Source organism: Ohessyouella blattaphilus (genome assembly GCF_024721265.1).
GTDB classification, from domain to species: Bacteria; Bacillota; Clostridia; order Lachnospirales; family Lachnospiraceae; genus Aequitasia; species Aequitasia blattaphilus_A.
Window position 1 is genome coordinate 1 of record NZ_JAMXOC010000016.1, and the last position, 57,671, is coordinate 57,671.

Below are 57,671 nucleotides of genomic sequence, written 5' to 3' on the forward strand. Positions count from 1 at the left end.
ATTCCTCCCCACCTAAGTTTTAGATGGGGTATCCTTGCTATAAAAAAGATGAAAATAAAAAAACTATTGTTATCACTGTTACTACTGTGTCTCTTTGCATCTGCTTGTGGTGTTAAGGATAGTGAACCGATAGCGGCGGGGGAAGTCATACCGGAAACGAAGAAGGCTACCACAGCTAAAGTAGCGCCCCAAATAAAGAAAGAAGATGTGCCCCAAGATATGCGTATCCATTTTTTGGACGTAGGTCAGGGGCTTTCTGTTTTGGTTGAGAGTCAAGGAAGATATCTGATTTACGATGGTGGTGGTCAGGGAAGTTCTTCCTATGTGGTCGCGTATTTGCGAGAACAGGGTGTGGAAAAGCTGGATTATGTAATTGCTTCTCACTATGATGCGGATCACTTGGCCGGTCTGGTGGGGTGCCTCAATGTTTTCTCCGCCGAGAGAGTCTTGGCTCCAGACTACGAACACGATACTAAGCTCTATTCCTCTTTTATGAAGGGGGTAACGGAACGGGGAATCCCTTTTTCTTCACCAGTACAAGGAGAGACATTTACCCTGGGAGCGGCTACGTTTACCGTTCTTTCGGCAAAGCCTGAAAACGGTGATTCTAATGATTACTCCTTGGTAATCAAGATTATGAATGGACAAAATTCCTGTATTTTAACGGGTGACGCTTCTGCTGCCTCAGAAGCAGAGATGATTCGTTCCGGGAGAGAGCTCTCCTGTGATATATTAAGTATCGGTCATCACGGCTCGGCAAGTTCCACAAGTTGGGATTTCCTTGAAAAGACCGTTCCCGAGGCAGCGGTTATCTCTGTGGGCCGGGATAATTCTTATGGGCATCCTGACCGGGACGTACTAGAAAAGTTAGAAAGTATGGAGATTGATCTGTACCGAAGCGATCTTCAAGGGACGGTAATCGCGACCTCTAATGGGAGCGAGTTTACTTGGAGCGAGGCCCCTTGTAACGATTATCAAGGCGGTGATTCGGGGACACAGCCCGCAGAAACCAGTGTTTCGCCAGAGGTCTCTAGTAGTCTGCAGGTATGGAAATCAGCCTCAGGGAAGAAGTATCATAGCATTCCTAATTGCGGGACGATGAACCCAGATCAGGCGGTACAAATGAGCGAGGAAGAAGCGCAAAATAGCGGGTTGGGGGCGTGTTCTAAGTGCTGCAGATAAGGGTGAAAAACCACAAAAAAGTTGCCTTATGGAAAAAACAGTAGTATAATACTTGAACACGACTTTTGGTGGATTGAAAGGGAAAATCAAGTATGAGTATTAAATTTAATAAGGCGGCCCAGTTGTCGCTAGTTATTTTACTGGTCGTCACCTTAGTGTTTACTCCTGGTCTAACTGGACATGCAGAAGAGCCGGAGGAGAAGCTGAACAATTTAGGGTCAGCTCTTGGGGAATACGAAAGCGAATTGGGACAGGCGACAAAAGAGTTAGAAGCACTTGTGTCAGAAGTAGAAGCATCTAAGATGGATTTATTAGAGGCAGAAGAGCAAGAAGCAAAGCAGCACGAAGAGATGAAGTTGAGAATCAAGTATATGTATGAGACGGGATCGGTATCCCTTCTCCAGCTTCTGATAGAGTCATCAGATTTAGCAAGTTTAACGGCTAATATTGAGTATGTATCTATGGTGACTAGTCATGATAGGGAAATGCTAACAGAGTACCAAAGAGTGGTAGAAGATACTGCTGCAAGGGCAGCCGACTTAGAAGGTCGCCGGAATGAACTTAGCTCTTTGCAGACGCAGTTAAACGAGAAGATTGCCAGTGCAGAAGAGGCTATTAAGAAAGCTAGCGCAGAAGTAGACGCCAAGCGAAAAGCTGAGTTAGAAGCTTTGCAAGCGGCCTTGGATGAGGCGAAAAAGTACGAAGATGCCGTATCTCCTGAAGAGGGGAATAACCAGGGAAGCGGAAGCAGCGGCAGTAACGAAACGACGCCACCGCCTAGCGGCAATGGCTCAAATGGCAGTGGTTCTAATGGAGCGCTTTACACTCTCGATCAGTTTCTCTCTATGGGAGTTGTGAACTGGGGTGGGTATCGCTTTACTTATTACTCACAGTCCGTGTTGCCAGGACCAGGACTTAATATTCCTGGAAGGCATGTAAATGCCGATGGTTATGTCAGCGACGGCGATGGTTATATTGTCTTAGCGGCTTTAGGAGCAAAGGGAGCAGTTTACGATACGCCTTTTGGCTATCAAGGAAAGGTATACGATAGCTGTCCTTCAGCGGGAACTTTAGACGTCTATATTCGGTAAAAATAGGATACGTCCTCTAGCAAAGATTTCACTTTGTTAGGGGACGTTTTGCAAGAAAGAGAAAGAGGGGAAGTTATGAGTAAGAGATATATCAGAGGACTGGCAGTGGTACTGCTTGCGGTTACGCTGTTATCCGGTTGTGCCGGAAAAAAAGAAATGGTCGGCAACTATACCGATGAGATGAAGATAGAACCAGGGGTGGATATTTCCGAGTACGGTGCCGATAGTGTTGAACGAGACGGCGACCACGAGGGGAGTCTGTATTTCTCCAACCTGGATTTTTACAACATGAAATCAACGGATACCATGAAGATTTTGCCAAAGTTTAAAACGATTCAACAAAGTGATGAACGTACCTGTGCTTTAACCTGTATTCTCATGGTTTTTAATTATTATGGTAACGACAAGGATTATGACGAATACGATCTTCTAAAGCTTCATCCTGAAGGAGAGGAGATGAAGTCTACCTCCCTTCCGCAAGCGGTGGCGGTGTTTGATCAGGTTGGTGGTTTTAAATTGACCACAACCACGGACTTTCACGAAAAGGGAGAAGAGCTCACCCTAGGTACGCTTTACGGCTTTATCGATGAAGATAAACCAGTGATGGTGTGTTGGAATGACTGGGGTGGTCATTGGCAGATCATCATCGGCTACGATACTATGGGAACAAAGACCGAGCAAGACGATGTTCTAATTGTTGCCGATCCCTACGATACGACGGACCACAATCAGGATGGCTATGGAGTCTATCCGGCCCAGCGATTTTTCTACAATTTTACTACCTACAACTTCTTTTCTGAAGAAGAGGGGAACGATCAGCTATTTATCGTCGCTGAACCAAATAACTAAAAAAACATTTGACAAGAATAAAAAACCGGATTATACTCAAGTACATTAATAAAAGACAAACCGTTGAGGTGGAGATAACGTTAGTAGCGCACTTTCAGAGAGTTCGGGTAGGTGGAAGCCGAGCAGAGAGCGGATTAGCAAATGGACCACTGAGGGCACGGACAAAAAGCGACTTCTCGCTTTAGTACTTCGTGACGAAAGGCTTGCGTTAGTAGCCGGAGATATGTTGGTATCTTGCTAAGTGTGTGCGTATGCACAAATTAAGGTGGCACCACGGGTGTATTGTTGACTCGTCCTTTAACAAAGTTTAATTACTTCGTTAAAGGATTTTTTTTGTGCAAAAAAGGGAGAATAGCTATGAGACAGACATCATTTGGAGAACTAAAAGAACTCAATCAAACAGGAACGTATCGGCGTTTACCGCTGACGTGTGAACTTTTTTCGGACATCGCCACTAGTGTGGAGGTGCTTCATAAGTTTATGAATGTGAGCGATCACTGCTTTATGTTTGAAAGCGCTTCGGAGACAAAGCAGTGGGGACGTTATACATTCATCGGCTATGACCCGGTCTTAGAGGTAAGCAGTACCGATGTTATCGAAGGTTCTCCAAAGGATTACTTAAGTCGTCTGATCGCCGAGAATAAGAGTCCTCGGATACCGGGGCTACCGTCTTTTCTCGGTGGACTGGTGGGTTACTTTGCCTACGACTACTGCAAATATGAAGAGCCGATTTTAGATATTCCGGTAGAAGATAACGAAGGTTTTAAAGACTTTGACTTCATGCTTTTTGACAAGCTAGTTATCTATGATAACTTTTCCCAGAAGATGACCCTAGTTGTGAATATCAAGAACGATAATCTAGAGAAAAGGTACCAAGAAGGGCTACAGACCTTGGAGCAGATGAAGGTCATTATTACCAGAGGTAAGAAAAAGAGCTTACCTAAGGGACGTTTGTTGACACCAGCAAAGCCGCTATTTGACGAGAAAGCCTATACGGAAAAGGTACTCCAGGTTAAAGAGCGAATTCGTGAAGGAGATCTTTTTCAGCTAGTCTTAAGCAATCGCCTTGAGGCAGAGTTTTCCGGAAGTCTTTTTGATACGTATCGTTTACTGCGAACCATTAACCCTTCGCCCTATATGTTCTACTTTTCCAGTAAGGATATGGAGGTGGCAGGCGCTTCGCCGGAGACACTAGTTAAGGTTATGGGCTCGGAAGTGCTTACGTATCCGCTAGCAGGGACGAGAAGGCGAGGCCAAAATGATTTGGAGGATAAAGATCTAGAGCAAGAATTATTGGCTGATGAGAAGGAGAAGGCAGAGCACAATATGCTAGTTGACCTAGGGCGTAACGATCTCGGCAAAATATGTGACTTTGGTAGTGTGGAGGTCAAGGATTACCTGCAAGTGCTTCGCTTTTCTCACGTGATGCACCTAGGGTCTACCGTTCAGGGAAGACTTAGGACAGATAAGGAAGCGCTAGATGCTCTCGGGGCTGTGCTTCCTGCCGGCACCCTCTCGGGAGCACCTAAGGTTAAGGCGTGTCAGCTGATTGCCCAGCTAGAAAATAATAAACGGGGAATTTATGGCGGGGCCATCGGTTATTTAAGTCTTACTGGCGATCTGGACACCTGCATCGGGATTCGCTTAGCCTATCGGAAAAACGGCAAGGTCTTCGTTCGCTCAGGTGCAGGAATTGTTGCCGATAGCGATCCTCACAAAGAATACGTAGAGTGCCTTAATAAAGCAGAAGCGATGCTTGTTGCCCTCACAGGCAGTGAGAGGATGGAGGTGTAGAAATGGTCTTACTAATTGATAATTACGATAGTTTTTCTTATAACCTATACCAGCTTTTCGGGGAGCTAACTAAGGAAATACGGGTCGTTCGTAACGACGAATTAAGCGTAGAAGAGATTGCGGCGCTGGCGCCAGAGACCATTATTCTGTCCCCGGGACCTGGACGACCAGAGGCGGCCGGGGTGTGTCTTGAGGTTGTTAGCAGGTTGAAGGGGCAGGTGAAGTTCTTAGGTGTATGTTTGGGGCATCAAGTGATTTGTCAGGCCTATGGTGGACAGATCGATTATGCAGAAGAGCTGATGCATGGCAAGCAGTCGCGAATCAAGGTGGTGGCGGATGAAAGCCAGCTTTTTAAAAACATGAGCGCGAGCTTATCCGTAGGACGTTATCACTCGCTAATCGCAAAAGAGAACTCTTTACCAGGAGAACTAAAGGTAACCTCGCGAACGGCTAACGAAGAAGTGATGAGTGTAGAAGATAAGGAAAATAAGGTGTTCGGTGTACAGTTTCATCCAGAGTCCATCCTAACACCCTTAGGAAAACAGATGATTCAGAATTTTATGGAGGTATAGAAGCATGATACATGAAGCAATTGTAAGACTAAGCAACCGGGAAGACCTAGATTATGAGATGGCAAGGGCTTCTATGGATGAAATAATGAGTGGGCAGGCAACGGAAGTGCAGATGAGTGCTTTTTTAGTCGCGATGGCGATGAAAGGCGAGACTATTGAAGAAATCACCGCCTGCGCCGCAGGTATGCGGGCACACTGTGTAAAGCTGCTTAATGACCAGGAAGTGCTTGAAATTGTGGGAACCGGTGGCGACCGCGCCAATTCCTTTAATATCTCGACCACTTCTAGTCTGGTTATCTCGGCAGCCGGAGTCCCGGTAGCGAAGCACGGAAATAGAGCCGCGTCCAGTAAAAGCGGAGCAGCAGATGTCCTAGAGGCTCTGGGAGTAAAGATTAACGTCTCCCCGGAAAAAAGTACAAAGCTTCTTAGGGATTTGGGTTTTTGTTTTCTCTTTGCTCAGAACTACCACCTCTCCATGAAGTACGTGGCTCCTGTACGCCGGGAATTATCGATTCCCACCATCTTTAATATTCTAGGGCCGCTAACAAACCCTGCTGGTGCGAAGATGGAGCTGATGGGGGTCTATGAAGAAGGCTTAGTTGAGCCGTTAGCGAGAGTACTGGCGAATTTAGGAGTCAAGCGGGGCATGGTGGTCTACGGTCAAGATGGCTTAGATGAGATTTCCTTAAGCGCGCCGACGACGGTGTGCGAGGTGAAGGACGGAACGTATAAGTCCTATGTGATCAAACCAGAAGACTATGGCTTCACGCGGTGCAGGAAAGCTGACTTAGTCGGTGGCGATGCTGCGGAGAACGCAGCGATTACTAGGGCAATTTTAAAAGGTGAGAAGGGACCGAAGGCAGATGCGGTTATCCTAAACTCGGCAGCTGCTATCCACTTAGGTAAAGAGATTAGTATGGAAGCGGCGGTGAAAGAAGCCAGGGAAGTGATCGATAGTGGGAAAGCGTTAGCTCACCTAGAAGCATTTATTAAGGAGTCAAATTCATGAAGCAGGATATTTTAGAGCAAATTGTGGTAGCGACCAAGGTAAGAGTAGAAAAGGCGAAGCAGCAGATACTTAAGGAGACGTTAGTCAGTTCACCAGGAATGTCAAAGCCTTCCAAGTGTATATCTTTTTATCAGGCGCTAAAGGCTCCGGGGATGTCCTTTATCTGCGAGATCAAGAAAGCTTCCCCTTCAAAGGGCTTGATTGCCGAAGATTTTCCTTATTTGGAGATTGCTATGGAATACGAAGCAGCAGGGGCCAGTGCAATCTCGGTGCTGACGGAGCCGGTGTTTTTTAAAGGTAGTCATACGTACTTAAAGGAAGTAAGCGCGAAGGTGGGGATACCGACCCTGCGAAAAGACTTTATTATTGACGAGTATCAGATATACGAAGCCAAAGCCTTAGGGGCTGCGGCAGTTCTCCTTATCTGCAGTATTTTAAGCTCTTCCCAGTTAAAGGCTTATCTGGAACTAGCCCGGTCGCTAGGACTGGATGCTTTAGTAGAAGCCCATTCAAGCGCTGAGGTCGCTAAAGCCGTGGCAGCAGGTGCTCAGATTATTGGTGTTAATAACCGGGACTTAAAAGATTTTAGCGTAGATATTAATCACAGCATCAACCTCCGAAAAGAGGTGCCAGATAGCTGCCTTTTCGTTTCCGAAAGCGGTATCCGCCATCCAGCAGATGTTAGACGCTTAGAAGAAAATAGCGTGGATGCGGTCCTAATTGGTGAGCAGCTGATGCGCAGCTCAGATAAGAAAAGGGAGCTCCAGAGATTAGGGGGAATGGAACATGGCAAAGGTTAAAATATGCGGAATTACTCGCCCAGAAGAGATTGCCTATGGGAACGCATATCAGCCAGATTATATCGGTTTTGTCTTTGCGAGGAGTCGGCGCCAGGTGAGTCTGCAAAAGGCTCAGGAGCTTCGCCGTCAGTTAGATAGCCGGATTCAAGCAGTAGGCGTCTTTGTGGATGAAGAGTTCCAAAAGGTGGTAGAGGCAGTAGAGACGGGAGCCATTCAGATGATTCAGCTACACGGTCAAGAAGACGAGGCGTATCTTAAGGCGCTACGACGGCGGACATCGGTACCGATTATTAAGGCCTTAGCCGTTAACTCCTCATTAGATATTCAGAAGGCAAATGAAAGTAGTGGGGATTACGTGTTATTAGACTATAGGAAGCCTGGCAGCGGTAGGAGTTTTGACTGGGAGCTTCTAAAGGGGATGACTAGAGCGTATTTCCTGGCTGGCGGAATATGCTCGGATAATATAGAGGAGGCTCTAGGTCTACCAGGACTTTTGGCTCTAGATATTAGCTCCGGGGTTGAAAAAGATGGAAAGAAGGATGAGTCGCTAATTAGGGACTGTATAAGGAGGATAAGAAATGACGAAAGGTAGATTTGGAATTCACGGGGGGCAGTATATTCCCGAAACCTTAATGAGTGAATTGGAAAACTTAGAAAGAGAGTATGAAAAATATCGAAAAGATCCTGAGTTTAAGCGGGAATTGAAGGCGCTTTTAGATGACTATGCAGGGCGCCCCTCACGGCTTTACTATGCGGGAAATATTACCGAGGATTTGGGCGGCGCGAAAGTATATTTAAAGCGGGAGGACTTAAATCACACGGGTGCCCATAAAATCAATAATGTACTAGGGCAGGTATTGCTGGCAAAAAGGATGGGAAAAACGCGGGTGATTGCTGAAACCGGTGCCGGTCAGCACGGGGTGGCAACAGCCACAGCGGCGGCTCTTCTAGGACTTGAATGCGAAGTCTTTATGGGGGCTGAGGATTGCCAGAGACAAGCGCTTAACGTGTATCGCATGCATCTTCTCGGGGCGAAGGTACATCCCGTATCTAGCGGAACCGGAACGCTTAAGGATGCGGTTAACGAAACCATGCGAGAGTGGACGACGAGAATCGCGGATACCCATTATGTGCTAGGGTCAGTGATGGGACCTCACCCCTTTCCGACCATCGTACGGGACTTTCAGGCGGTCATTAGCGAGGAGGCTAGGGCCCAGATTCTTGAGAAGGAAGGGAAGCTTCCGGGGGCAGTTTTTGCCTGTGTAGGGGGCGGCAGCAATGCCATCGGGATGTTCTATCACTTCATTCCCGATGAGCAGGTGGCCCTTTACGGCTGCGAGGCTGCGGGTCGGGGTATCAGTACCAAGGATACGGCAGCGACCATCGCTACTGGTAGCTTAGGCGTCTTCCACGGGATGAAATCTTATTTTTGCCAAGATGAATACGGCCAGATTGCTCCCGTCTATTCCATCTCGGCAGGCCTTGATTATCCAGGGATTGGACCGGAACACGCCCATTTACATGATTTAGGGAGAGCCCAGTACGTGCCGATTACCGATGAGGAAGCGGTCTCCGCTTTCGAATACATTGCTAAAAAGGAAGGGATTATCTGCGCGATAGAAAGTGCTCACGCCCTTGCTTATGCGATGAAAGTAGTACCCAAAATGTCAAAAGAAGATAGCGTTATTATCTGTCTCTCCGGTCGCGGAGATAAAGACGTGGCAGCTATCGCCAGATACAAAGGAGAAAAAATATATGAGTAGAATACAAGATGCCTTTCAAAATAAAAAAGCGTTTATTCCTTTTATAACAGCTGGAGACCCAACCCTTGCTAAGACGAAAGAGTATATCCTGCAGATGGCCGCCGCAGGCGCGGATCTCATTGAAATTGGTCTGCCCTTTTCTGATCCTATTGCTGAAGGTCCAGTTATTCAAGAAGCGGACATTAGAGCGTTAGCCAGTGGCACTACCACGGACAAGGTTCTAGAGATGGTGGCGGAACTAAAGGGTGAGATTACCATCCCCTTAGTCTTTATGACGTATCTAAATCCTGTCTTTCACTACGGCTATGAAACGTTTTTTGCCCGTTGTCAGGAAGTGGGCGTCTGCGGCATAATTATTCCCGATCTTCCTTATGAGGAAAAAGAAGAGGTGCTTGAAGTAGCAGATAAGTATCAGGTGGAACTAGTCTCCATGGTGGCCCCCACTTCGGCCAAGCGCATCCGTGAGATTGCCGTTTCAGCAAAAGGTTTTCTCTACGTTGTCTCTTCGCTAGGGGTGACGGGAGTGCGTAGTGAGATTAAGACGGACATCGAGAGCATAATTAAAGAAATCAGACAAGTGACAGACTTACCCTGCGCCGTTGGTTTTGGGATTAATACTCCTGAGCAGGCGGCCAGAATTGCTCGACACGCAGATGGCGTTATCGTTGGTAGCGGGATTGTGGATCTTATTGCGAAGTACGGAGACACTGCTGGGGAGGCGGTGTATCAGTACGTGAAGGAGATGAAAGAGGCGATCATTTAAGAGCAAACACAAACGGAATATACAAAATTATTTGACTAATACGTAAAATGTGATACACTAACTATATTAAAAAACAGGAGGAAGGGCATGTTCAGTATTTCTTGCAAATAATCAATTTGATACTCGTGTATGATGGCCAGTGGCCCGAGTGCGCGATTTTGCAGGAAATGAATACCTTCTAATGACATACGTAGATGATACGTGGATTTTATTACGCTAGGAGAGAAGTTCTTTCCTAGCGTTTTTTCGTGCACAGGGCAGGGGAAGGAGTTTACTATGTCATTAATTAGTGTTAACAATTTGAGTTTTAGCTACGAAGGTAGCTATACGGAGGTTTTTACCGAGACGTCGTTTCAGATAGATACAGATTGGAAATTAGGATTCATCGGGCGAAATGGTCGCGGTAAGACCACATTTTTAAAGTTGCTATTAGGAGAATATCCGTACCAAGGGTCGATTTCGGCCAGTGTTTCTTTTGAGTATTTTCCTTATCAGGTAGCAGATGAGGAGCGAATGGTGCTAGAGATCGCTCAGGAGATTGCTCCAGGTGCAGAAGACTGGGAATTTATCAAAGAGCTTTCGCTCTTACAGGTAGACGCCTCCGTCTTGTATCGTTCGTTTTCTACCTTAAGCCAAGGAGAACGAACGAAGGTGCTACTCACCTCGCTTTTTCTGCGGACGAATAGTTTTCTTTTGATCGATGAGCCGACCAATCATTTGGACGCTTTGGGGCGGGATTTACTAGCAGCGTATTTAAAGAAAAAGAAAGGTTTTATTTTGGTTTCTCACGATCGTCGTTTTCTAGATGAGGTGGTGGATCACATTCTTTCGATTAATAAGCAAAGCATCACGGTGATGAAGGGTAACTATAGCGTGTTTGCTGGTGAAAAGGCAGCGAAGGATCAGTTTGAACTTAATCAGAATGAGAAGATTAAGCGAGAGATAAAGCAGATGGAAAGCGCGGCAAAGCGAACGAAGGCGTGGTCAGATGATGTGGAGAAGTCTAAGAAAGGAGAAGGTGCCAAGGTTGCGGGACTGCGTCCAGACCGAGGATTTATCGGCCATAAGGCGGCCAAGATGATGAAGCGGACGAAGACCATGGAGCGGCGGATAGAAGACGCCATCACGAAGAAGGGTGAGCTTCTAAGGGAACTTGAAAGCCAGGAGCCCTTGGAGATGCGACCGCTAACTTTCCCCAAAGAAATTTTGGTGACGATGACGGATGTTAGCCTTAGTTATGAAGATAAGGTGGTGCTTGAAGACTTTAGCTTGCAGGTAAAGCGGGGGCAGAGAATTAACCTAGCCGGTGGCAACGGCAGCGGCAAGTCCAGTGTCTTAAAGGCGATACTAGGAGAGATTAAGCCTGGGAAGGGACAAGTCGCGCTAGCTTCGGGACTAGTGATTTCTTATGTAAGCCAGGATACCCGAGAGCTTTCGGGAACGTTAAAAGAGTTGGCAGAGAAAAACGGCGTAGAAGTTTCGCTTCTTGTGACGGTGCTACGAAAGCTAGATCTGGGGAGAGAACAAATCGAGATCCCGGTGGAAAACTACAGCGAAGGGCAGAAGAAAAAGGTGCTACTAGCATTAAGTCTATGTACGCCTGCCCATTTGTACATCTGGGACGAACCTCTTAACTATATCGATGTCATCTCTCGTGAACAGATAGAAAGTGTCCTATTAGAGCGGGAACCGACGATTATTTTTGTGGAACATGACCGGTGGTTCTGTGATAAAATAGCAACTGAAAAGGTGGTGCTGGGAAATGGGAAAGAGTAATTCATATACGAAAATCTATGAGGTTGTTAAAAGTATTCCCAAAGGCTGCGTAGCCTCCTACGGACAGGTGGCTGAGCTGGCGGGCAATAATCGCTGGGCGCGAGTAGTAGGCTATGCTTTGCATGTGAACCCTGAGCCCGGAGTCATTCCCTGTCATCGGGTGGTGACGGTAGATGGCAAAGTATCCCCGGCCTTTGCTTTTGGCGGCGAGAATCAGCAGATTCGCCTCCTTGAAGAAGAGGGCGTGGAAGTGGTTGATGGCCGGGTGGATATGGCACGTTTTTGCTGGCGAAAAAGAAGGTTTTGAGCTATAATAAAAAGCAGTGTGATTTTAAGGAGGGTAAAGATGATAGCAATTGAAAATGAACTAAAGAATAATGCATATCCGGGAAGAGGAATAATCTTAGGGAAGACCCCTGACGGGAAAAAGGCAGTAGCGGCGTATTTTATTATGGGTCGCAGTGAAAATAGCCGTAACCGTATCTTTGTGGAAGACGGAGAAGGAATTAGAACCCAGGCATTTGACGAAGCAAAGCTAGTGGATCCATCACTTATTATTTATGCGCCGGTGCGGGTAATCGGTAGTAAGACAATCGTTACGAACGGTGATCAGACGGATACGATTTACGAAGGCATGGATAAGCAACTAACCTTTGAGCAAGCCCTTAGAAGCCGGGAGTTTGAGCCCGATGGTCCTAACTATACCCCAAGAATATCCGGAATTATTCACCGCTTAGGTGCAGGTTTCAATTACGCTTTATCTATTCTTAAAAGTAATGAAGGCGACCCAGACTCGTGTCAGCGGTTTACCTTTGCTTACGAGAATCCAAAAGCCGGAGAAGGTCATTTTATTCACACGTATGCTGAGAATTTAGACCCGCTTCCAAGCTTTGTGGGAGAACCGAAAAAGATTGCTACTCATAATGATATCGAAGAGTTTACTACCCTTTTGTGGGAGAACTTAAACGAGGAGAATAAAGTATCCTTGTTTGTCCGCTATCAGGACTTAGCAAGTGGTGAGTACGAGACGAAAATAGTTAACAAGAATAAATAGGAGCGTAAGTAAAATGAAAGAAATCCAATTAAAGTACGGGTGTAACCCCAATCAAAAACCTTCAAGAATCTATATGGCAGACGGCGGTGAGCTACCGGTCACCGTATTAAATGGTAACCCCGGTTACATTAACTTCCTCGATGCCTTTAACGGCTGGCAATTAGTGAAGGAATTAAAGGCGGCTACCGGTCTTCCGGCGGCAACTTCATTTAAACACGTGTCGCCAGCAGGAGCAGCAGTTGGCAGACCTTTAAGCGATACCTTAGCGAAAATCTACTGGGTAGATGATCTTGGCGAATTAACACCTTTAGCTGCTGCCTATGCAAGAGCCAGAGGTGCTGATAGAATGTCTTCTTTTGGTGATTTTATCGCCCTTTCAGATGAGTGTGACGTAAGTACAGCGAAGATGATTAAGCGAGAAGTCTCAGATGGTGTTATCGCTCCAGGGTATTCGGAGGAAGCGTTAGCTATCTTAAAGGAAAAGAAAAAGGGCGGTTATAACGTGATTCAAATCGATGCCGATTACGTACCAAAGCCGCTAGAAGTAAAAGACGTCTATGGCATTACCTTCGAGCAAGGCCGTAATGAGCTACACATCGACAAGGATTTCTTTAATGACATTGTTACAAAGAACAAAGAGTTAAGCGAAGATGCCAAGATGGATTTAGCGATTTCTTTGATTACCCTTAAGTATACTCAGTCAAACTCTGTTTGCTATGTAAAAGATGGCCAGGCAATCGGTATCGGTGCCGGTCAGCAATCACGGATTCACTGTACCAGACTAGCTGGTAGCAAAGCGGATAACTGGTGGTTACGACAAAGCAAAGAGGTATTAGGCCTTAAATTTAAAGCAGGCCTTGGTAGAGCGGATAGAGACAATTCCATTGATCTTTATATCGGCGAAGATTATCAGGATGTGCTTGCCGATGGTGCTTGGGAAAACATCTTCGAAGAAAAACCAGAGGTCTTTAGCGCTGAGGCAAAACGGGCCTGGCTGGATCAGTTAACAGACGTGGCTCTTGGTTCAGATGCGTTCTTCCCCTTTGGTGATAATATCGAAAGAGCGAAAAGAAGCGGTGTAAAATACATCGCCCAACCAGGCGGATCAGTGAGAGATGATAACGTAATCGCAACTTGTGATAAATACGGAATGGTGATGGCCTTTACTGGTATCAGACTATTCCACCACTAAAAGGAGCAAAAAACATGGGTAGATATTTTGGAACGGATGGTTTTAGAGGTGAAGTAAATGAGGTCTTATGTGTAGACCACGCATTTAAAATCGGCCGTTATTTGGGTTGGTATTACAGCCAGAAAAGAGGCGAAGGGAAGTCAGCTAAGATTGTAATTGGTAAAGATACGCGCCGTAGTAGCTATATGTTCGAGGATGCTCTGTGTGCAGGTATCACGGCATCAGGAGCAAACGCCTATCTGTTACACGTAACAACCACGCCTAGTGTATCTTATATTGTGCGAACAGAGGATTTCGATTGCGGAATCATGATTTCCGCTAGTCATAATCCTTACTATGATAACGGAATTAAGTTAATCAATGCCAAAGGGCATAAGATGGATGCAGATGTGGAAGCGGAAATCGAAGATTATATGGATGGTAAGATTGCCGAGATTCCTTTAGCTAAAAGAGATAAGGTTGGACGTACCGTAGACTATGTGGCTGGTAGAAATCGTTACATCGGCTATCTAATTTCTCTGATTCGGCACTCTTTTGAAGACAAGCGTATCGGTCTGGACTGCTCTAACGGTAGTGCGTTCACGATTGCGAAAGCCGTTTTTGATGCGGTTGGCGCCAAGACGTATGTGATTAACGATAGTCCTGATGGCACGAATATTAACCGAGATGCAGGTTCTACCCATATTGAAATTTTGCAGGATTTTGTGAGAGAAAACAACCTAGACGCGGGCTTTGCCTACGATGGTGATGCGGATCGCTGTATTGCCGTCGATGAAGAGGGAACGGTAGTCGATGGCGACCTAATCCTCTATATTTGCGGAAAGTATATGAAAGAGAAAGATCGCTTGAATGACGATGTGGTAGTTACCACGATTATGTCTAACATTGGTCTTTATAAGGCTTTTGATAAAGCGGGAATCAAGTACGAAAAGACAGCGGTAGGCGATAAATACGTCTACGAAGAGATGGTAAAGAATGACTATTCTCTCGGCGGTGAGCAAAGTGGACACATTATTTTTAGCAAGCATGCCACTACCGGAGACGGTATTATGACCTCTTTAATGGTTATGGAAGTAATGCTTGGTATGAAGAAAAAGCTGTCAGAGCTTCATAAAGAAGTGGAAATCTTCCCTCAGCTTCTGAAAAACGTGCGGGTAGCAGATAAGCAAGCCGCCCTTAGTGCTCCGGAAGTGGTAGCAGCGATTGAAGAGGTGGCGGAAGCTTTAGGAGATGACGGCCGTATCCTCGTAAGAGAAAGCGGAACGGAGCCGGTTATTCGCGTCATGGTAGAGGCGAAGACTGACGAGCTTTGTAAAAAATACGTAGATCAGGTAGCAGACCTGATGAAATAAGAAGAAGGGCAGCGAAATTGCTGCCCTTTTTTCTAGGTTTTGTCACTATACGGAATGGAAGCCTTTGCCAATAATCTCACTGGTATTGGTGATTAGGATAAAGGCTTGAGGGTCGTGTTCTTTTACGTAATTTCTTAGCTTCACGGCTTGGGAGCGGCTAAGTGCCGTCATAATCATATATTTTTCCTTACCGCTAAAAGCGCCTTGGGCTTCGATAATGGTTGCGCCTCGGTGGAGTTCATCCCGAATAAAGTCACAGATTGGTGAGGGATTTCCGGTTACTACAGTGAAGTATTTGGCTAGGTTAAGACTCTCAATAAAGGTGTCAATCAGGGACGAACGTAGGAATAGTCCCAGGGTAGAGAAGAGTCCGGTGGTAATATCAAAGACGAAGAAAGTAAGCAGTGTCATAATCATATCGGTTGCCAGTAGTGCCTTACCGATATTGATGCTGGTGTATTTCTTCAAAATCATCGCGATAACATCCGTTCCGCCGGTAGAAGCACCGACATTGAAGAGGATGGCCGAGCCCACAGAAGGTAGGGCGAGGGCAAAAGCCAGTTCAAGAATGGGCTGATCAGTCATCGGTCCGGTCATCGGCATGGTCTTTTCAAAGAGGGAAAGTAGAGCCGAAAGTAGTAACGTACAGTAAGTGGTAGCCAGGCCGAATTTTCGTCCGATTACCAGGGCGCCGACGATGAGCAGGAGGATGTTGGCAATTAAGGTAAAATCACTGGCAGACATGGCGGTATATTTGGTGACTAGGACGGCGAGACCAGTGATGCCACCAAAGGTAAAGTTGTTAGGAAACTTGAAAAAGTAAACACCCACAGCGGTAATGATAGTAGCTGCAGTTAATAGTAGAAAATATTTAATTTTTTTTAGCATTTGGAAGACCTCTCTCTTATCAACTTGCTTACTAGATTGTAACAATAAAGCTCTTGAAATGCAATTGGCTTTATGGTATTATTAGTTGTGGTTTTATAACTAGGAGGTGTAATGATGACCGTTTTAAAAGGGATTTTAATGGTAGTTTTTGCAATAGATTGTATAGCGCTTATTTTATTAGTATTAATGCAAGAAGGAAAGCAACAAGGGCTTGGAAGTCTTGGCGGAATGTCTGACTCTACGTTCTGGAGTCAAAATAAAGGCCGCTCGATGGAAGGGACTCTAGCAAGAGTCACGAAGTATTTGGCGATTCTTTTTATCTTGTTGGCAATCGTTCTAAACTTGCCGGTTTTTGCTTAAGAAAGATAACAAGCGATTTGAAGCACTCTATGATTGTATAGAGTGCTTTTTTTACCATATAAGGAGAAGTGATGGAAGGTTCATTTGAAGATAAGAAGAAAATAATCATCGATGTGCTCGGTGATAAGAGATATGTACCAATGAAGGCGAAGGAACTAGCGATGGTTCTAAACGTTACGAAAGAACGCCGGGAAGAGTTTCGCCAGGTTCTAGGGAGCCTAGTAAAGGAAGAGAAGATAAGTATTAATAAAAAAGGGAAATATAAGCTTAAAGAAGCGGCAGGAGAGAGGCTTACGGGTATCTATAGAGCCAGTGCGAAAGGGTTTGGTTTTGTCATTCTTGATGATAGCGAAGACCCAGATGTATTCATTTCCGAAGAAGAAAATAAAGGGGCAATGGATGGCGACAAGGTCGAGATTGTGATTGTAAGTGAACCCCAAGGACGAAGCAAAGAAGGGGCAATTGTTAGGATTGTCGAACGAGCCAACACCGAGGTGGTGGGCTTGTTTTGTCGCCACGGGAAGCAAAAGTACGGGTTTGTAATTCCTGACAATCAGCGCTTTAACAAAGATATATTTATTCCCGAGGAAGGTGTCCGGGGAGCTGTGGATGGACATAAGGTGGTAGCTAAGCTGACCTCTTACGGCGATAATGAGAAGAAGGCAGAAGGTAAGGTGGTTCAGATTCTGGGTCATGAGAATGATCCGGGCGTAGATATCCTGTCGATTGTTTTAAGTCATAACTTACCGACGGAGTTTGGGGAGCGCGTGCTTAATCAGGCGGAGCGGGTTTCTAAGCCAGTTTCGGAAGCGGATATGGCAGGACGCAGAGATATGCGCTCATGGCAGTGCGTCACCATCGACGGCGAAGACGCGAAGGATTTGGACGATGCCATTACCCTTACGAAAGAAGGGGAGAATTACCTTTTGGGCGTTCACATTGCCGATGTGACGAATTACGTTCAGGAAAAGTCGGCGTTAGGTCAAGAAGCGTATAAGCGAGGAACCAGCGTCTACCTAGTGGACCGGGTGATACCTATGCTACCCCATACACTTTCAAATGGTATTTGTTCCCTGAATCAAGGTGAGGACCGGTTGTGTCTATGCTGTCTGATGACAGTGAATGAAAAGGGAGAGGTTATTAGCCATGAGATTGTGGAAGGCATTATTAATGTAGACCAGCGGATGACGTACACAGCAGTAGCCAGTATTCTAAGTGATGCCGAGGCAGAAGAACGCCAAACGTATAAAGAGCTTGTGCCGATGTTTGAACGCATGGGCGAGCTTTCGAAGATCTTACGCAGTCGCAGAAAGAAGCGGGGCTCTATTGATTTTGACTTCCCGGAGTCGAAGATTATCCTTGATGAGAAGGGGAAGGTTACCGAGATTAAGCCTTATGACCGCAACGTGGCCACTAAGATTATCGAAGATTTTATGTTACTAGCGAACGAGACGGTGGCAGAGAATTTCTTCTGGCAGGAATTACCTTTTGTGTATCGCAATCACGAGGTGCCAGATGAAGAGAAGATGCAGACGCTCGCCACCTTTATTCATAATTTTGGTTATTCTATGCACCTAGGTCAAAATAGCGTAAAGCCAAAAGAAGTGCAAAAGCTTTTGGCGAATTTTGAAGGGAAGGACGAAGAGGCGCTTATCAGTCGTCTAGCACTACGCTCGATGAAGCAGGCGCGCTATTCTTCGGAGAATAGTGGTCACTTTGGTCTAGCCGCTAGCTATTATACTCACTTTACTTCGCCAATCAGACGCTATCCAGACCTGCAGATCCACCGGATTATTAAGGATACGCTGCGCGGACGGATGAGTAATGAGAGAATTGCTCATTATCAGAAAATCTTACCAGAGGTAACCAGACATTGTAGTGAAATGGAGAGACGCGCAGAAGAAGCGGAGCGAGATACCATTAAGCTTAAGAAGGTGGAGTATATGTCGGGGTATCTTGGCAAAACGTTTACAGGCGTTATTTCCGGTATTACGAAGTGGGGCATGTATGTGGAGCTACCAAATACCATAGAAGGGCTGGTACACGTTACCAATATGTCTGATGACCACTATGACTACTATGAAGACCGCTACGAGATGGTCGGTGAACATACAGGTAGGTCCTATAAATTAGGACAAAATGTGATGGTGAAGGTATTGTCTACCGATAGCTTACAGCGAACCATCGATTTCAAACTTGTGAAGGAGAAAGAGAAAAATGGCAAAAATGACAACGAAGATGATTGCCAATAATAAAAAAGCATATCATGACTACTTTATTCTTGAGACTTTTGAAGCGGGAATTGCCCTAGCTGGCACCGAGGTGAAATCTTTGCGCTCAGGCAGTTGTTCGATTAAGGAATCCTTTATCCGTATTGAAAATGGTGAGGTATTTATCTACGGTATGCATATTGCTCCCTATGAAAAGGGGAATATTTTTAATAAGGATCCGCTGCGGACTAGAAAACTTCTTTTGAATCGTTCTGAAATCAATAAGATGCTGGGAAAAACAAAGGAAAAGGGCATGACGATTATGCCTCTGAAGGTCTATTTTAGAGGCCATTTAGTGAAGGTGGAAATTGGTCTAGCAAAAGGTAAAAAGCTTTACGATAAGCGTCAAGATATTGCCAAGAAGGATCAAAAGAGAGAAGCTGAGCGAGACTTTAAAATTCGCAATTTATAAAAAATGGGATTGACCGTGTATAAATAAGATGGGGGTAAAACATGCAGCTGTTTGATTTACACTGTGATTCGTTAGTGAAGTATCTAGAGTATCGTTCAGGTTTTCTTTGTGAGAAGACGCAGTTTTCCCTAAAGAATAAGGATTATTTCAGACGGATGGTGCAGACGATGGCCGTTTTTGTTCCTGATGATATTCGGGGAGAAAGAGCACTTGAGTATTTTAAGCTTCATCAGAAATACTTAAGCCAACTATTAGAACGGGAAGAGGGATTGGTTGGCTTTGTTAGCTCTAGCAAGGACATAGTAAGAGTTACAGGGGAGGGTCGCTGCGGAATTTTGCTGGCAGTAGAAAGCGGTGCCGTACTCGCAGGAAAGCTAGAGAATGTGGATTATTTAGCCCGGATGGGTGTTCGGTTAATGACCTTAGTGTGGAATGGTGAGAATGAGATTGGCTCCGGACACCAGACGGATAACGGCTTGAGTGATTTTGGTAGACAGGTGATAAAACGGATGGAAGAGAAAAAGATTATCGTCGATGTCTCTCACTTAAATGACCGAGGATTTGCTGAGGTATGTGAAGTGGCGAATAAACCTTTTGTGGCGACTCATTCTAATTTGCGCTCGGTGTGTTCCCATAAGCGAAACTTGACGGAGAAGCAATTTGAGGAAATCGTGAGACGAGAGGGGTTGGTAGGGATTAATCTGTACGAACGCTTCTTATCTAATCAAGGAAAGGGCACGATTGACCAAATGTATAGGCACGTATCTCGCATGCTAGAGTTAGGTGGTGAGGATGTGATTGCTTGTGGTAGCGACTTTGACGGAGCTGATGTGAACCCTGAACTTGATTCGCCTGTAAAGTTTGCAACAAGTGCTGAGTATCTCTTACAAAAAGGGATTTCCCAGAGCGTAGTTAACAAGATGTTTTTTGAGAATGCCCTACGTTTTTTTGCTAGGTGGTAAAACTCGGCGGTTACACCAGAATTTATGGTGTAACCGCCGAGTTTATTAAGCGTCGATTCCCAGGAGGTTTTTAGCCAGGATACCGATGACAAAGGATAGGAGCGCCACTGACATCGAGATAATGGCCATTTCACCAAATCTTCGGAGGAAAGGCTCGTCCTTGACTACGGATAAATAATAGTTAAAGAAAAGGATGATGAAGATAACGGTTGCAAGCATGATTACAAAAGCAACGGCATACAAGTGAGCAGGCAGTAGCAAATAAGGAAGTACTAATAGGGCTACCGTTACCAAATAGGCGATGCCGGTATAAAGGCTTGATTTAAGAGCATTTTTATTGCCGTCAGCACGCTCGGCTAGATAGTTTGAAGCAGCCATGGAAAGAGTAGCAGAGATGCCGGTAATAATGCCGGTCATCGCCACCATCTTAGTGTTGGCGAGAGCAAAGGTTACCCCAGCGATAGCGCCGGTAAGCTCAACGAGAGCGTCGTTAAGTCCAAGAACCATTGCCCCTACATAATGGAGACGCTCTTCATCTAGCATCTTAAAAAGCGCTTCTTCATGTTGCTCTTCTTCTTCGGCCATACGAGCAGCGAGAGGAATTTTCTGGGCCAGCTCGTTATAGCTAGCGGCACCCTTTTCTTCGCTTTTAGCCATTTGTTTGAGAACAAAGGTGAAGCCAAAGATGTATGAAAGCAGCTTCATAAAAAAGATAAAGAAGCCTCTAGGCTTAACGTCTTCCCCGGTTATTTCTTTCCAGGTTTTTGCGTGCTTTGTTTCTTCTTCACCCATAGTTTTTAAAACTTTTTTGTTTTCCGGATTTTTTTCTCGCTTAGCGAGAAAATCATAGATGATAGCACCTTCTACTTCATCTACTTGTGACTTATAGACTGCGGCCAGTAGTTCGGCACTGAGTTCGGATCTTTTCATAAATAGTCCTCCAATCATTCTTAGTGTATAAGTATTGTACTAGCAAAAAGCGAGCCTGGCAACTACTGCCAGGCTCGTATTAGAAAGGAGAACTTAAACATGTTCAAAACTATTTGATTTCAATCAACTTTGCTTTTTCTTCTATTTTCTCTTTATCTTTAGGAAATTCTATCTTTAATACTCCGTCCTCGAAATTAGCCTTTACATCTTCCTGAGTGATCGCATCACCTACATAGAAGCTCCGGCGGCTAGAACCAGTGTAACGCTCTTTGCGAAGAATCTTGCCTTCTTCGTCTTTTTCTACCTTTTCTTCCTTAGAACCGGCGGAAATAGTTAAGTAGCCATCTTTAATCTCGGCCTTTACATCTTCTTTCTTATATCCAGGTAGCTCCACCTCAAGCATGTAATTGCCGTTCTTTTCTTTCACGTCTGTCTTCATTACATGGGATTCGGCATTGCTATATGCTCCGTTAAAAAATGGGCTTCTAAACATCTCATCGAAAAAATTATTATAACTTCTGTTTGCTAATAACATCATCATTACCTCCTATAATCATTACCAAAATATTTAACTCTTTGTTGCTATACATGTAATATAACACGCGTTGTTAGCACTGTCAAGTGGTGAGTGCTAATTTTTTTAAAAAAAGTTTAAACCTTGACTTTTACTGGGAAAAAGGCAATAATAGGTATGCACAGATAAGCTTTAGGGCTTGTACTGGTTTCGACGGGGATTCAGAAGTTTGAGAAGCCATCCGTAGTGGGGCACTACGTTAAAAGTTCCAACAAAATTTAAACGCAGACGAAAATTTAGCGTACGCAGCCTAGTTAGGCTGTAGTCGCCCTAAGGTATTCCGCAGCCTTAGACGCGGCTTCAAATGAAGCGGAGCACTTTGTACCCAAAGCTTTGCGGGTATAAAAGAACTTATGAAGCTACCGACGCCACGAACCTGTCATTAGGTGCTTGGTCGGGGGAATCTTAAAATAATGACTGTGATGGGAGATGCTTGAAGGGAAGAGTTTTCGGACGCGGGTTCAACTCCCGCCAGGTCCACTAACAAAAGAAGCTACAAACATGGTTTTTACCGTGTTTGTAGCTTCTTTTGGTTTGTAAACAGTTGATTTAATTCTCTTCGATTTCAGGAACTTCAACCCAAGAACGAGTGCGAGCGGAGGTCAAAATAGCATCAGAAATCAGTTCTATTGCATATCCGTCTCGGAAATTAGGCGATGTTTCGCCGCTTTCGGCAATTGCTTTAAAAAAGTCGTAAGTTTCTACAATTTTTGTCTCGGTATAGCCGATTCCTAAAGCGGGAATCGGCCAGAGTCCGTCGCCATAAGGATGGTTAGGACCGGTGTATACGGTGCGGAATCCACGACGATCGGATTTGTCATCAGCAAAGCATACTTGAAGCTCGTCGCGGCGTTCATAGTTGAAATATACAGAACCTTTCGTGCCGTGGATTTCGAAGGTGATATAGTTGTTTCGTCCCCAAGCGTTTCGGGTAGCTTCGATGCTACCAAAAGCTCCGTTTTTGCACTCGATCATAAAAATACACTGGTCGTCAACATCCACGGGTTTGCGAGGAGTAGTATTGTCTGCTTTCACATTTCCCAAACTATCTATTCCGGCGTTTTGAATGGGCCGATCTTTGATATATGTGGCTGTGCGAGCGTTAACTCTAGCAAAATCACCAACAAGGAAGCGTAACATGTCAACAACGTGAGTACCGATATCTCCGAGCGCGCCGCTGCCACAGATATCCTTTTGGAAGCGCCATGACAGTGGCGAAGAAGGATCGGCAGACCAATCTTGGAGATAGGTGCCACGAAAGTCAAGAATATCGCCAAGAGCGCCTTCATCGATGTATTTTTTCGCTAATTGAACGGCGGGCGTACGACGGTAGTTAAAAGCAACCATGGTGGTTACTTTGTTGTCGCGAGCAGCGATATACATATCCTTTGCTTCGCTTGGAGTAAGTGATAGCGGTTTCTCGCAAAGGATGTGTTTTCCGGCTTTTGCAGCAGCAATAGCGATTTCGGCATGTGTATTATTGGGGGTGCAGATATCGACAACGTCGATGTTTGGATCGTTTACGATATCTTGCCAATTGGTGGTGTAAGTCTCGAAGGCAAATTTTTCCTTTGCCTCTTTTGCAAGGGTTTCATTAACATCAGCGATAATCTTTTTAACAGGTATTGCGGGAGCGGGCCAAAAAAACATAGGCATTCCCGCGTAAGCTATGGAGTGCGCTTTAGCCATAAAGCCGGCACCAACCATTCCAATATTCATTTTTTCCATAATGTATCCTCCTAGATTACAAATTGTCTCATATAGTTGTATGAAAGGTTTAAAGAGTCTAAAACCTTTTGGTGAGTAGTTTCAAAAGCTTTGTCTTCGATTTCGATACAGGTGTAGCTGTCATAACCGATATCGGTTAACGCAGAGACATACTTTCCCCAATCCACATCCCCGAGTCCAGGTAGCTTCGGCGACATAAATTCTAAAGGATATGCCAAGGAACCGACATCGTTTAACCGATCTTGATAAACCTTGATATCTTTGTAGTGGACGTGAAAAATCTTATCTTTAAATTCGTAAAGAGGCTTGATGTAATCGATATTTTGCCATACAAAGTGCGATGGATCGTAATTGAGACCGAAGTTTGGGCTAGGAACGAGTTCAAACGCTTTGCGCCATATTGCTGGTGTAGACATGAGGTTTTGTCCGCCAGGCCATTGATCGGGGCCGAATAGCATCGGGCAATTTTCAATAGCGATTCTAACGTTTTGATTCTCTGCTAGCTTGATTAGAGGTGTCCATATTTCTTTAAAAATCTCCAGGTTTCTTTCAATGGTCAAATTTTGGACGCGGCCAATAAAGGTGGTTATCGTGTCGACGCCTAGTTTAGGGGCAGCCATAATCATGGCCTCAAGGTGCTTGACGGCCTTGGCGCGTTCGGTCATATCATCGGTTATGGTGTTTGGATAGTAGGCAAGTGCAGAAATTTCCACTTCTTTTTTCTGACAGTAAGCTTTTATATCGGAAATGTACTCCGGAGTAAGTTCAGAAATATCTATATGAGTAACTCCAGCGTAGCGCCTAGTTGCTTTTTCCTTTGGCCAACAAGCGACCTCTACACATTCGTATCCGATTGAGGACGCAGTATCGATTACTTCTTTGAATGAACAAGTATCTAAAATAGAACTGATAAAACCTAATTTCATTATAAACTCCTTTCGATAAAATAATTGTATTTATTTGCGCAAATTTTTATCTGATTTAATTATGAAACAAAAAATACGAAAAGTCAACACAGATTATTTGTGCAAAATGCTACAAAAACGCTAGAATTAGCCCTAATGGTTAAAAAGTATTGACAAACAAAGAAAAACAAGGTATGATTTACGCAAATAAAAATTTGCGCAAATTAAAGAAAAAGAAAGGAAAGTTACAAAGATATGAGACTGGGATATATGACGAATGCGTTTGGTCCTCTAGTAGGAGATGGCGCTGGTGTAACTAGTGTAAAGGATATCCGCTATTTAACAATGGGGGATGACGAACAGATTCTAAAGCAGATTACGGAAGTTGGATTTAAAAGTATCGAGGTTTTAGAAGGAAATTTAACTAAATATAGTGGAGATCTTGCAGTTTTAAAAGATATGTTAAAGAAGTACGATGCAGAATTGATGAGTGTGTGTGTAGGAGCTAATTTCATCTATAAAGATGCTCTCGAGGATGAAATGTATCATATGGAAGCTGTGGCAAAAGCGGCAAAAGAAGTAGGTGCTACCTATATCGCTTTATGTGGTGGGGCTATTCGCGGCAAAGGAATCCAAGATGGAGATTACAAGTTGTTAGGTGAAGGACTTGATGAGGCGCGAAAGGTGTTTGACGCTTATGGTCTTGAGGCGAGTTACCACCCGCATTTAGGATCGATGGCGGAAAGCCCAGATCAAATCGATAAATTATTTGCTGTTACCGATATTGCAATTTGCCCGGATCTTGCTCATCTTGCGGCTGGCGGTGGGAATCCTTTAGAAATAGTGAAGAAATACTATGATCGCATTTCTTTCATGCATTTGAAGGATCTTGATGACAATGGCTTTGCTCCTTTGGGAACGGGACGTATCGATATTGTAAGTATCTTGGACTATTTAAAAGAAAAAGGCTATAAGGGCGATTATCTGGTGGAGATAGATGGCTACGCAGGTGATCCGCTAGAAGCGTGTCGGGTTTCTTATGATTTCTTAAAAGGAAAATTATTTTAATTCAAAGTGAAAGTGAGGAGAAAAGTATGAAAAAGCGAGTGGTAGCAAGTTTGATGTGTGTGGTTTTAATGATGTCGTTATTAATTGGCTGTGGTCAAAATTCGGACTCATCTGATGATGCAGGGAAAGAAAGTCCGCAGACAGAGACGGCATCGTCGAGTAAGGCAAGTACAGGGGAGATTCTATCTACTAGTCCTAATGGAGAAGTGGCCACACCGGCATCAGAGTTAGAGTTAACAGAAGAAGAGAAGGCTCAGGTAAGAGAAGGGAACTACACAGCAGCGGTTGCGCTTCATTATGGTGGTAATGACTGGTCAACATCTCAGGTGAAAGGGTTAACGGATACTTTTGCTGAACTAGGGATAAAGATTGTGGCCACAACGGATGCAAACTTTTCAGCAGAGCAGCAGGTGTCTGATATCGAAACGATTATGGCGAAGAAACCGGACATTTTAGTTAGTTTACCGACGGATGCAACTGCGACTGCCGACGCATACAAGAAGGCGGCAGAGTCAGGTATCAAAATTGTGTTCATGGATAACATTGCAAAGGGAATGAAAGCTGGTTCAGATTATGTGAGCTGCGTTTCGGCGGACAATTACGGAAATGGATTAATTGCCGCAGATTTGATTGGTGAAAAGTTAGGTGGCAAAGGAAAAGTAGGTGTTATTTACTATGAAGCAGACTACTTTGTGACTAATCAACGCTTAGAAGCTTTTGAAGCGCAAATGGCAGAGCAGTATCCTGATATTGAAATTGTTTCTAAATTAGGTTTTACGGATGAAAATGGGTGTGCGGAAATTGCTGATGCTATGTTGACGCAGAACCCTAACATTGAAGCTATTTTTGCACACTGGGATATTCCGGCTGAAGGAGTGCTGTCAGCTTTAAGAGCAGCAGGGCGTGAAGATGTATATCTAAGCACTATAGATTTAGGAAACAATATTGCAAAAGAGATTGCTGAAGGTAATGTTTTGGGTGTTGGTGCACAACTTCCGTACGACCAAGGTGTTGCCGAGGCTACGCTAGCAGCATACGCCCTGTTAGGGAAAGAAACGCCTCCATACGTGGCAGTTGCGGCAAAACGGGTAGAGAAAAGCAATATTTTAGAAGGGTATACGGATGTTTTTCATGTAGAGGCACCGGACTGGCTTAAAGACGCAGCAAAATAGAAATGAGAAGCGGAGATAGATATGGCGAAATATGTATTAGAAATGCAAGGCATTAACAAGAGTTTCGGTGTACCGGTTTTAAAAGATGTGGACTTTAAACTAAAGAAGGGTGAAGTGCATGCGTTAATTGGCGGGAACGGTGCAGGAAAATCGACGCTTATGAAGATTATGACCGGAGTTTATACGAAAGATGCGGGGCGAATTCTGGTTGAGGGAAGCGAGAAGAATATCCGTAATACTCACGATGCAAGGAAATATGGTATTGGCATGATTTTTCAAGAACTTTCCTTAGTACAAACTATGACGGTGGCGGAGAATATTTATCTAGGTGATGAAGTTGTAGTAAACGGCTTTCGTGATGCTAAGTTCATGAATAGGCAGGCTAAAGAAGTGCTGGAAGAGCTGGGGATCGAAGTGGATCCCCAAACGAAAGTCGACTCATTAAGCGTGGGATTGAGTCAAATGGTAGAGATTTCCAAGGCAGTTGCCAAGGATGCGAAGATTTTAGTTTTTGATGAACCGACAGCTTCTTTATCGGAGGCGGAAACGCGTCAACTTTTTAAGATGATTGAAGAGCTAAAAGAAAAGGGTGTTTCGATAGTATATATCTCTCACAGAATGAGTGAAATCATGGAGATTGCTGACTCACTTACCGTGCTTCGAGATGGCGCAGTGGTGCATACTGGTGCGATAGCGGATATCGATTTAGACGGTATTATCACGCATATGATTGGTGGCGCGGCTAATAAAAAATTCGACTGGGTTGAAAGAAAGTATGACGAGAAAGGCGAAGATATTTTGACCGTTGAGCATTTACGTGTGAATGAGAAGATATCAGATATTTCCTTTTCCTTGAAAAAGGGGGAGATATTGGGATTTGCAGGTTTGATGGGAAGCGGTCGTACAGAGATTTTAGAAACACTATTTGGACTTACGAAAAAACAAGCAGGTTCTATCAAACTTAAAGGCAAAGAATTAAACCTTAAGAGTACCAAAGATGCAGTTCGGGAAGGATTGGCGTTGATTCCGGAGGATCGGAGAAAGAAAGGCTTGGTCTTGATACATTCTCTTAAAGCGAATGCAATCCTACCAATTGTAGGAAAGCTACGAACGAAAGGTATCTTTATTGATGAAAAAAGAGCGAATAAGCTGGCGGAGGATAACGTTCGCGAGTTAAATGTTCGAACCGATGGCATTCACAAGCGAATAAACCTGCTTTCGGGTGGTAATCAGCAGAAAATAGTCATTGCCAAGTGGTTAAACGTTCACCCGGAAGTGATGATGTTAGATGAGCCGACCGCAGGTGTAGACGTTGGTGCTAAAGCAGAAATAATCGATTTAATCCGTGGGTTTGCGGACACTGGAAAAGGCGTGCTGTTCGTGTCTTCGGAGTTAACTGAGCTCATGGCGGTATGTGATCGAATAATTGTGCTATATGATGGAAAGATTACGGGTGAGCTTAATCGACGAGATATGAATACGGAGGTGGAACTTCAACATGCAATTCAACAAAAGTAAGAAAAATATTGAATGGGATAAATATATGGTATACATCATCTTTGTTGCTGTGTTTATCTTGTTCGCAATTATACTAGGTGACGAAGGTTTTTTGAATCCTAATAACCTGATCAATATTCTAAGGCAGACAGCGATGATATCGATTATGGCAGTAGCGGGAACTTTCGTTATGGCAGCAGGACAAATAGATTTAACGGTGGGGTCAATTACAGCGATGACTGCTATGTTTGTATCCTTGGTTATCCAATCGACAAATAGTATTCTTTTGGCGATTCTGGTTGGTTTAGGATTTGGCTGTGGTGTAGGATTTATCAATGGAATTTTGGTGACTAAACTCAAACTCCCGGCGTTTCTGGCTACCCTGGGAATGATGCAAATCGTTCGTGGTGGGGCGATGTGGATTACCGATACGGCAGCGGTTCCGATTGCTAATACAACATTTAATAAAGTATTTGGAATTGGCGATGTAATGGGGATACCGGTTTTGGTGCTATGGACGATTTTATTCTATATTGTCGGAGTTTTGCTCTTTAACAAGACAGCTTTTGGTCGACATACCCTTGCGACTGGTGGTAATGAAATGTCGGCAATCTATAGTGGTATCAAAACGGCACGAGTAAAAATTATTGCTTTTACCATGTCAGGCGCTTTTGCTGCCTTTGCGGGCATGATGTACGCAGGCAGGATGCAAGCAGGGCGCTATTCTTATGGAGAAGGCGATGAGATGTCGGTAATTGCCTCGGTTGTTTTAGGTGGGACTTCCATGGCTGGTGGTACAGGGTCGGTTGTCGGCGCTTTGTTTGGTTCGATTCTAATGGGAATTCTAAATAATGCTCTTATTTTAGCAGGGCTAAGCTCGGCTCAACAGACAATGGTAAAGGGAGCAATTATCATTGTCGCCGTAGCGATTAGTAATTTGACTCAAAGAAAAAAGAATAATTAGTTTATAAATTAGGAGGTAGAATAAAAATGAAGAAATTAAACATTGGATTAGTTGGCGCGGGATTTATGGGAAAAGCGCATGTGGTTGGTTACTCAAATATGCCTAAACTATTTTGGCCAGCTCCAGCAATGCCGGTTTTTAAAACGGTGTGTGACATTGTACCAGAAATTGCCGAAGAGGCCAAAGAAAGATTTGGGTTTGAACGTTGTTGTACAGATTGGCACGATATTGTAAACGATCCAGAGATTGATGTGGTTAGTATTTGTACCCCGAACAATGCTCATGCAGAGGTGGCGATTGCTGCTCTTGAAGCAGGAAAGCACGTGATTTGCGAAAAGCCGATAGCATCTAAACTTGAAGATGCAAAAGCGATGGCAGAAGCTGCGAAGGTGGCTGCTGATAAAGGCATTGTGAGTATGAATGCATATCAATATCGCCGAGTGCCGGCTATTGACTTGGCGAAAAAGTTTATCGATGAAGGTTCGATTGGAAAGATTCTAAACATTAGATGTACATATTTACAGAGTTGGTCCGCAGATCCGGATTCACCATTATCTTGGAGATTCCAGAAGGACATCGCCGGAGCAGGAACACTAGGAGATATTACTTCTCACGTGATTGATATTGCCCAATATCTTGCAGGTGATATCGATGAGGTCGTATCAATGATGCAAACGTATATTAAAGAAAGGCCAGTTCAAGAAGGTGGCGTTGATTTACTTGGCACAGTGAAGCTTGGAGCAGATGCGCCACGTCAAGAGGTGGACGTAGATGATGAAAACTCCTTCTTGGTCAAATTCAAGAGTGGTGCTGTGGGAAGTATCGAGGCGACTAGAAATGCTTGGGGTCGCAACAACTTTATCACCATTGAGCTACACGGTACGGAGGGATCTTTAGCCTTTAATTATGAAAGATTAAATGAGTTACAGGTTTGTTTTGCAAAGGATCCGGATGATCGGCGCGGGTTCAAGACGATCTATACAGGTCCGGCTCACTTCCACGGTGAAGCGACTTGGAATATCCCGGGTATGAACATAGGTTACGGTGAGTTAAAAGCTATTGAAATGTATGAATTTGTTAAAGCGATTGCCGAGGGGTATCAACCATCGACGAGCTTTGAAGTGGGATACAGAATTGAAAGAGTATGTGAAGCAGTTGCGGAGTCGGCTGAAAATAAGAAGTGGGAAAAGGTTCGCGATTAACTAAGGAACAGTTTATGGGATGGAGTCTGCCGTTTGGCAGGCTCTGTTTGCAAAAAAAGAAGAAACAAATTTGCGCAAGTGAAATTGACTTTGCCTTGTGTGAATTATATAATGAGTGACAAGTGATGATAAAAATCAGAAAAGCGAGGATCAATATATGGCAACGATTAATGATATTGCTAAAAAGGCTAATGTTTCGACCTCGACTGTATCCCATGTCGTAAACAAAACCAGATTCGTGAGTCCAGAGCTAGTTGAACGCGTTGAGCGAGCAATCGCAGAATTAGATCACCCACCTAATTTTGTAATTAAAAAAACTTCTCAAAAAGTACCCTTAGAAGTGGGGAAATATATCTTGATTCTCCTTACTGATCAAGGAAGTAATTTTCAGCGCCAAGTAGAGAGACAGGTTGAATTACATTTGAAGAATACGGAGTATACACCGATTGCCATGAAATGCATTGACGATGTGGCGGCGATAGAAGGATTTATAAAACCGTTGTTGGAATCGGACTCGGTCTCAGGTGTTATCGTTTTTCCTGATGATAACAATATCTTACTGAGGCAAATCTTAGGTAAGCACAAGGTGCCGGTTGTTGTTCTTGGACATGAGGTAGAAGGGTATCTGGCGGATGTGATTTCGTCGGATACGGCGGGTGGAGCCTTTAAGGCGATGAAACATCTTATAAATAAGGGGCATGAAAGAATTGCTTTTCTTGGTAGTGGCAAAGAGGGTTCGTCCATGCGGTTAGATGGATATAAAAAATGCCTTGAAGAATATGGTATATCATACCGAGAAAACTATGTGTTTTCTTCGCTGGAAAATGAACGACAGGTTTTTGATACGCTTGACCAGTTGCTGAGCGGAGCGGAGATGCCCACAGCGATTTTTGCAGCTAATTACGCGGTGGTTGTGCCTCTTCTGAAATATGTGGAAGCGCATAATATCTTATGTCCGGATGAGATATCAATTGTAAGTTTTAATAACTTTGAATGGGCGCCTTTGCATTCGCCGGCGATCACGACGATTGAACAAGATGTGGAAGAAACCGGAAGACTAGCTGTGGCGACCTTACTGCAAAGGGTGCAGAATCAAGAATATGCGAATTTGCCTGTAAACAAAAATATCTACCAGCATCACCAACTAGGTACGCAAATTGCGGTGCGTTCATCTACAGGTGGTATAGGTCGTGGTCCCTTTGGGGAAAGGGCGGCTCAAGCAGGAGAAATAATTTTGTCGGAGAGTGAAGTGGAAGCTCTGAGACAGAAGAAGCTCACGGCAGCGATTTGTTTTCATTATGCGGGAAAAGCATGGATGGAATTACACCAAAGAGGGATTAGAGACGTTTTTGATAACTTAGGAATCTCGCTGATTTCAGTTACGGATGCTCATTTTGATTCAGAGTTGCAGTGTCGGCAGCTAGACAGTCTTCAGATATTAAAACCCGATATTGTTATTGCTATTCCAACGGATAATCAAAAGACTAGCGCTGCGTTTAAGCGGGTCGTTGACAGTGATTCGAAACTAGTTTTGATTACTAATGTCCCCGACGGCTTGACGCCGGATGATTATGTTACTTGTGTTTCTGTAAATGAACGATCTCATGGCCAAAACATGGGGCATGGGTTAGGTGAATACATGAGTAAACATAACTTAAAAAATTATGGCATGGTTATTTATGATGCGAATTTCTATGCAACTAATCAGCGGGATAATGCGGCAAAGCAGGTAATGAGCGAAGAGTACCCCGAGCTACACCTGTGCCAAGATTTAAAATTTACAAATGAAGAAGAAGTTTATAAGAAAACCTGTGAATTTGTAAATCGATATCCAGAAGTGGAAGCGTTTTACGTGTCTTGGGATGGACCGGCGATGGAAGTGCTAGCGGCGTTGTCGGATATGGGACGTTCAGAAGTTGCCATTATTACCAGCGATTTGGATAGCGCGGATGCGCTGAATATGGCAAAAGGCGGTATGATAAAAATGTTGAGTGCTCAATGTCCTTATGAACAAGGACAAGCAATTGCCTGGGCAGCAGGAAACGCGATGTTGGGAAAAAAGACTCCTTCTTTTATTGGGGTTGAACCGGTTAGCGTTACGCCGGATAATTTGTTGAAATCATGGAAACGCATTTTTAAGGAGAATCCAAGCGCGGAGCTAGTTCAAGCTTTTAAAGAAAATCCAAATTATGTAACGACAGAAGAAGATTAATAATATATAAAAATGGAGCCTTTATCTAGAGGCTCCGTCTTTTTTTACAGAAAGTGCGAAAGTTAGACGCAGAATTGACACAAAAAAGGCGTACAATATGGTAAAATCTAATCATTGTATAATCGTGCTTGGCACATGAAACTAGTGGGAGGAAAAATAAGATGAATCATAATACCATATTAGTAGTTGATGACGAAGAGAGAATGCGGACGTTGATTAAGGATTTTCTTACCCGAGAAGGCTATAATGTTCTCGAAGCGAACGATGGCATGGAAGCGATGGAAGTTTTTTATAATAATAAAGACATAGCGCTAATTCTGTTAGATGTAATGATGCCCAAGATGGATGGCTGGCAGGTATGCCGGGAGATCAGAGAAACCTCGAAGGTGCCGATTATTATGCTGACGGCTAGAGGGGAAGAAAGAGATGAATTAAAGGGGTTTGAACTAGGTGTAGATGAATATATTGCCAAACCCTTTAGCCCCAAGGTGCTAGTAGCCAGAGTGAATGCCCTTCTTCGCCGTACTTATAATACGGAGGCAGGAGATGCGGTGACCGCCGGAGAGATTACTCTTGATAAGGCGGCTCATGAAGTAAAGGTAGACGGTATTGAAGTCGAACTTAGCTACAAAGAGTTTGAGCTACTGGCTTATTTTATTGAAAATCAAGGGATTGCTCTTTCTAGAGAAAAAATCCTTAATAGTGTATGGAATTACGATTATTTTGGAGATGCCAGAACCATTGATACCCACGTGAAAAAGCTGCGGAGCAAGTTAGGCGAATGCGGGGATTATATTAAGACCATTTGGGGTATGGGTTATAAATTCGAGGTGGAATAGTGAAGAAATCTTTAAAGGGGCAACTGACAAAAATTTTTATAACGTTGATTGCCATGATGCTATTTGTGTTGATGATGCTTAACTTTAGTTTCTTGAGTCCGTATTACATCAGTCAGAAACTAGGTGAGTTTGATCGGATATACCATTCGATTGCGAACCAAAAGGCTGAGATTTTTGACATGGATAATGATGAGGCTAGAAGCCGAGTAAGTAAAATTGCGGAAAATAGCAATTCCCAATACTTTATTATCGACACCCAGCTATCGATGATGGTTTCCAATGCCAACGAGTTTGATGAGAAGAATCTCTCGGCGCAACTAGCTGGGTATCAGTTAGGGCAGGCGCAGAAGGATGGACGTCTGTTAGTGGGGGATGGGAATTATGAGATTTATCAAATACGCGATCCCAGAAACGATACGGAGTATATTGAAATGTGGGGGCAGCAGGGCAGTTCTTATTCATTTATTGTGCGTAGTCCTCTAGAAAGTATTCGGGAAAGCGTAACCATCTCCAATCGTTTTTTAATGATTGTGGGATTAGGAATGTGTGCTGTATGTAGTCTCTTGATCTGGGTTTTTGCAGAGAATATCACCAAGCCGATTAAGAAGCTGACGTATCTATCAGCTTGTATGGCCAATCTGGACTTTGATGCCAGGTATACGGGAAATGAGCAGAATGAAATCGGCGATCTGGGGATGAACTTTAACCGGATGTCGGAGAAGCTAGAGAAGACGATTTCGGAGCTTAAGCGAGCCAATAATAAGCTGGAACAGGATATTGAACGGAAGCAGAAAGAGGAAGAGCTGCGGAAGCAGTTTTTGGGAAGCGTTTCCCACGAGCTAAAGACGCCAATTGCCTTGATTCAGGGATATGCCGAAGGGCTTAAAGATGGCATTACCCAGGATCCAGAAAGCCAAAGGGAATACTTAAATGTGATTCTTGACGAGGCTGGAAAGATGAACGAGATGGTTCGTAACCTCTTAAAGCTTAATGAGCTAGAGCTTGGCGGCGACGACGTTGTCTTCACCCGCTTTAACCTAACGGAGCTGGTTAGAGAAGTGGTTAATAGTATGGAAATTATGATTAGGCAAAAGGAAGCGGTGTTGTGCTTTAAAACCGAGGAAGACATATATGCCTGGGCGGATCCCTATAAAATAGAGCAGGTGGTTCGTAATTACTTAAGCAATGCCCTGCAGCATTTGGACGGCGATAAAGTGATTGAGGTGAAGATTAACCAGCATGAAGATAAGCTTCGGGTGTCCGTCTTTAATACCGGTTCACCGATTTCGGAAGAGGATATTAACCATATCTGGGATATGTTCTATAAAGCTGATAAGGCGAGAACCAGGGCGTATGGCGGCAATGGCATTGGGCTTTCGATTGTGAAGGCGATTATGGATTCCCTCCATCAGGAATTCGGCGTAACAAACTACGATAACGGCGTGGAATTCTGGTTCGAGTTGGATGCGAAGTAAGGAATAAAGTAAGAAATAGAGTGAGGAAGAGAGCGAGGAAAAGAAGTAGAGTGATAGCAATAATTGATTATGATGCAGGAAATATGCGCAGTGTGGAAAAGGCCCTTTTATACCTAGGGGCAGAGGTGAAGGTGACCCGTGATAGAGAGGAGCTTTTAGCAGCTGATAAGGTGGTGCTTCCAGGTGTTGGCAATTTCGGCGATGCCATGAGCAAATTGAAAGAGTACAATCTAATCCCGACCATTAAAGAAGTGGCCGCTAGCGGCAAACCGTTCTTAGGTATCTGTCTCGGCCTTCAGCTTCTATTTGAAAGCAGCGAGGAGAGCCCAGGGGTAGAAGGACTTTCCCTTCTCCCAGGAAAGATAGTAAAGTTTCCGGTAACTCCAGGTTATAAGATTCCGCATATGGGGTGGAATTCTTTGAACTTTAAAAATGCTGGGCGTCTCTTCGCGGGCCTTGGTGAGAATAGCTTTGTGTATTTCGTCCATTCTTATTATCTAGAAGCGGCCAAAAAGGAAATGGTCAAAGCGACTAGCGATTACATTTTAGAATTCGATGCTTCGATTGAGCGAGGGAATGTGTTTGGCTGTCAATTTCACCCGGAAAAAAGCGGGGATGTGGGGCTTCAGATTTTACAAAACTTTGTAGCTTTAGAGGAGGGAAAATAAATGCATACGAAAAGAATTATTCCGTGCTTGGACGTTCATGAAGGACGGGTGGTAAAAGGCGTTAATTTCGTCAATTTGCAGGATGCTGGCGATCCGGTGGAGATTGCCAAAGCGTATAATAGCGCTGGTGCTGATGAGTTAGTATTTTTAGATATTACCGCTTCCTCCGATGCGAGAGAAACGGTGGTAGAGATGGTGCGAAAGGTGGCCGAACAGGTCTTTATTCCGTTTACCGTTGGCGGTGGAATTCGAACGGTAGAGGATTTTCGGACTCTCCTTAGAGAAGGTGCGGATAAGATTTCCATTAATTCCTCGGCTATCGATAACCCTCAGTTGATTCGGGAAGCAGCGGACAAATTTGGTTCCCAGTGCGTGGTGGTGGCGATAGATGTGAAGAAACGAGCAGATGGAAGCGGCTGGAACGTCTATAAGCTAGGAGGCCGTCTCGATACAGGACTGGACGCCGTCGAGTGGGCAAAGGAAGTAGCCGCTTTAGGAGCTGGTGAAATTTTGCTAACGAGTATGGACGGTGACGGGACGAAAGCCGGTTATGATTTAGAGGTAACCCGGGCCGTTGCGGAAAGTGTGAACATCCCGGTTATCGCTTCAGGTGGTGCTGGCGAGTGTAAGCATTTTTTGGAAGCGTTGACAAAAGGCAAAGCCGATGCCGCTTTAGCCGCCTCTTTATTCCACTTTAAGGAGCTGGAAATTAGAGAAGTGAAAGAGTATTTAAATGAACACGGGGTACCCGTGCGTTTGACATAGGAGAGAGTGATGGGCTTAACAGGTGCTTGGAAAGAGGCTTTAGCAGGAGAGTTCAAAAAGCCGTATTATAAAGAGTTATATCTAAAAGTAGGGGAAGAATACAGTAAGTATCAGGTGTTTCCTGAAAAGGACGATGTTCTTAATGCGTACCGCATGACCCCTCTAGAAAATGTGAAGGTAGTTATTCTTGGCCAAGATCCTTATCACAATATCGGTCAGGCTCACGGTCTGAGCTTTTCCGTTAAAAAGGGGGTAGACATTCCGCCGTCGCTGCGAAATATCTATCAGGAGTTAGAGGCGGATTTAGGGTGCCGGACTCCTAACCACGGCTGTCTTGAGCAGTGGGCAAAAGAAGGGGTCTTGCTCCTTAACACTGTTTTGACAGTAAGGGCCCATGAGGCGAATTCCCATCAAGGGTTGGGCTGGGAACAGCTAACGGATGCGACAATTAAAGTGTTAAATGAGGTGGATAGACCACTGGTCTTTATCTTGTGGGGGGCACCGGCCAAGCGGAAGATGGCGATGCTGAATAACCCGAAGCATTTAGTGCTAACCGCTCCTCATCCGAGTCCTTTGTCAGCTTATCGCGGTTTTTTTGGCAGCAAACCATTTTCGAAAACGAATGAATATCTGATGGCCAATCAGGTCTCGCCAATCAATTGGTGCCTTGAATAAATGAATAAGTAAATAAATATAAAAAACTTGCCCCAACTATCTTGACAGAAAGATAGTTGGGGTTTATAGTCTAAGTATGAACATATGAACAATCATTCATATATAGGAGGATGAAGGATGAAACATACTTATGCTATTGAAAACCTTGATTGTGCTCACTGCGCAGCGAAGGTGGAGGAAAAGATACAGGCTTTGCCCCAGGTAAAGACGGCTAGTTTGACGTTTGCAACCAAGAAGCTAACGGTGGAGAGCGATGAGAAGAAGGGGCTTACGAAGCTCCTTATCGATACCGCTAATACGGTGGAATCTGGGGTGAACTTTACGGAGCTTGAAGAAAATAAAGTTGTCCGTAAAAAGAAAAAGAGTATTTTTAGCGAACACGGTAAAGAGATTGCCCAGCTAATACTAGGCGCCCTACTCTTTGTAATCGGTATGCTAGTAGGAGAAGCGTATCCAGTTCCCAGACTTGTGATTTTCATGGTTGCGTATTTGATTCTTGGTCTGGAAATTGTCATTCAGGCGGCAAAGAATATCGCTAAAGGCCAAGTGTTTGACGAGAACTTTCTGATGAGTCTGGCGACGATTGCCGCTTGTGTAATCGGTGATTATCCGGAAGCGGTAGGCGTTATGTTGTTCTACCGGGTCGGTGAATTTTTCCAAGACTTAGCAGTCGAGCGGAGCCGTAGCCAGATTATGGAAGCGGTGGATTTAAGACCCGAGGTGGTTCTTCTTGTAGAAGAGGGAGATGTACGGGAAATCCCTTCGGAAAGCGCGAAAGTGGGTCAAATCTTAAAGGTGCGCCCAGGGGATCGGATTCCTCTTGACGGGGTAGTGGTAAGCGGCGAAAGTCGTATTGATACTTCACCGATTACCGGTGAACCGGTTCCTCGTAGTGTAGGTGTGGGAGATGAATTAATCTCTGGTTGTATTAACAAGCAGGGAGTGCTCACCATGAAGGTGGAGAAGCCGTTGTCTGAGTCCATGGTTACGAGAATTCTTAACTCAGTGGAAAATGCCGCAGCGATGAAGCCGAAGATGGATAAGTTTATCACGCGTTTTGCGAAAGTGTATACGCCGATTGTGGTGGCGATTGCCCTTTTGACAGCCATTGTTCCTTCTCTTATTACCGGAGAATGGTACCACTGGGTGTATACGGCGATTACATTTTTAGTTATTAGCTGTCCTTGTGCCTTAGTCTTAAGTGTGCCACTAGCCTTTTTCTCAGGCATCGGCGCGGCCTCTAAGCGGGGGATCCTTTTAAAAGGTGGGCTGGCAATCGAAGGGTTAGACAATGTTAAAGCGGTGGTTATGGATAAGACAGGTACACTGACAAAAGGTGAATTTGTCGTTAAAGAAGTGAAGAGCTACGGTAAATTATCAGAGAAGCAGATTCTAAATATCGCTGCAAACTGTGAGCAAAGCTCCACCCATCCAATCGCTGGCAGCATTTTGGTAGCGGCTAGTGAGCGGCATCTGCAACTGGTTTCTCCCAATAGATTAGAGGAAATCTCTGGTAAGGGTGTGGCTGCCGAGTTTAATGAAGGCACGGTGTTAGCAGGAAACGCCGAGTTATTAGAGCTGTATCAGGTGGCTGTACCGGCGGAAGTTGCGGAACTGGAAGGCACGGTGGTACTAGTAGCTATTGCTGGCAGATTCGAAGGGGCGATTGTGATTGATGATACCTTGAAAGAAGATGCGAAAGAAGCTGTTGCTGAATTGCACGGGCAAGGTCTCTACACAGCCATGCTCACCGGTGATGGTGAAAGTGCAGCGCAGGCAATGGGCAATAGAGTAGGAGTTAAGCGGATTTTTTCCAAATTATTACCTCAGGACAAGCTGCAAAGATTAGGAGAACTTCGTAGTGAGATTGGTCCGGTGCTCTTTGTAGGTGATGGCATTAACGATGCTCCCGTTCTCGCAGGCGCTGATGTAGGCGCGGCCATGGGCGCTGGTGCTGATGCGGCTATTGAAGCAGCTGATGTGGTCTTTATGAATAATACGGTGACAGCGATACCGAAGGCTATTCGGATTGCCAAAGCAACGGGAATGATTGCTAAGCAGAACGTGGCGATTGCTCTATTGGTTAAGGCGATCATTATGATTCTTGGCTTTTTAGGATTTGCGAACATGTGGTTAGCCGTTTTTGCCGATACTGGAGTAGCGCTTATCTGTGTGCTTAATTCCGTTCGTATTCTGTACAAAAAATTCTAATGGTAAAATGACAACCTTTTTGTGGTATAATATAGAAAGTGACGGAAATAATTCCTGCCCAAAGAAGAGGTAGAAGATGAAGCAAAGTGATCTATGCTGTTCTCACGAAGGTTTGCATGAAGAGGCGCTTGCGAGCGTTAAGTCAGCTTTTGACTCACCGGAGACATTCGGTGAGTTAGCTGGCTTTTATAAAGTGTTTGGCGATGGGACGCGGGTACGTATTCTTTGTGCTCTGATGATTAGCGAATTGTGTGTGTGCGATTTGGCGGAGCTTTTAGAGATGAGCCAAAGCGCGATTTCCCATCAGCTGCGAGTGCTTAAGCAAGCAAAACTAGTAAAGAACCGACGTGACGGCAAAACGATTTTTTATTCACTTGCAGATAGTCATATTCAGACGATTATCTGTCAGGGGATGGAGCATATTAAGGAGTAAATTGATGAAGAGAAGTTGGCGAGTGGTACTTATGCTAGCGCTACTTTCTTTGGTCTTCGTAAGCTGTAAGCCAAAGGAGTATGTGAAGGATGGGTATGCCTACTTAGAAGAAGGTGAGTATGAGAAGGCGGTATCCGTTTTCGAAAAATCAATCGAAAAGGAACAAGAAATAGGGGAAGCAAATCTAGGACTTGGTACGGCCTACTATCAGCAAGAGGAGTACGAAAAGGCCTTAGCCGCCTTTAAAGAAGCACTGGCAAGCGAGGCGACCTTTCGTGCCACTACCTATAATTTAATGGCTGTTTGTGAGCGGCAATTAGGGAACTTGCAGGCGGCGATTAATTATTACAACTTTGGCCTTCAGCAAGAAGAGGTAGAGACCAGTCTTCGCCAGGAGATGAAGAAGGGGCTAATTACCGCCTACGAAGAAAGCGGCGACTTAGCTAGCGCTCTTAAGTTTTTACAGGAATACGTAGGCGAGTTTCCTGAGGATAGTGAGGCTCAGAAGGAATTGGATTTCTTACAGACCAGATAGGATAGTATATGATCGAATACAATGAGAAAAAAGAAAAAGTAATTTTAGTCGGGGTGGCTCTGGGAAATAAAAGCGAAGAGGACACCCTGTCTTCGTTAGATGAGTTAGAAGAATTAGCTAAGACAGCTGGCGCTGAGAGTGTGGGACGGATTATTCAGATCCGGGATCAGTTTCATCCCCAGACCTACGTCGGAAAGGGGAAGTTAGAAGAGATTAAAGATCTGCTTTTTGAACAAGAAGCCACCGGCATTATCTGCGACGACGAGCTCTCCCCAGTCCAGACCAGAAATCTAGAGGAAGCCTTAGATGTTAAGGTTCTTGACCGGACGCTGGTCATTCTTGATATCTTTGCTGCGAGAGCTTCCACTAGTGAAGGGAAGATTCAGGTAGAACTTGCTCAGCTTAAATACGCCCAGACCCGGCTAACGGGACGCGGGACGTCTATGTCTAGACTAGGTGGTGGAATCGGCACGAGAGGACCAGGAGAAAAGAAGCTTGAACAGGATCGGCGTCTGATTAAAAGCCGAATCGCTCTGCTTAACCGGGAGCTAAAGGACGTGAAAAGGCACCGCGAGGTTACTAGGGAAAATCGCAGCAAAAAGCAGCTTCCGGTAATCGCTATCGTAGGTTATACCAATGCGGGGAAATCGACCCTTTTGAATTCCTTGACGGATGCGAAAATCTATGCGGAGGATCAGCTGTTTGCCACCCTTGACCCAACTACTAGGAGTCTCCAGTTGGAGTCTGGGCAAGAGGTGCTTTTGACGGATACCGTTGGCTTTATTAGAAAGCTTCCCCATCATCTGATCGAGGCCTTTAAAAGTACTCTGGAAGAGGCGAAGTACGCCCAGGTGATTCTTCACGTGGTGGACGCATCTTCAGAGGAAGCCGATGTGCAAATGTATACGGTCTATGAGACCTTGGCCGAATTAGGAGTCACGGGAAAACCGGTGATTACTGCCTTTAATAAGCAGGACTTGTTAACAGAGAAAGTGAATTTGCGAGACTTTAAAGCGGACTTACGGGTGGAGATTTCCGCAAAGTCGGGCTGGGGCTTTACGGAGCTTTTAGCGGCGATTGAAACCGTGCTGCGAGAGCAGAAGCAATATATCGAAACTCTTTACGGCTTTCATGAGGCAGGTAAGATTGCCTTAATCCGGAAATACGGTGAGGTGGTGCTCGAAGAGTACACCGCAGATGGTATTCTAATTAAAGCATATATCCCTAAGAATATGGTGGGAAAAGTAAAGAGCGAGAGTGAGGATTAAAGATGGCACTTCAGTTTGTGTTTGGGCCGGCCGGTTCGGGAAAGTCGTCTTATGCCAGGGACTATGTGATTAACGAGTCCCTAAAGCGACCGGCGGAAAATTTCATTATGGTTGTTCCGGAGCAGTTTACCTTAACGATGCAAAGGGATATCGTCTTAAGTCACCCGCGTAAAGGGATTATGAACATTGATGTTCAGAGCTTTATGCGGCTGGCTTTTCGTGTTTTTGAAGAAACAAAGACACCAAAACTAGCGCTTCTCGATGACGAAGGCAAGAATATGGTAATCAGAAAAGTGGCCGGTGACCTAGAGGCGAAGCTGATCGTGTTAAAAGGGAATATGGATAAAATTGGCTATATCGAAGAGGTGAAGTCGGTTTTTTCTGAATTTACCCAGTATGAAATCGATGAAGATAGGCTAGGCGAGATAATGGAGGAGCTTCCGGAAAAAGGGCGACTGTATTATAAGCTTCAGGATTTACAGGTGCTTTATCAAGGCTTTAACGACTACTTACGGGAGCGGTACTTAACTAGGGAGAGTCTACTAGAGCGCCTAGCGGAAGCTGTGCCTAGTTCGGAGCTGGTAAAGAACACCACGTTTGTTCTCGACGGCTTTACTGGCTTTACCCCTGTGCAGGAGCGCCTGTTACAGGAACTCCTTAAATACAGCCGCGACGTGGTCATCACCGCGACGATTGACGAGGGTAGCAATCCTTATAGCAATCCTCATCCGTATCAGCTTTTTGCCCTAACAAAAAAGATGGTTAGCAATTTGCAGAAAAAAGCGCAAGCAGCATCCGTCCAGATGAGCGACCCGGTCACCTTGTTTGGGAAGACGAACAGTCGCTTGGCAGAAAATCCGGTACTGGCTCATTTGGAAGAGAATATCTTTCGCAGCAGATATCAGAGATACCTAGAGGAGCCAGAGTGTATTCGCCTTTTCACAGCGCGAAATCCTAGGGAGGAAGCGCTATTTGTGGCCGCTCAGATTCACAAGCTGGTCCGGGAGGAGAACTTGCGCTTTCGCGATATCGGGGTGGTCTGTGGCAACATGGATACCTATCGGGAGCACTTAAGCCAGGCCTTTTTAAGCTACGGCATCAATGGCTTTGTGGATCAAAAGCGAAGCATTTTAAATAATCCTTATGTGGAATACGTCCGGAGTTTTATCAATATCTATACCGATAGCTATAGCTACGCTAGCCTGTTGCGTTTCTTAAAAACTGAGCTCTCGCAGGTTACCGGCGATCAGGTGTCGCGCCTAGAAAACTACTGCTTAGCCTTAGGTCTTAAGCAGTACGCTAAGTGGCAGAAGCCGTGGACGAAGGTGCTAAAAGGACAAAACGAGGAAGAACTGGTGTCTTTAAATGCCACTCGTCAAGAGGTGGTTGCTCTCATTGAAGGCTACCGGACAGAATTTAGAAAGGCCAGTAAAAAAGTCCTGACGATTACAGAGCAAATCTATAACTTCTGCGTCCAGGAAAGGCTTCAGGAGCGGTTAGAAATAGAAGCGGACAAGCTAGAGGAGCAGGGTAGCGCCTCTTTAGCAAAAGAGTATCGTCAGGTCTATGAAATCTTAATTAGTCTTTTAGATAAGTTTGTCGATCTCCTAGGCGATGAGGTGATGGGGATGGCAGAGTATTCCGCTCTTTTTGATGTGGGTCTTCAAGAGGCTAAGGTTGGGGTAATTCCCCCGAGTACAGATCAGGTGATGACCGGAGATGTGCAGCGTAGCCGTTTTGATGAGTTGAAAGTGCTGTTTTTTATCGGGGCAGGTGATGACTGTATTCCAGGCGCGTTACTTACGAATGGTCTCTTGGGGGAGAGTGAACGTAGAGAGTTTTCTAAACTGGGCGTAAATCTTGCCCCGGGTAGCAGTGAGAAGGTTTTTGTGCAGAAGTTCTACCTTTATACCATGCTGGCGAAGCCTCGGGAGTCGCTGTATCTTTCCTATGCGAAAAGCAGTATGTCGGGAACGAGTATTAACCCCAGCTATCTTTTCGGAGAGATGAAAAAGCTCTTTCCGGCTCTTAGCGTTACCGATATTGATATCTTTTCCTATTGGGAAAAGGAGTATACAAAGGCCAGTGCTCTTTCGGAGATGATTGGCATTATCCACGCCCCAGAGCGGGAATTAACGCCTTCTCAGCTAGAGTTTTTCCGCTTTTTTGCCAAAAACCACCGGCCTCTTTACGAAGAGATGATAGCGGCTTGCTTTTACCAAAAGCGAGATAGCCATCTGCCGGAAGAAGTGGCGAAGGCCCTATACGGTCTAGAGCTTAAAGGGAGCGTTACCCGGATGGAGAAGTTTGCCAATTGTTCTTACGCTCATTTCTTGGATTATGGTCTGCGTCTTAAGGAACGGCTGGAGTTTGAGTTTGAAGCTATGGATATGGGAAATATCTGCCATGAGGCTTTAGAGCGTTACGGCCTCAAGATCGAGGAGAATCAAGAAAGCTGGCTCGGTCTTTCGGAAGAAAAAAGAAGCGCTTATTTAGATGAGAGCTTAGAGGCGGCTATTGCTGACTATAATAATGATATTTTAGAAGCCACTGCGCGTAACCGGTATATGGTAGGGAAAATGCGCTCGCTTCTAGACCGCTCGATTTGGGCCCTGAGTAAGCATTTAGAGGTTGGCGATTTTAAGCCGGCGCTCTATGAGTTTGGTTTTAACGAAGGCAAAATCGATAGAATCGATCTGTGTGAAGCCAAGGACCGGGTATATGTCAAAGTTATCGACTATAAAACCGGAGCGAAAAGCTTTGATGTGTCAAGCCTATATAACGGCTTATCGCTGCAATTGATGTTTTATTTGGATGCTTCTTTAAAGGAAGTAAAAGCAGGGGAACCCCAGAAGGAAGTGGTGCCAGCAGGAGCGTTTTACTTCCAGGTTAAAGATCCGGTGGTCGCCAAAAGTCATTTGGAAGCTGTACAGGCAGAGAAGCTTAAAGAGCTGAAGGTTGACGGGGTGATTAATAGCGACGGGGCTGCCCTTGCCCACCTAGATAAAGAGATGGTAAACGAGTCGGTGGTTCTAAAGATCCGCCGCAATAAGGACGCTTCCTTTGCCAAGGGTTGTAAAGTCTTTGACACGGAAGAGATTCAAACGATGATGGACTATGCCAAACGGGTGGTGGAAGAAGGGAAGACGCGAATTCTCGCAGGCGACGTAGAGGCCAGCCCTTATAGCTGTGATTACTGTAATTACCACGATGTGTGTGGGTTTACAGAAGGGCAGTTCGGCTATGAAAAGAAGGAAGCGCTAAAGGCGGATTCGGAGGAGCTTTTAGCAGAGATGAAGGAGGCGCTTGCAGGTGGCGATTAAGTACACGAAAGAACAACAGAATGTCATCGACTACCGGGACCGTAATATCTTGGTGTCGGCAGCCGCCGGTTCCGGTAAGACGGCGGTCTTAGTGGCGCGGATCATTGACCGGGTGACGGATAAGACGGCTCCTTTTAGCGTGTCAGAACTACTAGTGGTCACTTTTACAGAAGCGGCTGCTAGCGAGATGAAGGCGAGAATTGGGAAGGCCATCGAAGAGGCGTTAGCGGCTGATCCTGACAATCAGCATTTAAAAGAAGAAGCTATTCTTATTAATACGGCGGCAATCTCCACGATTCATACGTTTTGCCTAAACGTTATTAAAGATCACTTCCACGAGATTGATCTTGACCCGACCTTTCGGGTGGCGGAAGGGGGCGAGCTGACCCTCTTGCAAAATGAGCTGTTTGAAGAGCTATTAGAAGAAGAATATGAGAGCGGGAGTCCGGCTTTTATGAATTTTGCGCTAGCTTATGGCGGCAAACGAGACGATGGCAACTTGATTCAGATGCTTACCGATCTCTATTTGTATGCCCGCAGTTTTCCTGATGATAAAGGGTGGCTTAAAATGGCCGCCGCGCTTTATGACTGCACAAGCGTGACTGAGCTAGAAGCGTCTCCGCTGGTTAGGCAGATTGTCGAGCAAACTCACCTTGAGCTAACGGCGTGCCTAGAAATGTACGAGGAAGCGCTAGCCCTCACTTACCTAGAGGGTGGCCCGGCTCCTTATCAGGAAACGTTAGAGCAGGAACGGGACTACGTCTTATCCTTATTAGGTTTAAAGTCGTATGAAGAGTTAAATACCGGCTTTCGCCAGCTTACCTTTGGCAAAATCGGGGTGGTTCGCAACAGCAAGCAGGTTACCTACGATGGGGATTTAAAAGTAAGGGTAAAGGCCCTTCGCGACGCAGGCAAAGGGGTTTTGGAGCGTTTGCTCGTGACGTACTACTTTCAGAATACCCAGGAGATGCTCGATGATTTTAAAATCAGCCACATCCATGTCAAGGAAATTGTCCGCTTGGTACTGCTCTTTGGCGAGCGTTTTGCCAAGAGGAAGCGGGAGCTGGGAATTATTGATTTTTCCGATATGGAGCATTTTGCCCTTGATATCTTAACGAGGGGAGCGGAAGCTGATTTTGCGCCTAGTCAAGTGGCAGAAGGGTACCGGAAGCGCTTTAAAGAGATTATGATTGATGAGTATCAAGATAGCAACCACTTGCAGGAAGCGATTTTCGGAGCGGTGGCTGGCGATTATAACACCTTTATGGTAGGGGATGTGAAGCAGAGCATCTATCGCTTCAGACTAGCTAGACCTGAGCTTTTCGTAGGTAAGTACAACCGGTATTCGCTAGCGGAAAGTAAGGAACAAAGAATTGACCTGCATAAGAACTTTCGCAGTTCGAAAGAGGTTATCGACACTGTCAACTACCTCTTTAAGCGTCTAATGACAGAAGCCATAGGCAGTGTCAATTACGATGAAGGAGCCGCCCTCGTTCAAGGGCGTGAATTTGCAGAGGATGAGAATCGCCAGACGGAAGTCTGCTTAATTGATGGGAGTGGGTCTAGAGAAGCCGATGCCTTGGCTCTAGAAGCCAGTCAGATTGCTCAGCGCATCAAGGGACTCCGGGCTCAGAACGGGGCCAACTACCGGGATATTGTTATTTTGCTTAGAAGTGTCAAAGGGGTAGGCGAGAGGCTACGAAAAGAATTAAGCGCCAGGGGGATACCGGCGTATGTGACCTCGAGAAGTGGCTATTTTAAAACTAGGGAGATTCGGTTGCTCCTAGATTATCTGAAGATTATCGACAATGGTTATCAGGATATTCCGCTAGCGGCCGTACTGTTATCTTACTTTGGAAAAATGACAGAGACAGAGCTAGCTCAGATTAAAAGTCACTATCCTCAGAAAAGCTTTTCCGAGGCTGTTTCTTCTTATATAGAAGAGGGAGAGGATTTGGTAGCGGAAAAGCTTAATGAGATCCTTTGGCAAATCGCTGAGTTTCGTAGGGAAGCGAAATATATGCCCATTCACGAAGTACTTTCTTCTATTATAATGAAAACTGGTTATCTAGACTACGTTCAGGCGTTACCAGGCGGCCAGCAGCGCCAGGCAAATGTGCTGATGCTCCTAGAGAAGGCCAGAAGCTTTGACGCGTCTAGTTTTAAGGGCATTTATCATTTTATCCATTATATCGATCAGCTGGAGCGATATAATGTGGATGAGGGGGAAGCGGGACTAACCGATGAAAATGCTGAGGTGGTGCGAATTATGAGTATTCACCAGAGCAAAGGCTTAGAATTCCCTTACGTCTTCGTCTCGGCACTGGGGAACCGTCTCGGCGGACGATCCAGCAACCCGCTGGCTAAGAGCGTCAAGCTAGGGATTGGTATCGATATGATTGATACGTACCTAGGGGTCAAGCAGATCGGCCTGATTAAAAATACAATTGAAGCCCAGGAGCGTTTAGAATCTCTAGGGGAAGAACTACGGGTTCTCTACGTGGCGTTTACTAGGGCAGAGAAGAAACTAATTCTGACCGGCTTTGTCTCTGACTATGAGAAAAAATTCGGGCACTTGGAGCGTACGCCTGGCACAGAGGCAAGCCTACCCTATCATTTGGTAGCCGGTGTCAGCACGTATCTCGATATTCTTTTACCGGTATTACTAGGAGAAGATAAGATTACGCCGGTGAGTTTGGCGGTGCTTCCTTTTGGCATGGTTAGGGAGGAAGAGGATATGACCGTGCTGGAGAGCTATTTTACCCAGGAGAGTCTCTTGCATCTTAACACCGAAGAGGTGTATGACCAGTCCTTAGCCGATCTTCTTGAAGCCCAGACGAGCTTTGTCTACCCCCACCAAGAGGAGACGAAGATTAAGAGTAAGATTAGCGTCTCTGAGTTAAAGAAGCTAGCCTACGCCCAGGCGATCGCCGAAGAGGAGGACGAAGATAGTGTTCAGTCACTGATTGAAGAGCCAGTAGTAAATCCGCTGATTCCCAAGTTCATGAAGAAAGAAGAGGCCCTTAGCGGTGCCCTTAGAGGGGATGCCTATCACCGAGTCTTTGAGCTTCTGGATTATACCCGGGAATATGACGATGTTACAATTACCCAGCATTTATCCACTTGGGTTAGCGAAGGAGCCCTATCTGAGCAGGAAGCAGCGGTGGTGGCCCCGGCGGATATCGTCGCATTCCTCCAGAGTGCATACGGAAAAGCTATGCAAAAGGCGGCAAAGGCGGGCAAGCTCTATAAAGAAAAAGCCTTTTTTATCGCTCGCCCGGCAGCGGAAGTCTACGGTGTTGCTAGCGACGAGTGGACGTTGATTCAAGGGATTATTGATGTTTACTATGAAGACCCGGAAGGGCTAACCATCCTTGACTATAAGACGGACCGGGTTACGGATGTGGGAGAACTTAAAACCCGCTACCAAGAACAGCTCCATTACTACGGTCTCGCCCTAGAACAAATCACGGGAAAGAAAGTAAAAGAGAAAATAATATATTCAGTTACCTTACAAGAAGTGTGTTCCGTTTAAATGGAACACATTTTTTATAAAAAAATAGCTGTCTTAGTTGACAAGCAATATTATACGCCGTATAATATGTTTAACAAAACAGTATTATAGTGAAAAAAGAGGTGAATATTATGGTCTTTAACACAGGGGCGGCATTACTTGATGCGATTGTCCTGGCCACTGTATCCAGAGAAGAAGAGGGTACGTATGGATATAAAATCACACAGGAGGTCCGCGGGGCAATCGATGTTTCCGAGTCCACTCTGTATCCCGTTTTAAGAAGGCTGCAGAAGGATGAGTGCTTAGAAGTGTATGATAAGCAGATTGATGGCCGAAATCGAAGGTACTACAAGATTACGGAAAAAGGTGGAGCGCAGTTAAACCTTTACCGGATAGAATGGAAGAACTATACCAGAAAGGTAAATAATATTTTTGAGGGAGGTGCGATAGCATGAGTCGCATAGAATTTATGAATGAGTTGGCGGCACTACTAGCGGACTTGCCAACAGATGATAGAAACGATGCGCTGGCATACTATAATGATTACTTTGATGCTGCCGGTGCGGAGAATGAAGGGGCGATTATTAGCGAGCTAGTTAGCCCAGCGAAGGTGGCAAAGACGATTAAGTCTGAGCTTGGCGGAACGATTAAAGAGGATCAGGAAAGCAGTGATGTTTTGCCAGAAAAGTACGAAGAGATGCCGAAGGATAAGAATAATCTTCTTAAAATTATTTTAATTATTGCCGGTGTGTGTATCCTGGCACCGATTATCTTACCAATAATTTTCGCGGTGTTTATCACCGTCGTCAGCTTGCTTTTTGCCGTGTTTATGTTCTTCGTCTCATTAGTGATAGCGGCGGTGGCAGTGATTATATGTGGAATCAGTCTAATTGTGGCCGGTATCTTAATGATAATCCCTGAGATTGCCGCCGGTCTAGTATGTATCGGGGTCGGGCTATTGTTAACAGCGGCGGGCTTAGTGGCCACTCGTTATACGGTAAAGCTTTGTACAGTTGTCTTCCCAGGCCTAGTACGTTTTACGGTGGATATTTGTAGAAGACTAGTTGGCATGACAAGAAAGGCGGTGGCCTAAGGTGAAAAGAGGAACGAAAATATTTTTAAGTGTCTGCGGAATTATGGCCGCTGTCGGCTTAGTAGTTAGTATTGTGGGCGTTTCTTTAGGAGCAACGAGGGAAGGGCTTATCTATTCTTTGAATCGCTACGGCAGCATTGGTCCTATGAAATTCGGCACCAGCAGCCTGGGTTACGAAAGCGATGATGACTGGGATAGCGATGACCAGTTCGAAGAAATTACTGCCATTAGCGGCGAGCGTACGTTTAAAAACGTCAGCTCATTGGCGATTGATTGTACATACGGCGCAGTTGATATCGTTACCTACGAGGGAAGCGACATTAAAGTGGCAGAAGGCAGCGGCAGAGGTACGGTTAGTTGCGAGTTTGACAATGAAGATAAGGAATTAGAAATCGAAGTAAAAACGATCAAGCGTGCATGGTTTACTAATACTTCGGGAAAAAAGGTTAGAGTATATATTCCAGAAGGCTATCGCTTCAATCAAGTGAGTATGGAAGTGGAAGCTGGCGCAATTAATACAGAAGCGCTGGAAACAGGACTTCTCGATGTGGAAGTCGGTGCTGGTGAAAGTGTTATGGAGGGCGTTAAGACGGACAATCTAAAGGCCGAAGTCGGGGCTGGACGCTTAGAAATTTACGGAACGGTTAGTCGCGCAGGATATATTCACGGCGGCGTCGGTGAAGTGGATGTCGTGCTAACAAATAGCCTTACGGATTTTGACTACAGCCTTAAGTATGGCATCGGTGAATTGGTACTGGGCCATGAAAGCTATGGCGGTATCGGCGGCCAGAAAAGTATCAACAATAACACCGGCAAACCTTTTGAAGTAGAAGTCGGTGTAGGTAGTGTATCAGTAACATTCGAGTAGAAAAGGAGAAGATTATGGAACAGAAAAAATTATACAGATCGATTAACGACAGACAAATTTGCGGTGTGTGTGGTGGCTTAGGCGAATACTTTAGAGTAGATGCCACTTTGTTACGACTTGCCGCTGTGCTCTTTGCTTTTGCAAGCTGCGGGACCGCGATTCTGGCTTACTTTGTGGCCGCGGTTATCATTCCTGATGGCCCAAGATAAAGGTATGACAGAATTGTTAAGAATATTAATTAGTATTACAAGGCTGTAAACTCTGTTGAAAAGGCTTACCGGGTCTGCTATAATTCAGAAATCGAATTAGGAGCAGGTGGGTACATGAGCAAAACAATAGAAATTCTCGGTATCAATATAAATCGAATGAATAGTAAAGAGGCTCTGCGGAAGGTGAATGCGCTTTCTGGTAAAGAGCCTTTAGCTATTGTGGAGATTATTACCAGCGAGGAGTTGCTGAGCCTAGAAGAAAGCCAGGAGTTGAAAGCGGAAATGAAGACGTTCGATCTGGTCTTAGCAGGTGATAAAGGGCTTTTAGAGGCCGTCTCCCTTACGGAAGAGCGCTATCTGCCACTTTTGCTCCGGCAATTACAAAGGAATCATAGCCGGGTGTTTGTTTTGGCGAATAATGAAGGGGAGTGCCGAGAGTTCGCCGAGTACCTAAGGAAGGATTACGGAATTGTGAGTCTAGCTGGGGCGGCGGTTTTATCGGCTGAGCATCGGGACGACGATCTGCTAGTTAACGCCATTAACGGTAGCGATGTGGACTGCGTACTTTCCGTTCTTGCCTCGCCTCTGCAAGAGGACTTTATAGTTAACAATAAAAAGTCTTTAAACACCAAGCTTTGGCTGGGAACTGGAGATGCATATAAGAAAATGGACCGGGAAGAGCGGGGAATAGGGAAGCTGACCGCGTTTATCAAACAGCGGATTTTCAAGAAAAAGATAGGGGATAGTGCCCCAGAATAGTGGCTATTTTACGCATTTAAGAGGAAATCAACAAAAAAACTGGATTTCCTCTTTATTTTTTTGTCGATTTGTATTAAGATATACTATGACTATGCGGTTTTACCTATAATGAGAATAGAAAATTGTGAAATATGCATATGTCAATGAGCGAAGGAGGCTAGTATGATATCTAATCAGATACTTCAAAATACGATAGAAGGGTTGAAGGCGATTACGAAGGCCGATATCTGCATCTTAGATGTAGATGGCAAAGTAATTACAAGTACGATGAGCGCATCTGAATCCCATGAAACACAGGTGGTTTCTTTTGTGAAGTCTCCGGCGGATAGCCAAGAGATTCAAGGGAACCAATTTTTTAAGGTGTTTGATGACCACCAGCTAGAGTACGTACTGCTAGTTAGAGGGAATTCAGAAGATACGCACATGATCGGAAAAATTGCCGTTTTCCAAATCCAGAATTTATTGGTAGCTTATAAAGAGCGTTTTGATAAAGATAATTTTATCAAGAGCCTGTTGCTTGACAATTTGCTATTGGTAGATATCTATAATCGTGCCAAGAAATTGCGCATAGAAACAGAGGTTCGCCGCGTTGTTTTCACGATCGAGACAACGAGGGAAAGAGAATCCAGTACCCTAGATAATATTCGCCGTCTTTTGGGAAATAATACAAAAGATTTTATTACTGCAGTTGACGAGAAGAGTACAATTGTGGTAAAAGAATTAGATGGCAAAGATGGGCCGGATGAGTTGAACAAGATTGCGACACATTTTCATGATATGCTTCTGGAGGATGGGGATAGTCGCGTACTCGTTTCCTACGGAACGATTGTGGATGATATCCGCGAAGTATCAAAATCGTACAAAGAAGCGAAGCTTGCCCTGGATGTAGGTAAGATTTTCTTCGACGAAAAGGAGATTATCGCTTACAGTACGCTAGGAATAGGAAGACTGATTTACCAGTTGCCAATTCCGCTATGCAAAATGTTTATTAGAGAAATTTTCGAAGGCAAATCTCCAGACGACTTTGATGAGGAGATTTTGACAACGATTAATAAATTCTTTGAAAACAACTTGAACGTATCCGAAACGTCTAGACAGCTATACATCCACCGGAATACGCTAGTGTATCGGTTGGATAAGCTCCAAAAGAGCACCGGCCTGGATTTGCGGGTGTTTGAAGACGCCATAACTTTCAAGATTGCCTTAATGGTAGTCAAATACATGAATTATATGGAGTCATTGGAGTACTAGTAATTAGGAGGTTACAATGATTGAACTAAAAGAAATTACGAAGGAATATTCTAAAGGCATCGCGGCTTTAAACGGTGTCAGCTTGCAGATTAAGCAAGGAGAATTTGTCTTTGTTGTTGGTGATAGTGGCTCAGGTAAATCGACTTTGATTCGCTTGATTATGAAGGAGTTAGAACCTACTTCAGGCACTATTATTGTGAATGGTCAGAACCTAGAACGCATGAAGCATCGCAAGATTGCGATGTACCGCCGCAATATCGGCGTTGTCTTCCAGGATTTCCGTTTATTGAAAGATAGAAACATTTATGAGAATATTGCTTTTGCTCAGCGCGTTACCGAAAAACCAACGCGGGTAATTAAGCAAAAAGTACCGGCAGCACTATCGCTGGTTGGTCTGGCGCAAAAGTACAAGTCGTTCCCGAAGGAATTATCAGGTGGAGAGCAGCAGCGAGTGGCGATTGCAAGAGCGATTGTTAACGAACCGGCGATTCTTCTAGCCGATGAGCCGACAGGAAACTTAGATCCGAAGAACTCGTGGGAGATCATGAAGCTTCTTGAAGAAGCCAATGAAAGAGGGACAACGGTACTTGTAGTAACCCATAATCAAGAAATCGTAAACGAGATGCAAAAGCGCGTAATTACGATGAACAAGGGTGTAATTGTCAGCGACGAGAAAAAAGGTGGGTATAAGCATGAAAATTAGTACAATGGGATATACCTTCAAACAAGGCGTGAAAAATATTAGACGTAACAAAATGTTTTCCGTTGCGTCCATCGCCACGATGGCGGCCTGTATTTTTCTTTTCGGTGTTTTTTACTCCTTATTGGTGAATTTTTCCCACACGATTAAAAAAGCGGAGGAGACCGTAGGTATTACGGTGTTCTTCGATGAAGATTTATCGAAAACGAGAAAAGACGCAATTGGCGACACCATTAAAGGATTAGAAGGTGTTAAAGAAGTGAAATACGTCTCTAAGGAAGAGGCCTGGGCAGATTACGTTGAGGACTATTTCGAAGGAAACGAAGAGTTAGCAGGTGGCTTTAAAGAAAATCCTCTGGCAAACTCCGATCACTACGTAGTAACTATGTCCGACGTTTCCCAGCAGCAGACGCTAGTAGATAAAGCGGAAGATATGAGTGGAGTGCGTAAGGTTAACCGCTCAGATGTGGTGGCAAAGACGTTTACCAGTGTGAACCGGATGATTAGTGTGGTTTCGGCGGTAATTATCGGAATTCTCTTAGCAGTAGCGATTTTCCTTATCAGCAACACCGTTACGATGGGAATTACCGTTAGACGAGAAGAAATTGCGATTATGAAATATATCGGGGCAAAAGACAGCTTTGTGCGGGCACCGTTCGTTATCGAAGGATTGATAATTGGTGCGGTTGGTGCTATAATACCGCTAACTATTCTTTATTTTTCTTACGAGGCGATTATCGGCTACGTGAAGACCAAGTTTAGTTTGCTCAACAATTTGATTACGTTTTTACCAGTTAACGAAGTTTATCGGACACTTTTACCAGTTGGCTTATTGCTAGGGGTAGGAATCGGCTTCTTGGGAAGCTTTTTCACAATAAGAAAACATCTAAGAGTGTAATACACCACAGGGGGTTATTTATGAAAAAAGGGTTTAGAAAAATTGCGATTTTAATGAGCTTTATCGTGTTCTGTTCGCTAGGTCTAAATGTTAATGCGGATGAACTTTCTGACGCGGAGCAACAAAAGAAGGCGCTAGAGGAAAAGAAACAAGCAGCTGAAAGCGAGAAGAATTCGTTAGCCGCGACGCTTAGTGCCACGGTTGCTGAGCTAGAAGAAACACGGATTAAGACTCATGAAAAGCATAATGAAGTGATTGAAAAAGAAATCGAATTAGAGACGGCAAGGGTTACCGCTAATGACCAATATGAAGCGATGAAGAAGCGGATTAAGTACATTTTTGAAGGTGGCGATTTGCAGTTTATTACCATGCTCGCAGAGTCAAAGGATATGAGTGACCTGATCAATAAGGCAGAGTATATTAAGACGACCTCAGAGTATGATAGAGATATGCTGAACGAGTATCAAGCGACAGTAAGTAAGATTGAGGTGCAAGAAGCCGAGTTAAAGGCCGAGCACGCCAAGCTTGAAGAGATGCAAGTGGGGTTAAGTGCTAGACAGGCTGAGTTTGAAAGCTTATTAGCTTCAAAAGAAGCCGAACTTGGTGGCTTAGATAAAGAATTACAAGACCAGATTGCTCATGTGGAAAGCATTAAGCAGGCCCAATCAGAGGCGGCGGCAGCTACCGATAATTCACCAGGATACGTTAGTGGTGGTAGCAGTGTGGTTACCGGAAACGGTACATTTACCCATCCAGTGCCAGGTTCGCCGATTACCAGTCCTTTTGGCTGGCGGACATCGCCGATTACCGGTGGTTCGGAGCATCATAACGGAGTAGATTACAGCGCTGCAGCAGGCACACCGGTATATGCGGCAGCAGACGGTGTAGTAACGGTAGCAAGTTACCATTACTCAGCAGGAAACTGGATTCATATTAACCACGGTAACGGGTTAGTGACCATCTATATGCATGCGAGCTCTTTCGTAAGTGGCATCGCTCCAGGAACGACGATTACGAAAGGTCAGCATATTATGAATGTTGGTTCAACGGGTGATTCTACCGGTGCTCACCTTCACTTTGAGGTGCGTCAAAACGGAGTGGCAGTTAATCCATTACAGTTCTTATAAAGGGTAAATGAATGTATAAAAGATTACGAAAAGGGGCGCTACTTAGCGCCCTTTGTATATTATTAATAACTGTGCTGGCAGGGTGTAGCATCCTTCAGAAGAAAGATGTACTAAAGGAAGCACAGACAGAAGAAGCACTTGCGGATGTGGATACGAAGCTGAATCTATTAGAAGAGTATATCGAGCAGGTGTATCTTCATGATGTGGACGCCGATAAGCTTAAAGAAGGTATCTACAAAGGCTTTATTGCTGGTCTTGACGACCCCTACTCCGCGTATTATACCGTCGAGGAAACGAAGCTAATGAACGAGTCCAACAGCGGTCAGTATAGCGGAATTGGTGCTCTTTTAAACCAAAACCGGGAGACGGGAGCCATTAGTGTGGTCCGGGTATATGCGGATTCGCCAGCAGAAGAAGCGGGACTTCGAGCAGGGGATATCTTTCTTAAAGTGGGCGATAGAGAACTGACTTCCGAAGATGATTTAAGTGAAGTGGTGACCCACATTAAAGGCGAGGAAGGAACAGAAGTTACCTTGACGATGTATCGCACCAGCGAAGAAAAGGAATTTGAGGTAACGGCTACTCGGAGAAAGTTAGAAGTAGAGACTGTGACCGCCGAGATGAAAGCTGACAATATCGGCTATTTGGTCTTATCTGAATTTGACCAGGTAAGTTATGACCAGTTTAAGCAAGGGGTTGAAGATCTAGAAAGTCAAGGGATGACCAGCTTAATTGTAGATTTGCGGGGAAACCCAGGTGGTAGTCTGCAGATTGTGGCGGACATTTTAGATAGGATGCTACCAGAAGGTCTAACCGTCTATATGGAAGACCGGGACGGGAAAAAGACAGAATTCACCTCTGATAAAGAGACAGAGTTTACGAAACCTTTGGTGGTCTTAGTAGATGGAAATAGTGCCAGTGCTTCGGAAATCTTTGCCGGGGCGATTCAGGATTACGGTCAGGGTACGATTATGGGCACGAAAACCTATGGAAAAGGCGTAGTTCAGGAAATCTTCCCGCTAAAGGACGGCAGTAGCTTGAAGCTCACGATTGCGGAGTACTTTACGCCCAAGGGTCGTAGCGTGGAGAAAGAAGGCATTACTCCTGATGTGGAAGTGAAGTATGAGTATAACGAAGCGAATCCGGATCAGGATAACCAACTGGACGAGGCAATCGCTTTTCTACAAAATGAACAGAATAAATAGGATTTTGGGGGATGTTTTTTGCATTCCCTTTTTTCTATGCCTATGGTAAAATAAAGACCGTAGGTAGCGGAAAGGAAATAGTAAATGAGTCTGTTAATAAAGAATGGAAAAGTCATCAACCCGGCCACGAACACTGAGGACATTCTAGATGTTCTTCTTGAAGGTGAAAAGGTCGTAGCGGTGGCGAAGAATATAGAGACGGAGGCAGAGAGGGTAATCGATGCCTCTGATTGTTATGTAATGCCAGGTTTTATCGACCTCCATGTACACTTTCGCGATCCCGGACTGACGTACAAAGAAGACCTGCGAACGGGCGGGATGGCGGCGGTAAAAGGCGGGGTCACCACCGTGGTGGCAATGCCTAATACAAAGCCGGTTATCGATACGAGAGAAAAAGTCGAGGCGGTAAATGCCCGGGCGCTAAGTGAGTCGCCTACGAAGGTGATTCAGTTAGGAGCCGTTACCAAAGGGCAAGAAGGAAAAGAGCTTTCCGAGATTGCCGCCATGGGTAGTGCGGGTTGCTTTGGCATTAGTGAAGATGGCAAGTCGGTTATGGATTCGGGCCTTTATAAAGAGGGCATGAAAGTGGCAGCTGCTAATGACTTGGTGGTTTTTGCCCACTGTGAGGATATCAATCTGGTAAAAGGCGGCGTGGCCAATGCGGACGAAAATGCGAAGCGTTTAGGTCTAAAAGGGATTACTAATAGCGTGGAAGATGTGATTGTGGCCAGAGACATTATTTTGGCCGGCGAGGTAAAAGGCAAGTTGCACCTATGCCATTGCTCTACGAAAGACAGTGTACGGATGGTTAAAGAAGCGAAGGAAGCAGGAATCCGGGTAACGGCAGAAGTGTGTCCTCATCACTTTATCCTCACTACTGATGATATTAAAGAAGATGACGGTAATTTTAAAATGAATCCCCCACTACGAACGAAGGCGGATGTTCTGGCACTTAGGGAAGGACTTAAAAGCGGCGTTATCGATGCCATCGCCACGGACCATGCGCCTCATAGTGAAGAGGAAAAGAAGGTAGGCTTTGCCAAAGCAGCTTTTGGTATTGTTGGTCTTGAGACTAGTGCGGCTCTTACCTATACAGAACTAGTGCTCCCAGGAGTTCTTAGTATTATGCAGATGGCAGAGCGGATGAGTGTCACGCCGGCAAAGATTCTCGGCCTTAGTGACCGGGGGAACATTGCTCCCGGAATGAACGGTGATGTGGTGATCTTTGATCCTGAGAAGGAAGGTGTCATCGATAAAAATAACTTCGTCTCAAAAGGCAAGAATACCCCTTTTGATGGCCGCAAGGTGAAAGGCGAAGTAAGAGTAACCATAGTGGATGGAAACGTAGTGTATGAGCGTGAATAAAAAACGGGAGGAAGAGTCTTGATAAATCAATTGATCAATAAAATTAAAGCGACGAAAGCACCAATCGTAGTGGGCCTAGATCCCATGCTTTCTTATGTGCCAGAGTTTTTGAAAACGAAAGTCTTTCAGGAAATGGGAGAAAGCTTAGA

General features: G+C 44.9%; 53 protein-coding genes and 1 other RNA gene (1 of these 54 running past the window's edge). 49 read left to right on the forward strand and 5 right to left on the reverse strand.

Annotated elements, in window-relative coordinates; genetic code table 11:
• The 15 genes from NHH16_RS10415 to glmM all read left to right on the forward strand — a co-directional run.
• The coding region (locus tag NHH16_RS10415) for a ComEC/Rec2 family competence protein (RefSeq protein ID WP_262069542.1) at nt 1-1,182 on the forward strand (1,182 nt) is incomplete at its 5' end.
• Between the two features lie 92 nt (nt 1,183-1,274).
• Nucleotides 1,275-2,273, forward strand: a complete 999-nt coding sequence (locus tag NHH16_RS10420; protein WP_262069543.1) for a coiled-coil domain-containing protein — start codon at nt 1,275-1,277, stop codon at nt 2,271-2,273.
• A gap of 75 nt (nt 2,274-2,348) precedes the next feature.
• Nucleotides 2,349-3,122 carry a C39 family peptidase gene (locus NHH16_RS10425; RefSeq protein WP_262069544.1) on the forward strand — a complete coding sequence of 258 codons (774 nt, stop codon included), beginning with the start codon at nt 2,349-2,351 and terminating at the stop codon, nt 3,120-3,122.
• Between the two features lie 357 nt (nt 3,123-3,479).
• Complete coding sequence (locus NHH16_RS10430; protein ID WP_262069545.1) at nt 3,480-4,916, forward strand: anthranilate synthase component I family protein; 1,437 nt, start codon at nt 3,480-3,482, stop codon at nt 4,914-4,916.
• Nucleotides 4,917-4,918: 2 nt separating this feature from the next.
• The gene (locus NHH16_RS10435) at nt 4,919-5,488 is read left to right on the forward strand and encodes an anthranilate synthase component II (protein ID WP_262069546.1); all 570 of its coding nucleotides are present in this window, start codon (nt 4,919-4,921) and stop codon (nt 5,486-5,488) included.
• A 4-nt stretch (nt 5,489-5,492) separates the two neighbouring features.
• The gene (gene trpD, locus NHH16_RS10440; RefSeq protein ID WP_262069547.1) at nt 5,493-6,497 is read left to right on the forward strand and encodes an anthranilate phosphoribosyltransferase; all 1,005 of its coding nucleotides are present in this window, start codon (nt 5,493-5,495) and stop codon (nt 6,495-6,497) included.
• Entirely contained in the window at nt 6,494-7,297 is an 804-nt protein-coding gene (trpC, locus tag NHH16_RS10445) for an indole-3-glycerol phosphate synthase TrpC (RefSeq protein ID WP_262069548.1), read from the forward strand. The genes trpD and trpC overlap by 4 nt, the downstream gene beginning before the upstream one ends.
• Nucleotides 7,284-7,889, forward strand: coding sequence for a phosphoribosylanthranilate isomerase (locus NHH16_RS10450; protein WP_262069549.1), 606 nt, complete (start codon nt 7,284-7,286; stop codon nt 7,887-7,889). Before trpC ends, NHH16_RS10450 begins: the two co-directional genes overlap by 14 nt.
• Entirely contained in the window at nt 7,876-9,060 is a 1,185-nt protein-coding gene (trpB, locus tag NHH16_RS10455; protein ID WP_262069550.1) for a tryptophan synthase subunit beta, read from the forward strand. Before NHH16_RS10450 ends, trpB begins: the two co-directional genes overlap by 14 nt.
• Complete coding sequence (trpA, locus tag NHH16_RS10460) at nt 9,053-9,823, forward strand: tryptophan synthase subunit alpha (protein ID WP_262069551.1); 771 nt, start codon at nt 9,053-9,055, stop codon at nt 9,821-9,823. Before trpB ends, trpA begins: the two co-directional genes overlap by 8 nt.
• A gap of 276 nt (nt 9,824-10,099) precedes the next feature.
• Nucleotides 10,100-11,599 carry a ribosomal protection-like ABC-F family protein gene (gene abc-f, locus NHH16_RS10465; protein ID WP_262069552.1) on the forward strand — a complete coding sequence of 500 codons (1,500 nt, stop codon included), beginning with the start codon at nt 10,100-10,102 and terminating at the stop codon, nt 11,597-11,599.
• On the forward strand, nt 11,586-11,906 hold the full coding sequence (locus NHH16_RS10470) for an MGMT family protein (protein ID WP_262069553.1): 321 nt from the start codon (nt 11,586-11,588) through the stop codon (nt 11,904-11,906). The genes abc-f and NHH16_RS10470 overlap by 14 nt, the downstream gene beginning before the upstream one ends.
• Before the next feature lie 39 nt (nt 11,907-11,945).
• Nucleotides 11,946-12,653, forward strand: a complete 708-nt coding sequence (locus NHH16_RS10475) for an IMP cyclohydrolase (RefSeq protein WP_262069554.1) — start codon at nt 11,946-11,948, stop codon at nt 12,651-12,653.
• Nucleotides 12,654-12,666: 13 nt separating this feature from the next.
• Nucleotides 12,667-13,845, forward strand: a complete 1,179-nt coding sequence (locus NHH16_RS10480; protein ID WP_262069555.1) for a phosphoribosylaminoimidazolecarboxamide formyltransferase — start codon at nt 12,667-12,669, stop codon at nt 13,843-13,845.
• Nucleotides 13,846-13,859: 14 nt separating this feature from the next.
• Nucleotides 13,860-15,197 (forward strand): phosphoglucosamine mutase, encoded by a 1,338-nt coding sequence (gene glmM / locus NHH16_RS10485; protein ID WP_262069556.1) that lies wholly within the window; start codon nt 13,860-13,862, stop codon nt 15,195-15,197.
• Nucleotides 15,198-15,242: 45 nt separating this feature from the next.
• Here the strand turns inward: glmM and NHH16_RS10490 are convergent, their stop codons facing one another.
• Nucleotides 15,243-16,085 carry a YitT family protein gene (locus NHH16_RS10490; protein ID WP_262069557.1) on the reverse strand — a complete coding sequence of 281 codons (843 nt, stop codon included), beginning with the start codon at nt 16,083-16,085 and terminating at the stop codon, nt 15,243-15,245.
• Nucleotides 16,086-16,199: 114 nt separating this feature from the next.
• Here NHH16_RS10490 and secG point away from each other — a divergent pair, with 114 nt between their 5' ends.
• The 4 genes from secG to NHH16_RS10510 all read left to right on the forward strand — a co-directional run bounded on the left by secG (nt 16,200) and on the right by NHH16_RS10510 (nt 20,089).
• On the forward strand, nt 16,200-16,445 hold the full coding sequence (secG, locus tag NHH16_RS10495) for a preprotein translocase subunit SecG (RefSeq protein ID WP_262069609.1): 246 nt from the start codon (nt 16,200-16,202) through the stop codon (nt 16,443-16,445).
• A 71-nt stretch (nt 16,446-16,516) separates the two neighbouring features.
• Nucleotides 16,517-18,697, forward strand: a complete 2,181-nt coding sequence (rnr, locus tag NHH16_RS10500) for a ribonuclease R (protein ID WP_262069558.1) — start codon at nt 16,517-16,519, stop codon at nt 18,695-18,697.
• A complete protein-coding gene (gene smpB, locus NHH16_RS10505; RefSeq protein ID WP_262069559.1) occupies nt 18,663-19,127 on the forward strand; it encodes an SsrA-binding protein SmpB in 465 nt (154 codons plus the stop codon). Before rnr ends, smpB begins: the two co-directional genes overlap by 35 nt.
• A 41-nt stretch (nt 19,128-19,168) precedes the next feature.
• The gene (locus NHH16_RS10510) at nt 19,169-20,089 is read left to right on the forward strand and encodes a dipeptidase (RefSeq protein WP_262069560.1); all 921 of its coding nucleotides are present in this window, start codon (nt 19,169-19,171) and stop codon (nt 20,087-20,089) included.
• Nucleotides 20,090-20,134: 45 nt separating this feature from the next.
• Here the strand turns inward: NHH16_RS10510 and NHH16_RS10515 are convergent, their stop codons facing one another.
• Nucleotides 20,135-21,019, reverse strand: coding sequence for a VIT1/CCC1 transporter family protein (locus NHH16_RS10515; RefSeq protein WP_262069561.1), 885 nt, complete (start codon nt 21,017-21,019; stop codon nt 20,135-20,137).
• A 109-nt stretch (nt 21,020-21,128) separates the two neighbouring features.
• On the reverse strand, nt 21,129-21,557 hold the full coding sequence (locus NHH16_RS10520; protein ID WP_262069610.1) for an Hsp20/alpha crystallin family protein: 429 nt from the start codon (nt 21,555-21,557) through the stop codon (nt 21,129-21,131).
• A 171-nt stretch (nt 21,558-21,728) separates the two neighbouring features.
• Here NHH16_RS10520 and ssrA point away from each other — a divergent pair.
• Nucleotides 21,729-22,076, forward strand: a transfer-messenger RNA (tmRNA) gene (gene ssrA, locus NHH16_RS10525).
• A gap of 66 nt (nt 22,077-22,142) precedes the next feature.
• On the opposite strand, the gene NHH16_RS10530 is transcribed toward ssrA, so the two are convergent.
• Together NHH16_RS10530 and NHH16_RS10535 are read right to left on the reverse strand one after the other, a co-directional pair.
• Nucleotides 22,143-23,321 (reverse strand): levoglucosan dehydrogenase, encoded by a 1,179-nt coding sequence (locus NHH16_RS10530; RefSeq protein WP_262069562.1) that lies wholly within the window; start codon nt 23,319-23,321, stop codon nt 22,143-22,145.
• 11 nt (nt 23,322-23,332) lie between these two features.
• Entirely contained in the window at nt 23,333-24,247 is a 915-nt protein-coding gene (locus tag NHH16_RS10535; protein WP_262069563.1) for a sugar phosphate isomerase/epimerase family protein, read from the reverse strand.
• 234 nt (nt 24,248-24,481) lie between these two features.
• On the opposite strand from NHH16_RS10535, the gene NHH16_RS10540 reads away from it, so the two are divergent.
• From NHH16_RS10540 to pyrF, 29 genes are all read left to right on the forward strand, one after another.
• Entirely contained in the window at nt 24,482-25,294 is an 813-nt protein-coding gene (locus NHH16_RS10540; RefSeq protein WP_262069564.1) for a sugar phosphate isomerase/epimerase family protein, read from the forward strand.
• A 26-nt stretch (nt 25,295-25,320) separates the two neighbouring features.
• On the forward strand, nt 25,321-26,466 hold the full coding sequence (locus tag NHH16_RS10545) for a substrate-binding domain-containing protein (protein WP_262069565.1): 1,146 nt from the start codon (nt 25,321-25,323) through the stop codon (nt 26,464-26,466).
• A 21-nt stretch (nt 26,467-26,487) separates the two neighbouring features.
• Nucleotides 26,488-27,984, forward strand: a complete 1,497-nt coding sequence (locus NHH16_RS10550) for a sugar ABC transporter ATP-binding protein (protein ID WP_262069566.1) — start codon at nt 26,488-26,490, stop codon at nt 27,982-27,984.
• Complete coding sequence (locus NHH16_RS10555; protein ID WP_262069567.1) at nt 27,965-28,927, forward strand: ABC transporter permease; 963 nt, start codon at nt 27,965-27,967, stop codon at nt 28,925-28,927. The genes NHH16_RS10550 and NHH16_RS10555 overlap by 20 nt, the downstream gene beginning before the upstream one ends.
• Nucleotides 28,928-28,953: 26 nt before the next feature.
• Nucleotides 28,954-30,129 (forward strand): Gfo/Idh/MocA family protein, encoded by a 1,176-nt coding sequence (locus NHH16_RS10560; protein WP_262069568.1) that lies wholly within the window; start codon nt 28,954-28,956, stop codon nt 30,127-30,129.
• A gap of 157 nt (nt 30,130-30,286) precedes the next feature.
• Nucleotides 30,287-32,341 carry a LacI family DNA-binding transcriptional regulator gene (locus tag NHH16_RS10565; RefSeq protein WP_262069569.1) on the forward strand — a complete coding sequence of 685 codons (2,055 nt, stop codon included), beginning with the start codon at nt 30,287-30,289 and terminating at the stop codon, nt 32,339-32,341.
• Nucleotides 32,342-32,502: 161 nt separating this feature from the next.
• On the forward strand, nt 32,503-33,180 hold the full coding sequence (locus NHH16_RS10570; RefSeq protein ID WP_262069570.1) for a response regulator transcription factor: 678 nt from the start codon (nt 32,503-32,505) through the stop codon (nt 33,178-33,180).
• Nucleotides 33,180-34,655, forward strand: coding sequence for a HAMP domain-containing sensor histidine kinase (locus NHH16_RS10575; RefSeq protein WP_262069571.1), 1,476 nt, complete (start codon nt 33,180-33,182; stop codon nt 34,653-34,655). The genes NHH16_RS10570 and NHH16_RS10575 overlap by 1 nt, the downstream gene beginning before the upstream one ends.
• A gap of 50 nt (nt 34,656-34,705) precedes the next feature.
• Nucleotides 34,706-35,323 (forward strand): imidazole glycerol phosphate synthase subunit HisH, encoded by a 618-nt coding sequence (gene hisH / locus NHH16_RS10580; RefSeq protein ID WP_262069572.1) that lies wholly within the window; start codon nt 34,706-34,708, stop codon nt 35,321-35,323.
• The gene (gene hisF, locus NHH16_RS10585) at nt 35,324-36,088 is read left to right on the forward strand and encodes an imidazole glycerol phosphate synthase subunit HisF (RefSeq protein ID WP_262069573.1); all 765 of its coding nucleotides are present in this window, start codon (nt 35,324-35,326) and stop codon (nt 36,086-36,088) included.
• A 9-nt stretch (nt 36,089-36,097) separates the two neighbouring features.
• Nucleotides 36,098-36,763: a uracil-DNA glycosylase gene (locus NHH16_RS10590; protein WP_275982196.1), complete on the forward strand. Its 666-nt coding sequence runs from the start codon at nt 36,098-36,100 to the stop codon at nt 36,761-36,763.
• Between the two features lie 117 nt (nt 36,764-36,880).
• Nucleotides 36,881-38,974, forward strand: coding sequence for a heavy metal translocating P-type ATPase (locus NHH16_RS10595; RefSeq protein ID WP_262069575.1), 2,094 nt, complete (start codon nt 36,881-36,883; stop codon nt 38,972-38,974).
• Nucleotides 38,975-39,050: 76 nt separating this feature from the next.
• Nucleotides 39,051-39,407 (forward strand): ArsR/SmtB family transcription factor, encoded by a 357-nt coding sequence (locus NHH16_RS10600; RefSeq protein ID WP_262069576.1) that lies wholly within the window; start codon nt 39,051-39,053, stop codon nt 39,405-39,407.
• Nucleotides 39,408-39,411: 4 nt separating this feature from the next.
• A complete protein-coding gene (locus NHH16_RS10605; protein ID WP_262069577.1) occupies nt 39,412-39,942 on the forward strand; it encodes a tetratricopeptide repeat protein in 531 nt (176 codons plus the stop codon).
• An 8-nt stretch (nt 39,943-39,950) separates the two neighbouring features.
• A complete protein-coding gene (gene hflX / locus NHH16_RS10610; protein ID WP_262069578.1) occupies nt 39,951-41,210 on the forward strand; it encodes a GTPase HflX in 1,260 nt (419 codons plus the stop codon).
• Between the two features lie 2 nt (nt 41,211-41,212).
• The gene (locus NHH16_RS10615) at nt 41,213-44,533 is read left to right on the forward strand and encodes a PD-(D/E)XK nuclease family protein (RefSeq protein ID WP_262069579.1); all 3,321 of its coding nucleotides are present in this window, start codon (nt 41,213-41,215) and stop codon (nt 44,531-44,533) included.
• A complete protein-coding gene (gene addA / locus NHH16_RS10620) occupies nt 44,523-48,068 on the forward strand; it encodes a helicase-exonuclease AddAB subunit AddA (protein ID WP_262069580.1) in 3,546 nt (1,181 codons plus the stop codon). Before NHH16_RS10615 ends, addA begins: the two co-directional genes overlap by 11 nt.
• A gap of 110 nt (nt 48,069-48,178) precedes the next feature.
• Nucleotides 48,179-48,502, forward strand: coding sequence for a PadR family transcriptional regulator (locus NHH16_RS10625; RefSeq protein WP_262069581.1), 324 nt, complete (start codon nt 48,179-48,181; stop codon nt 48,500-48,502).
• Nucleotides 48,499-49,140, forward strand: coding sequence for a DUF1700 domain-containing protein (locus NHH16_RS10630; protein WP_262069582.1), 642 nt, complete (start codon nt 48,499-48,501; stop codon nt 49,138-49,140). Before NHH16_RS10625 ends, NHH16_RS10630 begins: the two co-directional genes overlap by 4 nt.
• 1 nt (nt 49,141) lies before the next feature.
• On the forward strand, nt 49,142-50,008 hold the full coding sequence (locus NHH16_RS10635) for a DUF4097 family beta strand repeat-containing protein (protein WP_262069583.1): 867 nt from the start codon (nt 49,142-49,144) through the stop codon (nt 50,006-50,008).
• A 14-nt stretch (nt 50,009-50,022) separates the two neighbouring features.
• Nucleotides 50,023-50,217 carry a PspC domain-containing protein gene (locus NHH16_RS10640; RefSeq protein WP_262069584.1) on the forward strand — a complete coding sequence of 65 codons (195 nt, stop codon included), beginning with the start codon at nt 50,023-50,025 and terminating at the stop codon, nt 50,215-50,217.
• A gap of 114 nt (nt 50,218-50,331) precedes the next feature.
• Complete coding sequence (locus NHH16_RS10645) at nt 50,332-50,976, forward strand: WecB/TagA/CpsF family glycosyltransferase (RefSeq protein WP_262069585.1); 645 nt, start codon at nt 50,332-50,334, stop codon at nt 50,974-50,976.
• 162 nt (nt 50,977-51,138) lie between these two features.
• The gene (locus tag NHH16_RS10650; RefSeq protein WP_262069586.1) at nt 51,139-52,227 is read left to right on the forward strand and encodes a PucR family transcriptional regulator; all 1,089 of its coding nucleotides are present in this window, start codon (nt 51,139-51,141) and stop codon (nt 52,225-52,227) included.
• Between the two features lie 16 nt (nt 52,228-52,243).
• Nucleotides 52,244-52,930 carry a cell division ATP-binding protein FtsE gene (gene ftsE / locus NHH16_RS10655; protein WP_262069587.1) on the forward strand — a complete coding sequence of 229 codons (687 nt, stop codon included), beginning with the start codon at nt 52,244-52,246 and terminating at the stop codon, nt 52,928-52,930.
• Nucleotides 52,920-53,825 carry a permease-like cell division protein FtsX gene (ftsX, locus tag NHH16_RS10660; RefSeq protein WP_262069588.1) on the forward strand — a complete coding sequence of 302 codons (906 nt, stop codon included), beginning with the start codon at nt 52,920-52,922 and terminating at the stop codon, nt 53,823-53,825. The genes ftsE and ftsX overlap by 11 nt, the downstream gene beginning before the upstream one ends.
• A gap of 20 nt (nt 53,826-53,845) precedes the next feature.
• Nucleotides 53,846-54,952, forward strand: a complete 1,107-nt coding sequence (locus NHH16_RS10665) for a murein hydrolase activator EnvC family protein (protein WP_262069589.1) — start codon at nt 53,846-53,848, stop codon at nt 54,950-54,952.
• A gap of 11 nt (nt 54,953-54,963) precedes the next feature.
• A complete protein-coding gene (locus tag NHH16_RS10670) occupies nt 54,964-56,157 on the forward strand; it encodes a S41 family peptidase (RefSeq protein ID WP_262069590.1) in 1,194 nt (397 codons plus the stop codon).
• An 84-nt stretch (nt 56,158-56,241) separates the two neighbouring features.
• Nucleotides 56,242-57,522 carry a dihydroorotase gene (locus tag NHH16_RS10675; protein ID WP_262069591.1) on the forward strand — a complete coding sequence of 427 codons (1,281 nt, stop codon included), beginning with the start codon at nt 56,242-56,244 and terminating at the stop codon, nt 57,520-57,522.
• Between the two features lie 18 nt (nt 57,523-57,540).
• Nucleotides 57,541-57,671 carry the beginning of an orotidine-5'-phosphate decarboxylase gene (gene pyrF / locus NHH16_RS10680; RefSeq protein ID WP_262069592.1) on the forward strand. 796 nt of this gene lie beyond the right edge of the window, so 131 of the gene's 927 nt are visible here — the first part of the coding sequence; its start codon is at nt 57,541-57,543; its stop codon lies off the right edge, out of view.

Excerpts from the sequence above, each read along its gene's own strand:
- ftsX (WP_262069588.1), top strand. The coding sequence starts at position 52,920 with ATGAAAATTAGTACAATGGGATATACCTTCAAACAAGGCGTGAAAAAT.
- trpB (WP_262069550.1), top strand. The coding sequence starts at position 7,876 with ATGACGAAAGGTAGATTTGGAATTCACGGGGGGCAGTATATTCCCGAA.
- NHH16_RS10490 (WP_262069557.1), bottom strand. The coding sequence starts at position 16,085 with ATGCTAAAAAAAATTAAATATTTTCTACTATTAACTGCAGCTACTATC.
- NHH16_RS10565 (WP_262069569.1), top strand. The coding sequence starts at position 30,287 with ATGGCAACGATTAATGATATTGCTAAAAAGGCTAATGTTTCGACCTCG.
- NHH16_RS10480 (WP_262069555.1), top strand. The coding sequence starts at position 12,667 with ATGAAAGAAATCCAATTAAAGTACGGGTGTAACCCCAATCAAAAACCT.
- abc-f (WP_262069552.1), top strand. The coding sequence starts at position 10,100 with ATGTCATTAATTAGTGTTAACAATTTGAGTTTTAGCTACGAAGGTAGC.
- trpA (WP_262069551.1), top strand. The coding sequence starts at position 9,053 with ATGAGTAGAATACAAGATGCCTTTCAAAATAAAAAAGCGTTTATTCCT.
- trpC (WP_262069548.1), top strand. The coding sequence starts at position 6,494 with ATGAAGCAGGATATTTTAGAGCAAATTGTGGTAGCGACCAAGGTAAGA.
- NHH16_RS10510 (WP_262069560.1), top strand. The coding sequence starts at position 19,169 with ATGCAGCTGTTTGATTTACACTGTGATTCGTTAGTGAAGTATCTAGAG.
- NHH16_RS10665 (WP_262069589.1), top strand. The coding sequence starts at position 53,846 with ATGAAAAAAGGGTTTAGAAAAATTGCGATTTTAATGAGCTTTATCGTG.
- secG (WP_262069609.1), top strand. The coding sequence starts at position 16,200 with ATGACCGTTTTAAAAGGGATTTTAATGGTAGTTTTTGCAATAGATTGT.
- glmM (WP_262069556.1), top strand. The coding sequence starts at position 13,860 with ATGGGTAGATATTTTGGAACGGATGGTTTTAGAGGTGAAGTAAATGAG.
- NHH16_RS10550 (WP_262069566.1), top strand. The coding sequence starts at position 26,488 with ATGGCGAAATATGTATTAGAAATGCAAGGCATTAACAAGAGTTTCGGT.
- trpD (WP_262069547.1), top strand. The coding sequence starts at position 5,493 with ATGATACATGAAGCAATTGTAAGACTAAGCAACCGGGAAGACCTAGAT.
- ftsE (WP_262069587.1), top strand. The coding sequence starts at position 52,244 with ATGATTGAACTAAAAGAAATTACGAAGGAATATTCTAAAGGCATCGCG.
- hflX (WP_262069578.1), top strand. The coding sequence starts at position 39,951 with ATGATCGAATACAATGAGAAAAAAGAAAAAGTAATTTTAGTCGGGGTG.
- NHH16_RS10425 (WP_262069544.1), top strand. The coding sequence starts at position 2,349 with ATGAGTAAGAGATATATCAGAGGACTGGCAGTGGTACTGCTTGCGGTT.
- NHH16_RS10590 (WP_275982196.1), top strand. The coding sequence starts at position 36,098 with ATGGGCTTAACAGGTGCTTGGAAAGAGGCTTTAGCAGGAGAGTTCAAA.
- NHH16_RS10595 (WP_262069575.1), top strand. The coding sequence starts at position 36,881 with ATGAAACATACTTATGCTATTGAAAACCTTGATTGTGCTCACTGCGCA.
- NHH16_RS10470 (WP_262069553.1), top strand. The coding sequence starts at position 11,586 with ATGGGAAAGAGTAATTCATATACGAAAATCTATGAGGTTGTTAAAAGT.
- NHH16_RS10670 (WP_262069590.1), top strand. The coding sequence starts at position 54,964 with ATGTATAAAAGATTACGAAAAGGGGCGCTACTTAGCGCCCTTTGTATA.
- NHH16_RS10605 (WP_262069577.1), top strand. The coding sequence starts at position 39,412 with ATGAAGAGAAGTTGGCGAGTGGTACTTATGCTAGCGCTACTTTCTTTG.
- NHH16_RS10475 (WP_262069554.1), top strand. The coding sequence starts at position 11,946 with ATGATAGCAATTGAAAATGAACTAAAGAATAATGCATATCCGGGAAGA.
- NHH16_RS10630 (WP_262069582.1), top strand. The coding sequence starts at position 48,499 with ATGAGTCGCATAGAATTTATGAATGAGTTGGCGGCACTACTAGCGGAC.
- NHH16_RS10600 (WP_262069576.1), top strand. The coding sequence starts at position 39,051 with ATGAAGCAAAGTGATCTATGCTGTTCTCACGAAGGTTTGCATGAAGAG.
- NHH16_RS10555 (WP_262069567.1), top strand. The coding sequence starts at position 27,965 with ATGCAATTCAACAAAAGTAAGAAAAATATTGAATGGGATAAATATATG.
- NHH16_RS10570 (WP_262069570.1), top strand. The coding sequence starts at position 32,503 with ATGAATCATAATACCATATTAGTAGTTGATGACGAAGAGAGAATGCGG.
- NHH16_RS10615 (WP_262069579.1), top strand. The coding sequence starts at position 41,213 with ATGGCACTTCAGTTTGTGTTTGGGCCGGCCGGTTCGGGAAAGTCGTCT.
- smpB (WP_262069559.1), top strand. The coding sequence starts at position 18,663 with ATGGCAAAAATGACAACGAAGATGATTGCCAATAATAAAAAAGCATAT.
- NHH16_RS10450 (WP_262069549.1), top strand. The coding sequence starts at position 7,284 with ATGGCAAAGGTTAAAATATGCGGAATTACTCGCCCAGAAGAGATTGCC.
- NHH16_RS10420 (WP_262069543.1), top strand. The coding sequence starts at position 1,275 with ATGAGTATTAAATTTAATAAGGCGGCCCAGTTGTCGCTAGTTATTTTA.
- NHH16_RS10430 (WP_262069545.1), top strand. The coding sequence starts at position 3,480 with ATGAGACAGACATCATTTGGAGAACTAAAAGAACTCAATCAAACAGGA.
- NHH16_RS10435 (WP_262069546.1), top strand. The coding sequence starts at position 4,919 with ATGGTCTTACTAATTGATAATTACGATAGTTTTTCTTATAACCTATAC.
- NHH16_RS10520 (WP_262069610.1), bottom strand. The coding sequence starts at position 21,557 with ATGATGTTATTAGCAAACAGAAGTTATAATAATTTTTTCGATGAGATG.
- NHH16_RS10650 (WP_262069586.1), top strand. The coding sequence starts at position 51,139 with ATGATATCTAATCAGATACTTCAAAATACGATAGAAGGGTTGAAGGCG.
- NHH16_RS10645 (WP_262069585.1), top strand. The coding sequence starts at position 50,332 with ATGAGCAAAACAATAGAAATTCTCGGTATCAATATAAATCGAATGAAT.
- hisF (WP_262069573.1), top strand. The coding sequence starts at position 35,324 with ATGCATACGAAAAGAATTATTCCGTGCTTGGACGTTCATGAAGGACGG.
- NHH16_RS10625 (WP_262069581.1), top strand. The coding sequence starts at position 48,179 with ATGGTCTTTAACACAGGGGCGGCATTACTTGATGCGATTGTCCTGGCC.
- NHH16_RS10515 (WP_262069561.1), bottom strand. The coding sequence starts at position 21,019 with ATGAAAAGATCCGAACTCAGTGCCGAACTACTGGCCGCAGTCTATAAG.
- NHH16_RS10640 (WP_262069584.1), top strand. The coding sequence starts at position 50,023 with ATGGAACAGAAAAAATTATACAGATCGATTAACGACAGACAAATTTGC.
- NHH16_RS10545 (WP_262069565.1), top strand. The coding sequence starts at position 25,321 with ATGAAAAAGCGAGTGGTAGCAAGTTTGATGTGTGTGGTTTTAATGATG.
- NHH16_RS10535 (WP_262069563.1), bottom strand. The coding sequence starts at position 24,247 with ATGAAATTAGGTTTTATCAGTTCTATTTTAGATACTTGTTCATTCAAA.
- NHH16_RS10530 (WP_262069562.1), bottom strand. The coding sequence starts at position 23,321 with ATGGAAAAAATGAATATTGGAATGGTTGGTGCCGGCTTTATGGCTAAA.
- NHH16_RS10560 (WP_262069568.1), top strand. The coding sequence starts at position 28,954 with ATGAAGAAATTAAACATTGGATTAGTTGGCGCGGGATTTATGGGAAAA.
- NHH16_RS10540 (WP_262069564.1), top strand. The coding sequence starts at position 24,482 with ATGAGACTGGGATATATGACGAATGCGTTTGGTCCTCTAGTAGGAGAT.
- NHH16_RS10675 (WP_262069591.1), top strand. The coding sequence starts at position 56,242 with ATGAGTCTGTTAATAAAGAATGGAAAAGTCATCAACCCGGCCACGAAC.
- rnr (WP_262069558.1), top strand. The coding sequence starts at position 16,517 with ATGGAAGGTTCATTTGAAGATAAGAAGAAAATAATCATCGATGTGCTC.